This is a genomic window from Microbacterium phoenicis, from assembly GCF_047302325.1.
In the GTDB taxonomy this organism is placed as follows: domain Bacteria; phylum Actinomycetota; class Actinomycetes; order Actinomycetales; family Microbacteriaceae; genus Microbacterium.
Genome location: NZ_CP154849.1, coordinates 1,294,604 through 1,351,518, shown reverse-complemented (window position 1 = coordinate 1,351,518; position 56,915 = coordinate 1,294,604). Strand labels below are relative to the sequence as shown.

At 70.4% G+C, this 56,915-nt stretch carries 48 protein-coding genes, 3 tRNA genes and 1 other RNA gene (2 of these 52 running past the window's edge); 16 read left to right on the top strand and 36 right to left on the bottom strand.

The genetic code is table 11. The annotated features are described in order from the left end of the window. Together ABCU91_RS06570 and ABCU91_RS06565 are read left to right on the top strand one after the other, a co-directional pair. Positions 1-446, top strand: the 3' portion of a protein-coding gene (locus tag ABCU91_RS06570; protein ID WP_413355227.1) for a tripartite tricarboxylate transporter TctB family protein. Its footprint begins 151 nt before the window's first position; the window shows 446 of its 597 coding nt (coding positions 152-597); its start codon lies off the left edge, out of view; its stop codon occupies positions 444-446. A 1-nt stretch (position 447) separates the two neighbouring features. Further along, on the top strand, positions 448-1,977 hold the full coding sequence (locus ABCU91_RS06565) for a tripartite tricarboxylate transporter permease (RefSeq protein ID WP_413355226.1): 1,530 nt from the start codon (positions 448-450) through the stop codon (positions 1,975-1,977). Between the two features lie 56 nt (positions 1,978-2,033). On the opposite strand, the gene ABCU91_RS06560 is transcribed toward ABCU91_RS06565, so the two are convergent. From ABCU91_RS06560 to ABCU91_RS06540, 5 genes are all read right to left on the bottom strand, one after another. Continuing rightward, entirely contained in the window at positions 2,034-2,930 is an 897-nt protein-coding gene (locus tag ABCU91_RS06560) for an SDR family oxidoreductase (RefSeq protein ID WP_413355225.1), read from the bottom strand. Between the two features lie 34 nt (positions 2,931-2,964). Further along, complete coding sequence (locus ABCU91_RS06555; RefSeq protein WP_413355224.1) at positions 2,965-4,776, bottom strand: glycoside hydrolase family 15 protein; 1,812 nt, start codon at positions 4,774-4,776, stop codon at positions 2,965-2,967. Between the two features lie 79 nt (positions 4,777-4,855). Then, on the bottom strand, positions 4,856-6,043 hold the full coding sequence (locus ABCU91_RS06550; protein ID WP_413355223.1) for a glycosyltransferase: 1,188 nt from the start codon (positions 6,041-6,043) through the stop codon (positions 4,856-4,858). A gap of 62 nt (positions 6,044-6,105) precedes the next feature. After that, complete coding sequence (locus tag ABCU91_RS06545) at positions 6,106-6,723, bottom strand: DUF2510 domain-containing protein (RefSeq protein ID WP_413355222.1); 618 nt, start codon at positions 6,721-6,723, stop codon at positions 6,106-6,108. Beyond that, positions 6,720-7,316 carry an isochorismatase family protein gene (locus ABCU91_RS06540; protein ID WP_413355221.1) on the bottom strand — a complete coding sequence of 199 codons (597 nt, stop codon included), beginning with the start codon at positions 7,314-7,316 and terminating at the stop codon, positions 6,720-6,722. Before ABCU91_RS06540 ends, ABCU91_RS06545 begins: the two co-directional genes overlap by 4 nt. Positions 7,317-7,377: 61 nt before the next feature. Between ABCU91_RS06540 and ABCU91_RS06535 the strand changes: the two genes are divergently transcribed. Continuing rightward, the gene (locus ABCU91_RS06535; RefSeq protein WP_413355220.1) at positions 7,378-7,767 is read left to right on the top strand and encodes a DUF3054 domain-containing protein; all 390 of its coding nucleotides are present in this window, start codon (positions 7,378-7,380) and stop codon (positions 7,765-7,767) included. Here the strand turns inward: ABCU91_RS06535 and ABCU91_RS06530 are convergent, their stop codons facing one another. From ABCU91_RS06530 to ABCU91_RS06475, 12 genes are all read right to left on the bottom strand, one after another. Further along, a complete protein-coding gene (locus ABCU91_RS06530) occupies positions 7,768-9,933 on the bottom strand; it encodes an MMPL family transporter (RefSeq protein WP_413355219.1) in 2,166 nt (721 codons plus the stop codon). 44 nt (positions 9,934-9,977) lie between these two features. After that, positions 9,978-10,376: a hypothetical protein gene (locus ABCU91_RS06525; RefSeq protein ID WP_413355218.1), complete on the bottom strand. Its 399-nt coding sequence runs from the start codon at positions 10,374-10,376 to the stop codon at positions 9,978-9,980. Between the two features lie 17 nt (positions 10,377-10,393). Further along, a tRNA-Thr gene (locus ABCU91_RS06520) sits at positions 10,394-10,469 on the bottom strand. A 68-nt stretch (positions 10,470-10,537) separates the two neighbouring features. Next, entirely contained in the window at positions 10,538-12,097 is a 1,560-nt protein-coding gene (locus ABCU91_RS06515; protein WP_413355217.1) for an alpha/beta hydrolase, read from the bottom strand. Continuing rightward, entirely contained in the window at positions 12,094-13,248 is a 1,155-nt protein-coding gene (locus ABCU91_RS06510; protein WP_413355216.1) for a DNA polymerase III subunit delta', read from the bottom strand. The genes ABCU91_RS06515 and ABCU91_RS06510 overlap by 4 nt, the downstream gene beginning before the upstream one ends. A 30-nt stretch (positions 13,249-13,278) precedes the next feature. Beyond that, positions 13,279-13,914, bottom strand: a complete 636-nt coding sequence (gene tmk, locus ABCU91_RS06505) for a dTMP kinase (protein ID WP_406922382.1) — start codon at positions 13,912-13,914, stop codon at positions 13,279-13,281. Then, entirely contained in the window at positions 13,911-16,574 is a 2,664-nt protein-coding gene (topA, locus tag ABCU91_RS06500; RefSeq protein ID WP_413355215.1) for a type I DNA topoisomerase, read from the bottom strand. The genes tmk and topA overlap by 4 nt, the downstream gene beginning before the upstream one ends. 77 nt (positions 16,575-16,651) lie before the next feature. Beyond that, positions 16,652-16,972, bottom strand: coding sequence for an Rv3654c family TadE-like protein (locus tag ABCU91_RS06495; RefSeq protein WP_413355214.1), 321 nt, complete (start codon positions 16,970-16,972; stop codon positions 16,652-16,654). Continuing rightward, positions 16,972-17,310 (bottom strand): TadE family type IV pilus minor pilin, encoded by a 339-nt coding sequence (locus ABCU91_RS06490; RefSeq protein ID WP_406922385.1) that lies wholly within the window; start codon positions 17,308-17,310, stop codon positions 16,972-16,974. Before ABCU91_RS06490 ends, ABCU91_RS06495 begins: the two co-directional genes overlap by 1 nt. After that, complete coding sequence (locus ABCU91_RS06485; RefSeq protein ID WP_307468277.1) at positions 17,307-17,510, bottom strand: DUF4244 domain-containing protein; 204 nt, start codon at positions 17,508-17,510, stop codon at positions 17,307-17,309. Before ABCU91_RS06485 ends, ABCU91_RS06490 begins: the two co-directional genes overlap by 4 nt. Before the next feature lie 43 nt (positions 17,511-17,553). Next, positions 17,554-18,444 carry a type II secretion system F family protein gene (locus ABCU91_RS06480; RefSeq protein WP_413355383.1) on the bottom strand — a complete coding sequence of 297 codons (891 nt, stop codon included), beginning with the start codon at positions 18,442-18,444 and terminating at the stop codon, positions 17,554-17,556. Next, positions 18,444-19,433, bottom strand: a complete 990-nt coding sequence (locus tag ABCU91_RS06475) for a TadA family conjugal transfer-associated ATPase (protein ID WP_413355213.1) — start codon at positions 19,431-19,433, stop codon at positions 18,444-18,446. Before ABCU91_RS06475 ends, ABCU91_RS06480 begins: the two co-directional genes overlap by 1 nt. 370 nt (positions 19,434-19,803) lie before the next feature. Between ABCU91_RS06475 and acs the strand changes: the two genes are divergently transcribed. After that, a complete protein-coding gene (acs, locus tag ABCU91_RS06470; RefSeq protein ID WP_406922387.1) occupies positions 19,804-21,777 on the top strand; it encodes an acetate--CoA ligase in 1,974 nt (657 codons plus the stop codon). A 6-nt stretch (positions 21,778-21,783) separates the two neighbouring features. On the opposite strand, the gene ABCU91_RS06465 is transcribed toward acs, so the two are convergent. The 3 genes from ABCU91_RS06465 to ABCU91_RS06455 all read right to left on the bottom strand — a co-directional run bounded on the left by ABCU91_RS06465 (position 21,784) and on the right by ABCU91_RS06455 (position 23,521). Next, entirely contained in the window at positions 21,784-22,761 is a 978-nt protein-coding gene (locus ABCU91_RS06465) for a nuclear transport factor 2 family protein (protein ID WP_413355212.1), read from the bottom strand. A 74-nt stretch (positions 22,762-22,835) separates the two neighbouring features. Next, positions 22,836-23,303, bottom strand: a complete 468-nt coding sequence (locus tag ABCU91_RS06460) for a RidA family protein (RefSeq protein ID WP_406922389.1) — start codon at positions 23,301-23,303, stop codon at positions 22,836-22,838. Further along, positions 23,303-23,521 (bottom strand): DUF4177 domain-containing protein, encoded by a 219-nt coding sequence (locus tag ABCU91_RS06455; RefSeq protein WP_018187046.1) that lies wholly within the window; start codon positions 23,519-23,521, stop codon positions 23,303-23,305. Before ABCU91_RS06455 ends, ABCU91_RS06460 begins: the two co-directional genes overlap by 1 nt. A 98-nt stretch (positions 23,522-23,619) precedes the next feature. On the opposite strand from ABCU91_RS06455, the gene ABCU91_RS06450 reads away from it, so the two are divergent. The 4 genes from ABCU91_RS06450 to ABCU91_RS06435 all read left to right on the top strand — a co-directional run bounded on the left by ABCU91_RS06450 (position 23,620) and on the right by ABCU91_RS06435 (position 28,174). Then, the gene (locus tag ABCU91_RS06450) at positions 23,620-26,280 is read left to right on the top strand and encodes a transglycosylase domain-containing protein (RefSeq protein ID WP_413355211.1); all 2,661 of its coding nucleotides are present in this window, start codon (positions 23,620-23,622) and stop codon (positions 26,278-26,280) included. Further along, positions 26,277-27,242: a metallophosphoesterase gene (locus ABCU91_RS06445; RefSeq protein ID WP_413355210.1), complete on the top strand. Its 966-nt coding sequence runs from the start codon at positions 26,277-26,279 to the stop codon at positions 27,240-27,242. Before ABCU91_RS06450 ends, ABCU91_RS06445 begins: the two co-directional genes overlap by 4 nt. A gap of 16 nt (positions 27,243-27,258) precedes the next feature. Then, positions 27,259-27,332 (top strand) — tRNA-Pro (locus ABCU91_RS06440). Positions 27,333-27,418: 86 nt separating this feature from the next. After that, a complete protein-coding gene (locus ABCU91_RS06435) occupies positions 27,419-28,174 on the top strand; it encodes an HAD-IIB family hydrolase (protein WP_413355209.1) in 756 nt (251 codons plus the stop codon). 4 nt (positions 28,175-28,178) lie between these two features. Here ABCU91_RS06435 and ABCU91_RS06430 read toward each other — a convergent pair whose 3' ends face one another. From ABCU91_RS06430 to sigJ, 4 genes are all read right to left on the bottom strand, one after another. Beyond that, on the bottom strand, positions 28,179-28,817 hold the full coding sequence (locus tag ABCU91_RS06430) for a thymidine kinase (RefSeq protein ID WP_413355208.1): 639 nt from the start codon (positions 28,815-28,817) through the stop codon (positions 28,179-28,181). A gap of 9 nt (positions 28,818-28,826) precedes the next feature. After that, positions 28,827-30,377 (bottom strand): malate:quinone oxidoreductase, encoded by a 1,551-nt coding sequence (locus tag ABCU91_RS06425; RefSeq protein WP_413355207.1) that lies wholly within the window; start codon positions 30,375-30,377, stop codon positions 28,827-28,829. Between the two features lie 130 nt (positions 30,378-30,507). Further along, positions 30,508-31,578, bottom strand: a complete 1,071-nt coding sequence (locus ABCU91_RS06420; protein ID WP_406922395.1) for an aspartate-semialdehyde dehydrogenase — start codon at positions 31,576-31,578, stop codon at positions 30,508-30,510. 125 nt (positions 31,579-31,703) lie between these two features. Continuing rightward, positions 31,704-32,582: an RNA polymerase sigma factor SigJ gene (gene sigJ, locus ABCU91_RS06415; RefSeq protein WP_406923401.1), complete on the bottom strand. Its 879-nt coding sequence runs from the start codon at positions 32,580-32,582 to the stop codon at positions 31,704-31,706. Positions 32,583-32,658: 76 nt separating this feature from the next. Here sigJ and ABCU91_RS06410 point away from each other — a divergent pair, with 76 nt between their 5' ends. Further along, positions 32,659-33,402, top strand: a complete 744-nt coding sequence (locus ABCU91_RS06410) for an SDR family oxidoreductase (RefSeq protein WP_413355206.1) — start codon at positions 32,659-32,661, stop codon at positions 33,400-33,402. Positions 33,403-33,406: 4 nt separating this feature from the next. Here the strand turns inward: ABCU91_RS06410 and ABCU91_RS06405 are convergent, their stop codons facing one another. Continuing rightward, positions 33,407-34,693 carry an aspartate kinase gene (locus tag ABCU91_RS06405; RefSeq protein WP_133398394.1) on the bottom strand — a complete coding sequence of 429 codons (1,287 nt, stop codon included), beginning with the start codon at positions 34,691-34,693 and terminating at the stop codon, positions 33,407-33,409. A 134-nt stretch (positions 34,694-34,827) separates the two neighbouring features. Here ABCU91_RS06405 and ABCU91_RS06400 point away from each other — a divergent pair, with 134 nt between their 5' ends. Continuing rightward, positions 34,828-36,219: a threonine/serine exporter ThrE family protein gene (locus ABCU91_RS06400; RefSeq protein WP_406922397.1), complete on the top strand. Its 1,392-nt coding sequence runs from the start codon at positions 34,828-34,830 to the stop codon at positions 36,217-36,219. A gap of 45 nt (positions 36,220-36,264) precedes the next feature. After that, positions 36,265-36,663, top strand: coding sequence for a hypothetical protein (locus tag ABCU91_RS06395; protein ID WP_413355205.1), 399 nt, complete (start codon positions 36,265-36,267; stop codon positions 36,661-36,663). Between the two features lie 2 nt (positions 36,664-36,665). On the opposite strand, the gene recR is transcribed toward ABCU91_RS06395, so the two are convergent. The 4 genes from recR to ABCU91_RS06375 are packed head-to-tail and all read right to left on the bottom strand — an operon-like array spanning position 36,666 to position 41,841. Continuing rightward, positions 36,666-37,259 carry a recombination mediator RecR gene (gene recR / locus ABCU91_RS06390; protein ID WP_133398395.1) on the bottom strand — a complete coding sequence of 198 codons (594 nt, stop codon included), beginning with the start codon at positions 37,257-37,259 and terminating at the stop codon, positions 36,666-36,668. Positions 37,260-37,262: 3 nt separating this feature from the next. Further along, positions 37,263-39,383, bottom strand: a complete 2,121-nt coding sequence (locus ABCU91_RS06385) for a DNA polymerase III subunit gamma and tau (protein WP_413355204.1) — start codon at positions 39,381-39,383, stop codon at positions 37,263-37,265. After that, positions 39,380-40,342 (bottom strand): asparaginase domain-containing protein, encoded by a 963-nt coding sequence (locus ABCU91_RS06380; protein ID WP_406922400.1) that lies wholly within the window; start codon positions 40,340-40,342, stop codon positions 39,380-39,382. The genes ABCU91_RS06385 and ABCU91_RS06380 overlap by 4 nt, the downstream gene beginning before the upstream one ends. Next, positions 40,339-41,841, bottom strand: a complete 1,503-nt coding sequence (locus ABCU91_RS06375; RefSeq protein WP_413355203.1) for an amino acid permease — start codon at positions 41,839-41,841, stop codon at positions 40,339-40,341. Before ABCU91_RS06375 ends, ABCU91_RS06380 begins: the two co-directional genes overlap by 4 nt. Before the next feature lie 174 nt (positions 41,842-42,015). Between ABCU91_RS06375 and ABCU91_RS06370 the strand changes: the two genes are divergently transcribed. Beyond that, positions 42,016-43,413 carry an aspartate ammonia-lyase gene (locus ABCU91_RS06370; protein ID WP_413355202.1) on the top strand — a complete coding sequence of 466 codons (1,398 nt, stop codon included), beginning with the start codon at positions 42,016-42,018 and terminating at the stop codon, positions 43,411-43,413. Here ABCU91_RS06370 and ABCU91_RS06365 read toward each other — a convergent pair. Continuing rightward, complete coding sequence (locus ABCU91_RS06365; RefSeq protein ID WP_406922403.1) at positions 43,379-44,062, bottom strand: FadR/GntR family transcriptional regulator; 684 nt, start codon at positions 44,060-44,062, stop codon at positions 43,379-43,381. The two genes, ABCU91_RS06370 and ABCU91_RS06365, sit on opposite strands and share 35 nt — an antisense overlap. A gap of 111 nt (positions 44,063-44,173) precedes the next feature. Here ABCU91_RS06365 and ABCU91_RS06360 point away from each other — a divergent pair, with 111 nt between their 5' ends. Next, a complete protein-coding gene (locus ABCU91_RS06360) occupies positions 44,174-45,271 on the top strand; it encodes an NAD(P)-binding domain-containing protein (RefSeq protein ID WP_413355201.1) in 1,098 nt (365 codons plus the stop codon). Between the two features lie 2 nt (positions 45,272-45,273). Here the strand turns inward: ABCU91_RS06360 and ABCU91_RS06355 are convergent, their stop codons facing one another. The 5 genes from ABCU91_RS06355 to ffs all read right to left on the bottom strand — a co-directional run bounded on the left by ABCU91_RS06355 (position 45,274) and on the right by ffs (position 52,224). Further along, positions 45,274-47,892 carry a glycoside hydrolase family 65 protein gene (locus ABCU91_RS06355; RefSeq protein WP_413355200.1) on the bottom strand — a complete coding sequence of 873 codons (2,619 nt, stop codon included), beginning with the start codon at positions 47,890-47,892 and terminating at the stop codon, positions 45,274-45,276. Positions 47,893-47,951: 59 nt separating this feature from the next. Continuing rightward, positions 47,952-48,674, bottom strand: a complete 723-nt coding sequence (locus ABCU91_RS06350) for an HAD family hydrolase (protein ID WP_413355382.1) — start codon at positions 48,672-48,674, stop codon at positions 47,952-47,954. A gap of 22 nt (positions 48,675-48,696) precedes the next feature. Continuing rightward, complete coding sequence (locus ABCU91_RS06345) at positions 48,697-49,920, bottom strand: acetate/propionate family kinase (RefSeq protein WP_413355199.1); 1,224 nt, start codon at positions 49,918-49,920, stop codon at positions 48,697-48,699. Next, complete coding sequence (pta, locus tag ABCU91_RS06340) at positions 49,917-52,055, bottom strand: phosphate acetyltransferase (RefSeq protein WP_413355198.1); 2,139 nt, start codon at positions 52,053-52,055, stop codon at positions 49,917-49,919. Before pta ends, ABCU91_RS06345 begins: the two co-directional genes overlap by 4 nt. A gap of 72 nt (positions 52,056-52,127) precedes the next feature. Beyond that, an RNA gene (ffs, locus tag ABCU91_RS06335) (signal recognition particle sRNA small type) lies at positions 52,128-52,224 on the bottom strand. A gap of 90 nt (positions 52,225-52,314) precedes the next feature. Here ffs and ABCU91_RS06330 point away from each other — a divergent pair. From ABCU91_RS06330 to ABCU91_RS06320, 3 genes are read left to right on the top strand one after another with little or no spacing between them, the layout of a single operon-like run. Continuing rightward, positions 52,315-53,346 (top strand): AAA family ATPase, encoded by a 1,032-nt coding sequence (locus tag ABCU91_RS06330; protein ID WP_413355197.1) that lies wholly within the window; start codon positions 52,315-52,317, stop codon positions 53,344-53,346. Positions 53,347-53,358: 12 nt separating this feature from the next. Further along, on the top strand, positions 53,359-54,606 hold the full coding sequence (locus tag ABCU91_RS06325) for a DUF58 domain-containing protein (RefSeq protein ID WP_413355196.1): 1,248 nt from the start codon (positions 53,359-53,361) through the stop codon (positions 54,604-54,606). Next, entirely contained in the window at positions 54,596-56,839 is a 2,244-nt protein-coding gene (locus ABCU91_RS06320) for a transglutaminaseTgpA domain-containing protein (protein ID WP_413355195.1), read from the top strand. The genes ABCU91_RS06325 and ABCU91_RS06320 overlap by 11 nt, the downstream gene beginning before the upstream one ends. A gap of 63 nt (positions 56,840-56,902) precedes the next feature. Here the strand turns inward: ABCU91_RS06320 and ABCU91_RS06315 are convergent. Then, positions 56,903-56,915, bottom strand: a tRNA-Ser gene (locus ABCU91_RS06315); it runs 79 nt beyond the window's last position.

The following is a 56,915-nucleotide window of genomic DNA, read 5'->3' as shown; positions in this document are numbered from 1 at the left end:
TCACCATGCGCGTACCCGAGGGCACGGCGTTCCCCGGTCCGCAGTTCTTCCCCGGCATCATCGCGGCCGGCCTCTACGTCTTCGCCGCCACCCTCGCCGTCGGCACGATCCGCGAGATCCGCGCGACGCCCGACGCCCTCACCGCCGAGATCGAGGCGGCGCGCGCCGAGGCGGCGGGTGAGGAGCCCGCCGCCAAGCCCGTCCGCGTCGACATCCGCTCGTTCGCATGGGTGGTCCTGTCGTTCCTCGCCTTCGCCTTCCTGCTCGAGGTCCTCGGCTGGATCATCGCGGCGGGCCTGCTGTTCTGGTGCGTCGCGCGCGCGTTCGGCTCGACGAAGTGGCTGCAGAGCCTCATCGTGGGGCTCACGCTGAGCTCGCTCGCCTACATCGGTTTCGACATGGCCCTCGGGATGCCCCTCCCGTCCGGCATCCTCGGAGGGTTCTGACATGGACGTCCTGACACTTCTCGGCGAAGGATTCGCCGGCGCCCTCACCCCCGCGAACCTGCTGTGGGTCCTGATCGGATGCCTCCTCGGCACCGCTGTCGGAGTCCTCCCCGGCCTCGGGTCGTCCATGGCGGTCGCGCTGCTGCTGCCCATCACCTTCTCGCTCGACCCGACCGCGGCGTTCATCATGTTCGCGGGCGTCTACTTCGGCGGCCTCTTCGGCGATTCGACGATGGGCATCCTCATGAACACGCCGGGGCAGGCATCCGCCATCGCGTCGACGTTCGAGGGACACAAGATGGCCCTCAACGGCCGCGCGGCCCAGGCGCTCGCCACGGCCGCCATCGGCGCCTTCATCGGAGGAATGGTCGCCTCGATCGTCGTCGTGTTCGTCGCCCCGGCCCTCGCCGACTTCTCGAGTCGGTTCGGTCCGGCCGAGTTCTTCGCCCTCGCCGTCTTCGCCTTCGCGGCGACGTCGTCGGTCGTCGCCGACAGCGCGATCAAGGGTCTGACGTCGCTGTTCATCGGTCTCGGGATCGCCGTCATCGGCATCGACGGCGTCTCTGGCGCACCGCGGTTCACGCTCGACTCGCCGAACCTGTTCGACGGCATCTCGCTCGTGACGGTCACGGTCGCCATCCTCGCCCTCGGAGAGGTCATCTACGTCGCGTGCCTCGAGCGGCACATGACGGACAAGGCGCTCATCAAGCCCACGGGTCGCCCGTGGCTGAGCCGCCGAGAGTTGAAGGAGGCGGCGCCCGCCTGGCTGCGCGGCACCGCCATCGGCCTTCCGTTCGGCGTGGTCCCCGCGGGCGGGTCGGAGATCCCGACGTTCCTGGCCTACGGCCTCGAGAAGCGCCTCGACAAGCGGCGCAAGAACCCCATGTTCGGCAAGGGAGCCATCCGCGGTCTCGCCGCCCCGGAGGCGGCCGGCAACTCGACCACCGGCATGGCGATGGGCGCTCTCCTCGCCCTCGGCCTCCCGATCTCGGCGACCGCCGCGATCATGCTCGCCGCCTTCCGTCAGTACGGTCTCCAGCCCGGCCCGCTGCTGTTCGACCGCGCCCCCGACCTCGTCTGGGCGCTGCTGGCGAGCTTCTTCATCGCGATGGTCGTCCTCCTCATCCTGAACCTGCCGTTCGCGATGCTCTGGGCGAAGCTCCTGCTGATCCCGCGCCCGTACCTGTACGCCGGCATCACGCTCTTCTGCGGTCTCGGCATCTATGCCACGTCGGGGTCGACCTTCGACCTGGTGATGCTGCTGGCCATCGGACTGCTGGGGTTCCTGATGCGAGCGCTCGACTTCCCGCTCGCCCCGCTCATCATCGGGATGGTCCTCGGCCCGCTGGCCGAGACGAGCCTGCGGGATGCCGCCATGAGCACCAACGGCGACTTCTCGGTGCTCGTGCACGGTCCGATCACGATCACCCTCTACGCGCTCCTCGCGGCGGTGCTCGTGTTCTCGATCCGCGGCAAAGTCGTCGCCCGCAAGCGAGCGAAGGCGGCGGATAAGGAACTCGTCGACGCCTGACCGAACAAGACGACGGCCCCGGTGCGTGATGCGCCGGGGCCGTCGTCATGCGATCGTCAGGGCGTCGGCATCCCGCCGTTGACGTTCAGTGTCTCGCCGATCACGTAGCTCGACTCCGCCGACGCGAGGAACACGTACGCCGGGGCGAGCTCGGCGGGCTGGCCCATGCGTCCGAGGGGAGTCTCCTCGCCGAACGATTCGATCTTCTCCTGGGGCTGACCGTCCGACACCTGCAGCGGCGTCCAGATCGGTCCCGGAGCGACCGCGTTGACGCGGATGCCCTTCGGTGCCAGCTGCTGTGCGAGCGCCTTCGTGAAGGCGTTGATCGTCGCCTTCGTCGAGGCGTAGTCGACGAGGGTCTCCGACGGCGAGTACGCCTGGACCGACGTCGTGTTGATGATCGTCGCGCCCGCCGGCAGGTGCGGCAGCGCCGCCTTGGTGATCCAGAACATCGCGTCGACGTTCGTCGTGAAGGTGTCGTCGAACTGCTGGTCGTCGAGGGTCGTCAGATCCTTGTTGAAGATCTGCTTGCCGCCGTTGTTGACGATGATGTCGAGGCCGCCGAGGCCCTCGACCGCCTGGGCGACGAGGCCCACGCAGTAGTCCTTGTCCTTCAGATCACCCGGCAGGGTGAGGACGTTCGCACCGGCCTCGCGGAGGATGCCCGCGATGCGCTGCGCGTCCTCCTCCTCGTCGGGCAGGTACGACAGGGCGACGTCGGCGCCCTCGCGGGCGAAGGCGATCGCCGTCGCGGCGCCGATGCCGGAGTCGCCGCCGGTGATGAGCGCCTTGCGTCCGGTCAGCCGGCCGGTGCCCCGGTAGGTGTCCTCACCGAGATCGGCCTGCGGAGCGAGGTCGGCGTCGAGGCCGGGCTCCTCCTGGTGGCCCTTCTGCGGTTCGATCTCCGAGTAGAGCTCCACCGGGTTCGTGAACGTGTACTGGTCGCGTGCCATCGTGCTCTCCTTCTTCGTGGTGGTCTGGTGGTCCTCAACGGCCGTCGGCGTCGTCGCCGACCAACTCGCGGATGGTGAGCGCCGCTCGGATGAGGGCGAGGTGGCTGAGCGCCTGCGGCAGGTTGCCGAGGAATGCGCCGTCTTCGGGGTCGATCATCTCGGCGTACATGCCGACGTCGTTCCCGGCGGCGACGAGCTCGTTCATCGCCGCGATGCCCTCGTCGTGACGTCCGACGCACACGAGCGCGGCGGCACGCCAGAAGCTGCAGGCGACGAACGTCGCCTCCTCGTCGCGCATGCCGGTGTAACGGAACAGGTGCGGCCCCTCGCCGAGCTCTCCCGTCAGCGCGTCGATCGTGCGCGACATCCGCTCGCCTCGGTCGAACCCGCTCAGCGAGTGCAGCAGGACGGAGGCGTCGAGGTCGCGGCTGCCCTGCGCCATGACGTAAGCGCCGCGGGACTCCGACCAGCCGTGCTCGTCGACCCAGGCGCGGACGAGCGCCGCCTCGGCAGCCCACCGCTCGCTGCTGCCCGGGATCTGGCCGAGCTCGGCGAGAGCGACGGCGTCGTTGAGCGCCTGCCAGCACCCCATCTTCGACGAGGTGTAGTGCCGCTCCTCGGGAAGCTCCCACATGCCCGAATCCGGGTTCCGCCACGAGTCGCACACCTTGTCGGCGTACATCGAGAGCATCCGCCCCGTCTCGACGTCGAGGGCGTTCCCGGCTTCGACGTATGCGCGGCAGATCGCGAACAGATCCCCGTATACACCGAGCTGGAGCTGCTCCCGGGCGGGGTTGCCGCTCACCACCGGACCGACGCCGCGCCAGCCGGGGACGTCGTAGGTCGTGACGTGTCCGTCGAGCTCGCCGTCGAGGGTGTACATGACGTGCAGTTCCGGGCCGTGCCGGCGGATCGTCCGCAGCAGCCACGAGATCGCCGCGTGGGTCTCCTCCCGCAGACCGAAGCCGATGAGCGCATCGACGGTGTAGGCAAGGTCGCGCACCCACGCGAGCCGGTAGTCCCAGTTCTTGCCGCCGGTCAGGTCCTCCGGGAGCGAGGTCGTCGCAGCCGCCGCGATCGCGCCCGTCGGGCTGTGGATCAGCATCTTCAGCATGAGCGCGCTGCGCTGCACGTCGTTCGCCCAGGGGCCGTCGTACGAGAACTCCCGGGACCACGCGCGCCACGCCTCGATCGTGCGATCGATGCCGCGATCGACGTTGTCGGGGTCGGGGAAGTGGATCGGTTCGTCGTGGGTACCGACGACGATCAGCAGATGCCGGCTCCCCTGCGAGGTCGTGAACCCGCCCGCGAGCCCCGTCGCGATGCCGTCCGACGACGCGGCGGGCTCCGGACCGTAGTCCCGCCCCGTGACTCCGATCGTCGTGAGTCCGGAGCGGAGGATGCTGCGCTCGTTCGCGCGGTCGTGCCAGGGCGCGGCGGTCTTCAGCGACGTCCCCGGCTGCACCCGCCAGCGGAAGGCGACCTCGCCTTCGACGCCGTCGACCCGTCGTGCGAGTTCCGCCCACGGAAGCCGCCCCGCGACGCCCGTCACGAGCGCGTCTGTCACGGTCGCTTTGCCCGACGCCGTCATGAACGTCGTGACGAGGACGTTCGTGCGGGGAAGGTATCGCCGACGCACCTGGTACTCCTCGACCGGCTCGAGCTCGATGCACCCGCCCGCGTCGTCGTCGAGCAGCCGTCCGAAGATCGGCAGGTCGTCGATGCCGGGGATCGGCATCCAGTCGATCTGGCCGCGGAGACCGATCAGCGCGATCGTGCGTCCGTCGCCGATCGGCGCGTAGCTGCGCAGATCCTGACCGGGGCCGGTGTCGTCGAGGTGAGGCACACGTCAACTCTCGCCGGGGCCGCGAGGGATGGGATGCCGGTTGACACCCCGCCGTCGATGTGGGACGAGGCGGCGTGCCTCAGGCGGCCACGGCGGCGCGCTCTGCGAGTCCGTCGATCGCGCCTCGATAGGCATCGAGCATCCGCTCCGCGCCGACCCGGTGACGCGCGGCCAACGCGGCGGCCCGGTAGTCCGGCCGGCGCGCGATGACCTTCGCCCATGCGCCCGCGATGGCGTCGGCGTCGTGCGGGGTGACGAGTCCGATCCCCGACACGACCTGCGCCGCGTCGCCGACGGCGGTCGTCACGGGTGTCGCCCCGCATGCCGCACCCTCAATGAGGCAGAGCGGCGACGCCTCGCCGAACGCGCTCGTGAGCGCGACGATGTCGGCGCTGCGGTAGACCCGCGGCATGTCGTCACGGATCCCGAGCCGGTGGATGCGATCGGCGGGCGCCCCCGCATCCTCGATCGCGGCGGTCAGGGCGGCGTTGTCGACCGTCATGCCGGCGCCGCACATGACGTACTGCGCTCGAGCGTCCCGCCGCGCGTGGGCGGCGACGGCGCGGAGGAAGAGCCCCGGGTCCTTCATCGCATCGAAACGGGCCGCGAAGACGACGACCGGGGCGGTCGGGGTGATACCGAGCTGGCTGCGCAGCGGCATCCGCTCGTACGGCTTGGGGCGGTAGCGCGCGAGGTCGACCCCGTTCGGGATCACGAATCGGTCGACGGCCGGCGTGACGAACCGCGCGTAGGCGTCGCTGGTCGATTCGGCGCACGAGATGGTCGACGTGAGACGACCGGATGCCGCCAACTCCCCCAGCCAGCGGACCGCGGCGCCCGAGTGCGTCGGGTCCGACCGGTGCAGGCACGCGGCGATGGGCACGTCGGGCAGCAGGCCTCGCGCGTCCAGCGCGAGCAAGAGCCCGAGGGGCTGCTCCTTCAGGGTGAGGATCACATCGGCGCGGGCGACGGCGTCCGCGGCGATCTCGAGCTCCGCTGCCGTGAAGCTCTCGGGCGCGGGGGCGACGGCTCCGGCTTCGCGTCCGAGGTCGGACACCTCGATGCCCGCCTCGCGCAGCCACCGGTACCGCGGGTCGTCGGTCATCGGCTGCAGCGCGCCCTCGCGGCGTGCCTGCGAGGCGATGGACAGCACGGAATGCTCGTGCGCCCCGTCGACGTGGAGTCCCGTGATGACGTTCGTGTGCAGCACGCGGGCACCGCCGGCGAACAGGCCTTCGTAGAGCGAGAGGATGCGGGGACGACTCATTCCCCCATGGTCAGGCGGCGAGGCCCGAGGGCGATGAACCCCAGGTGACCATCGCGTGAAGATCAGCGCGCGGTCGTCACCGCGGTCCACGCCGCGTCGGAGAACACCGTCACCCACGCCGCGAAGACGACGAGACCGAGCAGCGTCGCCGCCAGCCAGCCCCAGAGCGGAGCGAGCCCCCGGCCCGTGCGCCGACGGACGACGACCGAGCGTCCGACGACGTAGACGCCCAGCGTGGCCACGAAGGCGAGCGCCGCCCAGCCCCACGCGAACGGCGCGTCGATGCCGCGCCGACGGAGCGCCCGGCGGTCGAGCCAGGCGAACAGGACGGCGATCGCGACGAGCACCAGATCCACGGCGACGAGGAGAACGAGGCCGGCCGCGATGCCGCCCGAGGGCGTGAGTCCATCGATCCGGGCGAGGGATGCCGCGTCGAAGAACACCCCCGTGTACAGCGGGAGGACGGACGCAACGATCGCCAGCCAGATCCACACCGTCCCCGGGCGCAGGCGCGATGCCGGCGCGGGCGAGGGCACCTGCGGAGCCGGAGCGGCAGCCGGAGTCGGAGCCGCGTTCTGCGGCGCGACCGTGTCCGTGGCCCAGTCGCTGCCGTCCCACCAGCGCAGCTGACCGGGCTCGCCCGGATCGGCGTACCACCCGGCGGGCGCCTGACGGGTCACGGGGTTCCGTCGTGGTCGTCGGCCGACACGGCGAGCTCGGCTCCGGCGTGGGCGAGCTCGGCGAGAGCGGCGTCACTCGGTGCGGGCGCGACACCGGCGATCAGGTCGGTGAGGATGCGGACGCGACGCCCGTGCGCGATGGCGTCGAGACCCGAGGCGCGCACGCAGTGATCCGTCGCGATGCCGGTGACGTCGACCTCGACGACCCCGTGCGCCGTGAGGATGTCGGCGACCGTCTCACCGGCATCCGTCACGCCTTCGAACAGGGAGTAGGCGGGGATCCCCTGCCCCTTCTTCACGTGGTGGGTGACAGCGCTCGTGTCGAGGCCTGGATCGTAGTCGGCCCCGGGAGTGCCGGCCACGCAGTGCACCGGCCACGAGTCGAAGAAGTCCGGCGTGGCCGAGAAGTGGCCGCCGTTGTCGCCGTCGCCGTCGTGCCAGTCGCGCGAGGCGACGATCACGTCGTAGTCGGCGGCGTGCGCGCGCAGGTGCCCGGTGATCGCCGTGGCGACCGCGTCACCTCCGTCGACGCCCAGGGCGCCGCCCTCCGTGAAGTCGTTCTGCACATCGACGATGAACAGCGCTCGAGTCATGAGTCGAGAGTACGACGGGTGGGCTCCTGGTGCGCGCAGCCGGCGCGACTACCCTGACGGAATGGCCTCCCCCGACCGCACCGCTCCCCCCACCGGCCGGATCCTCGCGGCGTTCGGCATCGACGTCGTCCTCGTGGTGATCTTCGCCGCCATCGGACGGGCGAGCCACGACGAAGCGCCGATCGCGGGCCTTGCAACCACGGCCGGCCCCTTCGTGGCCGCACTCGCCCTCGGCTGGCTGCTCTCGCTCGCGTGGCGTGCACCGTGGGCGGTCGTCCGCACCGGCATCCCCGTCTGGATGGTCACGGTCGCGGGCGGGATGATCCTCCGCGCCGTGACCGGTCAGGGCGTGCAGGTCGCCTTCGTCATCGTCGCCGCATCCGTCCTGCTCCTGATGCTCGTCGGATGGCGCGTCGTCGCGGCGCTCGTCGTACGGCGGCGCTCCCGCTGATCAGTCGTCGACGCGCGAGAGCTTCGACGGCCACCAGATCTTCTTGCCGATGTCGTAGGCGAGCGCGGGCACGAGGAGCGACCGCACGATGAACGTGTCGAGCAGGACGCCGAACGCGACGATGAAGGCGAGCTGCACCAGGAACAGGATCTGGATGACCCCGAGCGCCGCGAACGTGGCCGCGAGCACGAGACCCGCCGAGGTGATGACCCCGCCCGTCGCGACGAGGCCGCGGAGGATGCCGCGCCGTGTGCCGTGGTGGATCGACTCCTCCCGCACACGCGACATGAGGAAGATGTTGTAGTCGATGCCGAGCGCGACGAGGAAGACGAACCCGTAGAGCGGTACCGCGGGGTCGCCGCCGGGGAACCCGAACACCTCGTTGAAGACGAGCGCGCTGACGCCGAGCGCCGCCGCGAACGACACGATCACGCTGACGATCAGCAGCACCGGAGCGAGGATCGACCGGAGCAGCAGCATCAGGATCAGCAGGACGACCACGAGGATCACCGGGATGATGACCGTCCGGTCGCGGATCGACGTGTCATTGGTGTCGAGGTCTACCGCGGTCGTGCCACCCACGACGGCGTCCAGCGTCGTGCCCGAGACCGCCGCGCGCAGGTCGCGGACCGTGTCCTCGGCGGTGAGCGAGTCGGCGGCGTCCGACAGGGTCGCGACGAGCATCACGTCACCGCCGTCGACCGTCGGCGCCGGTGCGGGAGTCCCGGGAGGGCCCTGCGCGGTGACGACCAGCGCGCCGCCCTCGACGGCGACGTCGGCTTGACCGGCCGGCGCGTCGGCCGACACAATGGCCACCGACTCGATACCCGCCTGGTCCGCGACCAGCTCCACCGCGTCGGGCGCCTCGCCCTCGGGGACGATCACGTACAGCGGGCTCCCCGACCCGGCGGGGAAGTGCTCGGCGAGCACGGCCTGCCCGTCGCGCGCCTGCGACGCACCGAGGACGAGCTCGCTCGCGGGAACGCCGTCGGCCTTCAACTGCGTGACGCCGACGGATGCCGCCAGCAGCACCACCGTCGAGAGGATCCAGACGATCCGCGCGCGGCGCGCGACGAAGCGCGCGAGCTTCGCCCACAGGCCGCGTGTCGGCTGCGTCAGGTCGGCGGGGAGCTCGGTCATGCCGGTCGTGGGGATGAACGGCCAGAACGCCGCCCGCCCGACGAGGGCGAGCAGGGCCGGGAGGAAGGTGAGCGCCGACAGCATCGCGAACGCGATGCCGATCGAGGCGATGGGGCCGAGCGCGCGGTTGCTCGCCAGGTCACTGAGCAGGAGACACAGCAGACCTGCGATGACGGTTCCGCCCGACGCGAGGATCGGTTCGACCGCCCCGCGCCAGGCGGCGGTCGCGGCATCCCATCTCTTCCGACCCGCTCCGATCGCCTCGCGGAACCGGGCGACGTACAAGAGGGCGTAGTCGGTGGCGGCACCGATCACGAGGATGAAGAGAATGCCCTGCACCTGCCCGTTGAGGACGAGGATCTCCGCCTTGGCGAGCCACCAGACACTCAGAAGCGCGACGCACAGGGCGAACACCGAGGTCAACAGGACGAGGATCGGCAGGAGCGGCGACCGGTAGACGATCACGAGGATGACGAACACGGCGCCGAGCGCGACGAGCAGCAGGAGACCGTCGATGCCGGTGAACCCGGTCGCGAGGTCCGCCGTAAAGCCCGCGGGACCGGTCACCCACGCGCTCAGCCCGTCGGGCGCGTCGGCGGCGACGAGGTCGCGGATCTCGCCGACGACGTCGGTCACCTCTCCCGAGGCGCCGATCGAGACCACGACCTGGGCCGCTTCGCCGTCCTCGGACGGGATCGCGGGAGACACCTCCTGCACGCCCTCCAGCTCGCCGAGCTGGTCGGCGACGGCCTGCACGCCCTCCAGCTGCGTCCGGTCGAGGGCGCCATCGGCATCGAAGACCACGAGGGCGGGAATCGCGTCACCGCCGAGGAAGTCGCCGAGTCGCTCCTGCACCTGCGTCGACTCCGCACTCTGCGGCAGGAAGCTCGACTGGTCGTTCGTCGAGACCTCGTCGACCTTGCCGAAGTACGGTCCGCCGATGGACCCGCCGGCCAGCCAGATGACGACGAGGACGAGCGGGAGGGCGATGCGCAACCAGCGGGAGGGCGTCGATGCAGGAGACATATACCTAGATTAGCTAGATATACGCTTTTTCAGCAATACGGCCGTCAGGCCGGTGCGACGCGGACGAAGTAGGCGACGATCGAAAGTGCGGATGCGAGGAGTCCGAGGGCCGCTCCGCCGACGGCCAATCCGGTGAGAAGCCGCAGGACCGGCGGTCGGCGCGTGAATCTCATCCGGTCGTGCCAGCCGTGCCGGTACCAGATGTTCGCGGCGGGCTCGTCGGCGAGGCGGTCGCGGTCCTCGTCGGCGAGAGGAGCCGAATTGACCTCGCCCTCGCTGTCGATCCAGCGCAGCGTGCGCCCGTCGTCGTCGAGGTACGCCTCGGCGGGGAGCCAGCTGCCGTCGGATGCCCACACGACGACGGCGACGATACCGAAGGCCACCGCCGCGCCGAATCCGACCCACGTGAAGATCTCGAGAATCGCATCGAGGGCTTGTGTCACCCGTGTGTCCTCTGTTCTGGAGCCACCTAAGGGAATCGAACCCTTGACCTATTCATTACGAGTGAATCGCTCTGCCGTCTGAGCTAAGGTGGCGCGCTTCGCTCGCGCGTTGCACGATCATCGATCCTACAGGGTCCGGAGCCATGCTGCGAACGCGAGCCTCACGGCGCCTCGCATCGAAGGTCTCCATCCGGCACCCTGTCGTCCTCGAAGTACGCCACGACGGCGTCGTCGATGCACGCGTTCCCCTTGTTGAAGCCCGTGTGCCCCTCCCCCACACGCGTGAGCAGGATGCCGGAGCTCAGCTGCTTCGCGAGAGCAGCAGACCACTCGTACGGGGTCGCCGGGTCGTTTGTCGTGCCGATGACGAGGATCGGGGCGGCACCCTCCGCGTGGATCTCGTCGCGGGAGCCGGTCGGCGGGTAGGGCCACGCGTCGCAGAGACTCACGTCGGAGGACCAGTACGGCGCGAAGGTCGGCGCCTTCTCCGCGACCTCGGCGTTCGCCTCCTCCACGACGTCGGCCGGGTCGGCGGGGTAGTCCATGCAGTTGTACGCCGAGAACGCCTCGGTCGAATTGTCGAGGTACTGCCCCTCGTACCGGTTGTAGTACCGGTCGACGAGCCCGAACATCTCGTCCGCGTCGCCCTCGAGGACGCCCGTGATCGCCGAGGACAGCGATGACCAGTTGCCCTCGCTGTAGAGCGCCGAGACGATGCCGGTGACGAGGGAATCGGCTCCCAGCTTCCGTCCATCGCTCGCCGTCAGCGGGCTGGCATCGACCGCGGCGAGCGCGTCACCCATCTGCTGCCGGGCGTTCGCCTCTGTTCCGCTGAAGGGGCAGTCGGACCCCGCGAGACAGTTGGCGAGGTAGGCGTCGAACGCCGATTGGAACCCGGCTGCCTGGCGGGCACCGACGATCGCGCTCGGGATCGACGGGTCGAGCCCGCCGTCGAGGACGACCCGGCCGACGTTCTTCGGGAACAGCTCCGCGTAGGTCGCGCCGAGGTACGAACCGTAGGAGTACCCGAGGTACGAGAGCTTCCGGTCACCGAGGACGCCGCGCAGGAGGTCGAGGTCGCGCGCGGCGCTCTCGGTCGTGACGTGAGGCAGCAGACCGTCGCTGTTGACATCGCACGCGCGGGCGAACGACTCCGCCGACGACTGCTGCTCGGACGTCCGCTCGGCCGTGCCCCGCGGCGCCGAGGGGATGTCGAAGAGGTACCGATCCATCGCCGCGGCATCCAGGCATCGGACCGCCGTCGAGCGCCCGACACCGCGCGGGTCGAAGCCCACGACGTCGTAGCTGTCGAGCAACTCGTCCCCGACGGCGAAACTCGCCGCCTGCTGCACCATGTCGACGCCGCTGGCGCCGGGGCCGCCGGGATTCACAAAGAGCGATCCCTTGGCCGTGCCGCTCGAGGCCAGGCGCACGATGACGGACAGCTCGATGTCTCCCGCACCGGCATCCGACCAGTCCTTCGGGGCGGTGATCTGTGCACACTGATAATCGCCGTCGCCGACCCCGCGGCAGCTCTCCCAGTCGACGCTCTGGCCGTAGTACGCCTCGAAGCCGGCCGGGGCGCCCTGGGTCACCGGCGTGCGATGCGGGGCCGGCCGATCGTCGGAGGATCGCTTCGGCGTGCAGCCGGCGACCAGGGCGACGGCTACGCCGACGGCGAGGACTGCAGCAGCGGCACGACGCCAGCCTCCGCGGATCACGGGGTGCGTCCCGTCGCGACGGTGATGAGCATGCTCTCGAGCGCGAGGGCGGGTGCCGCGTTGCCCTGCAGGTTGGTGCGCGTGAGCGCGATCGCGTCGAGCACCGTCAGGGTGTGCTGCGGCGTCCACGCCGTCGCCAGGGATTCGATCTCGCTCGTCAGCTCGCGGTTGATCAGTTCGGTGTCGCGCCCGAACTGGCGCATGAGCGTGTCTCTGTAGAGCGACTCGAGATCGGTGAGCACGCGGTCGATCCCGTCGCGGAGGCTGCGCGTCGCGCGGCGCTTCTGCTCGTCCTCCAGGGCACTGACCTGGCTTCGCACGGCGGGGGGCACGGCGCTTCCCGGCGGGACGCCGAGAGTCCGCAGCAGCCCCTCGCGCTCACTCTCGTCGCGTTCCGCCGTCAGCGCCTTGGCGTCCTCGGTCGCCGACTGCACGATTGTCGCCGCGATCTCGACCGCATCGCCGACACCGCGGACCCCGAGCACACCTCGGAGGGTCCGTTCGCGGCGTTCTCGCGACGCGGCATCCGTCGCCAGTCGCTGCGCCATGCCGATGTGACGCTGAGCGAGCCTCGCCGACTGCTCGGCGACGCTCTCGTCGACACCTGTGCGCTGCACGATGAGTCGCGCGACATCGGCGACGTCGGGCTCCCGCAGCCGGAGGATCCGCACGCGGGAGCGGATCGTGGGCAGGAGGTCCGCGTCGCTGGGCGCACACAGGATCCACACGGTCTGCTCGGGCGGCTCTTCGAGCGCCTTCAGCAGGACGTTGCTCGTGCGCTCGACCATGCGGTCGGCGTCCTCCATGACCATCACCCGGTAGCGGCCGAGCGAGGGCGAGAAGTACGAGCGCTCGACCAACGAGCGGGCGTCCTTGATGGAGATGATGACGCCTTCGGTGCGCAGAGCCGCGAGATCGGGGTGCGTTCGGGCCATGACCTGGCGCATCGCGTTCTCGTCGCCGGGCTCGGCGACGAGCGCCGCCGCGAAGGCGTAGGCGAGGGTCGAGCGTCCCGATCCGGGCGGGCCGGTGATGAGCCACGCGTGGGCGAGCTGCGAGGGGTCGGATGCCGCGGCCCGCAACTGCGCGACAGCCTCGTCCTGGCCCCAGACCTCGCCCCACGGGAGCGCGTCGACGGTGGTGGCGGTCATGCGGTTCAGCCTACGAGGTGGCGGCGACGCTCAAGACGAGCGTGTGGACAGACGCTCGTCCACTCGCGCGCGGATCGCGTCGGCGATCACCTCGATGGGCTGCGTCGCGTCGACGACCAGGAAGCGCTCCGGCTCGGCATCCGCCAACGCGAGGAAGGCGGCGCGCACTCGTTCGTGGAACGCGCTCTTCTCGGCTTCGAGCCGGTCGAACGGCTTGTCGGCGGCATCCAACCGATCCCGAGCGGTCGCGGGGTCGACGTCGAGCAGGACGGTGACGTCAGGCAGCGCGCCCTCGGCGGCCCACAGCGACAGGTCGCGGATCTCGCCGCCGTCGAGCACGCGCCCGGCGCCCTGGTAGGCGACCGAGCTGTCGAGGTAGCGGTCCTGGATGACGACCTCGCCGCGGGCGAGGGCCGGTCGCACGTGCGTGGCGACGTGGTGCGCGCGGTCCGCGGCGTACAGGAGAGCCTCGGCGCGCGGGGCGATGTCGCCGCGGTGGTGCAGCACGATATCGCGGATGAGGACGCCCACCTCGGTGCCGCCGGGTTCGCGCGTGCGGACGACGCTGCGACCCTGCTCACGGAGCCACTGCTCCAGCAGGGCCGCCTGCGTCGTCTTGCCCGACCCGTCGCCACCCTCGAGGGTGATCCAGAGCCCGGCGGTCACTTCTTCTTCGCCGCCGGTTTGCGCGCGGCGGTCTTGCGGGTCGTGCGCTTGGGCGCCGGTCCCTTCGCTCGCTTGTCGGCCAGCATCTGCACCGCGACCTCGAACGTGATGTCGTCCGCCGTCTGCCCGCGCGGGATGGTGACGTTCGTCGTCCCGTCGGTGACGTAGGCGCCGAAGCGGCCGTCCTTAATGCGGATCGGCTTGCCGCTGACCGGATCGGCCTCGAACTCCTTGAGCGAGGTGGCGGCCCGGTTGGCGTACTTGGGCTGCGAGTAGATCTCGAGGGCCTGCTCGAGCGTGATGTCGAAGATCATGTCCTCGCTCGCGATGCTCCGCGAGTCGGTGCCCTTCTTGATGTAGGGACCGTACGGACCGTTCTGCGCCGTGATGACGGTGCCGGACTCGGGGTCGACCCCTACTTCGCGCGGCAGCGACAGGAGCTTCAGCGCCGTCTCGAGATCGATCGTCTCGGGCGACATGCTCTTGAACAGCGACGCACGCTTGGGCTTCGGCGCGACCGCCTTCTTCGCACCGCGCTTGGGCTTGACCTCCTCGGCGGGTGCCTCCTCCTCGGGGAGCGCCTCTTCGAGGTAGGGGCCGAACCGGCCGTCCTTGATCACGACGTCGCGGCCGTTGTCGGGGTTCTGTCCGAGCACGCGGTCGCCGCCGACGGGGGCGTCGATGAGCTCCCGCGCCTTCTCGGGGGTCAGCTCGTCGGGGGCGAGATCTTCGGGGACGTTGATGCGACGCGGCGTCTCGGGGTCATCGCCCGGCACCTCGAGGTACGGTCCGTAGCGGCCGAACCGCAGGACCGCGACGTCGCCGATCTTCGTCGAGTTGATCTCGCGGGCGTCGATGTCGCCGAGGTTGTCGACGATGTTGCGCAGGCCCACGTGACCCTCGGAGCCGAAGTAGAACTCGCGCAGCCAGGCGGCGCGGTTCTGCTCACCGCGGGCGATCGCGTCGAGGTCGTCCTCGAGAGCGGCTGTGAAGTCGTAGTCGACGAGGTCGGCGAAGTGCTCCTCGAGCAGACGCACGATGCTGAAGGCGAGCCAGCTCGGCACGAGCGCCTGGCCGCGCTTGGACACGTAGCCGCGGTCGAGGATCACGTCGATGATGCTCGCGAAGGTCGACGGGCGTCCGATGCCGCGCTCTTCGAGCGCCTTGACGAGCGAGGCCTCGGTGTAGCGGGGCTTCGGGCTCGTCGCGTGTCCCTTGGGCTCGACATCGGTCAACGTGAGGGCGTCGCCGACGGCGAGCGCGGGCAGCGACTGGTCGTCGGTCCGGTCGTTGTCGTGGCGCTTCTCGTCGCGCCCCTCCTCGTAGGCCTCGAGGAAGCCCTTGAAGGTGTAGACGGTGCCGGATGCCGTGAACGTCGCGGTCTGACCGGCGGCATCCGCGTCGATCGTGACGGTCGTGGTCTCGTACTTCGCGTCGGCCATCTGGCTGGCGACGGTGCGCTTCCAGATCAGCTCGTACAGGCGCAGCTCGTCGCGGTCGAGGCCGGAGGTGACCTCCTTCGGCGTGCGGAAGTGCTCGCCCGAGGGTCGGATCGCCTCGTGCGCCTCCTGCGCGTTCTTCGCGTTGTTGCGGTAGCTGCGCGGGTTCGCGGGCACGGCCTTGTCGCCGTAGAGCGCGACCGCCTGCGTGCGCGCGGCGGTGACCGCCTGCGCCGACAGGGCGGTCGAGTCGGTGCGCATATAGGTGATGTAGCCCTTTTCGTAGAGGCGCTGCGCGACGCCCATGGCGTGCTTCGCGCTCATCGAGAGCTTGCGGCCGGCCTCCTGCTGGAGCGTCGAGGTCGTGAACGGCGGCTTCGGGCTGCGCGTGCCGGGCTTGGCCTCCACACTGACGACGGATGCCGCGGCCGACGCCTCGAGCGCTGTGGCCAGCTCGCGCGCCTGCTCCTCGGTGAGGACGACGACGGCCTTCTTCAGGGAGCCGGTGTCGTCGAAGTCGGTGCCGCGGGCCAGCGGTGCGCCGTCGAGGCGGGCGAGACGGATCGCGAAGGCATCCGACCCCTTCACCGCGGTGGAGTCGACGTCCCAGTACGAGGCGGAGACGAACGCCATGCGCTCGCGCTCACGCTCGACGACCATGCGGGTGGCAGCGGACTGGACGCGTCCGGCGCTCGTACCCTGACCGACCTTGCGGCGCGTGACGTCGGAGACGTCCCAGCCGTAGAGGCGGTCGAGGATGCGGCGGGTCTCCTGCGCGTCGACGAGGGCGTGGTCGAGCTCGCGGGTGTTCTTCACCGCGGCCTGGATGGCGTCCTTCGTGATCTCGTGGAAGACCATCCGCTTGACGGGGACCTTGGGCTTGAGGGTCTCGAGCAGGTGCCACGCGATGGCTTCGCCTTCGCGGTCCTCATCAGTGGCGAGGAGGAGTTCGTCCGCTCCCTTCAGCGCCCGCTTGAGCTCGGTGACCGTCTTCTTGCCGCGGTCGCTCTCCACATATAGAGGGGTGAAGTCGTTCTCGATGTCGATGGAGTACTTCCCAACGGAGGTCTTCTTCAGATCCGCGGGGATGTCCTTCTTGTCGGCGAGGTCGCGGATGTGTCCGACCGAACTCATGACCTCGTATCCGTCACCCAGGTATCCCTGGATCGAGCGCATCTTCGTCGGAGACTCGACGATGACGAGCTTCTTGCCCTGTGCCACGTGGCGTCCTTTCTTCGTTGCACACCATACACACCGCGTTGTCAAGAGTGCGCTGAGAGGGCTGGCCCTCGCGACGCTCACCCCGGCGGAGGCCCCGCACGCGCACGGGCCCTCGCGTCCCACGCACCGAAGGCGATGGAGACCTCGACGGTCGCGATCAGTCCGTCCAGGCGACACGCGCTCACCGACGCGCCGACCCGACCCGCGACCGCCGCCGCCTGATCGCACGGCTCGCCGGGCACGAGTCCCGACGCGGTGTCGGCGGCCGCAAGCGCCGCAGCATCCGCGGCACCGGAGGCACGGGCCGCGGTCGATGCGGCCGCACCCGCGGTCACGAAACCCACGGCGAGGGTCGCCGTGACCGCGAGGACTCCGACCGTCGCCGCCGTCCCGGCCATCAGTCGCCCTCCGGCGCGGCGAGGGCACACGACGTCGCCTGCAGGTCCGGCAGCGGCAGCGGGACCCCGACACCTGCCGACAGATCCGCGCAGACCAGATCTCCCTCGCGCCGAGTGCGCACCGTGACACCCGAAGCGAGAGCGGATGCCGCGGCCTGCACCCGGTCAGGCGACTCCTCGCGTGCCGCGAGCCGCGCTGCCTGCGCCGCAGCGTGCTCCAGTCGCACCTGGCGCCCGCCCACCGAGAGGGCCGAGACCGCCAGCACGATGACGAGGACGACGGCGGGGACCGTCACGGCGAACTCCGCCGCGACCGATCCCCGCTCGTCCCGCCTCATGAGACGGTGAGGGCGCGCCGGACGAGGTCGGTGAGGATGCCGCGCACCTCGTCCGAGCGCATGATGATCACCAGCAGCCCGGCGAAGGCGACGGCCGCCATCGTGGCGATGGCGTATTCGGCGGTCGCCGCGCCGGACTCGTCGGCGAAGAGCTCCGCCGCCCGGCGGCGGGTCAGGGTGGGCAGGTCGTGTGTCGTCATGATTCTCCTCCGGTGGGTTGCGAATGGTGGGCACGTCGTGGGCTCACAGGGTGAGCGGGGTCGTGGTGAGGACCGAGAGCAGCATCGGCCCGACGCCGAGCAGCAGGAAGGCGGGGAGCGTGCAGACGCCGAGCGGCAGCAGCAGTCGCCCCGAGAGGGTCGCCGCGCGAAGCCGCCCCTCGGTGCGCGCCGCCTGGCGGCGAGCCGCGGCATCCGCTCTCAGCAACTCGACGGCGGGGGCACCGGCCGATCGCGACAGAGCGAGCACCGCCTCGGTTCCCGCCGACGGCCCGAGCCCGGAGGCAGCCGTCGCCACCTCGATCGCCCGCGGGATGGACACCCCTCCCGACAGCGCGATCGCGATCACCTCGGCGTCGAGCCCCGGGATCTCCTCCCCCGGCTGAGCTCGGGCGACCAACGCACGCGTCCACCGGTGCGTCGTCAGCATGAGGAGCCCGCCCGCGACGAGACAGGCCGCGCCGACCGGAGTCGCGAGTGCGGCGAACGGATCGAACCCGAGAGCCGCGCCGAGCCCCAGAGCCACGAGCGGCAGCCACGAGATGAGCCGCGCCGTCGTCTGAGGTTCGGCGAGCGCCGTGCGGACGTCATCGCGAGCCTGGTGAGCGTCGCGAAGGGCTTCGGCCAGCCCGCGCAGACTCATCGCGAGCGGCGCGCCCACGACCGTCGCGACCTGCCACGCGATCCCGATCTGCCGCCAGGCATCACCGCGTTCGGAGAGAGCGGATGCCACCGAGCCACCGGCATCCCATCGGTCGCACACGGCGATCGCTGCCGGGTCTCCCGCGTCGGCGAGATGGCGCCACGCGGCGTGGGGCGCGATCCCCGCCTGCAGCAGGACGGCTAAGCGCTGGACGACCACAGCGACCTCCGCCGCGTCGGGCGACGCCGGCCCCCGCGCCGCCCTTCGGCGCATCACGAGACCTCCTCGATTCCGAGCCGGTCGTCCCGGACGACGGGGCGGGCGAGCCCGACCACGCGTCGCACGCCGTCGGACCCGCGTTCCACGTGGACGACCGCGCCGATCGCACTGGCGGTCTGTCGCGCAAGTGCACGATCATCCATTCCGGCGAGGGCACCCAGAGCCTCCAGCCGCGCGGGGACGTCCGCGAGACCGCTCGCGTGCACCGTCCCGGCACCGCCGTCGTGGCCCGTGTTCAGAGCGGTGAGGAGCTCTCGCACTTCCTCGCCGCGACACTCGCCCACCACCAGACGGTCGGGACGCATGCGCAGCGCTTCGCGGAGGAGACGGCCGAGCGGGATCGCGCCGACTCCCTCGAGGTTGGCCTGCCGCGCCTCGAGTCGGACGTGGTGAGGGTGGGCGATGCGGAGCTCCGCGACGTCCTCGATCGTCACGATCCGATCCGAGACCGGGACCCGCCCCAGCAGCGCGGCGAGCAACGTCGTCTTGCCTGCGCCTGTCGCCCCGGTGACCAGGACGTTGCTGCGCTGGTCGACGAGCCTCTCCAGCCGCGCACCCGTCGCCGCGTCGAACGCGCCGCGCCGACCGAGGTCGTCGAGATCCGGCATCCCGGTTCCCGGCAACCTGATGGAGATCGTCGCCCCCGCGCAGGAGATCGGCGGGAGAACCGCGTGGACGCGGACCCCATGCTCCCACCGGACGTCCGCGCACGGAGTCGCATCGTCGAGGTGGCGCCCGCCGAGTGCGATGAGGCCGACCGCGAGGTCACGGACCGCGCGCTCGTCGAGCTCCCAGTCCGGGACGCGCTCCGTCCCTCGGCCGCGGTCGATGTAGAGACCGTCGCAGCCGTTGACGAAGACGTCCGTGACATCCGGGTCCGTCAGGTACCGCCGGAGCGGCGCGACCACGGGATGCCCCGGCACCGGTCGCGGCTCTGCGGCGGCGCCGACACCTCGACGAGCGACGATGAACGGATGCGGCATGCCCGAGACGCTAGGCATCCTCAGCCGGTAGCGAGTCTCCGATGCCGGCGCCCGTGTACGACGGCGGATCGAGCGCACGTGTGCAGAAGGCGGCGCTGAGCACGCGCCGGGAAAGAGAGAAGGGCGGCACCCAGTGGGGGGGAAGGGTGCCGCCCACGCGATCGCGCATCAGGGGGGATCAGTGCGATCGCGAAGCCGAATCGATGTTCGGGCGGTAACTATCTTACGCTCCTCGCGCCCACGGCTGCGCTTTCCACCCTATGAATCCGCCCTCACCCACTAACGGCGGTAGTCGGGCGTGCGCGACGAAAAATAGAGTGACCGCATCGCCGCACGGGGCCACGACGGCCGGGACGCAAAGGAGCGCCGCATGAGCAGCCAGATCGACCACCTCCTCACCGAGACCCGACGCTTCGCGCCGTCCACGGAGTTCGCCGCGCAGGCCAACGGGCGCGCCGACCTCTACGACGCCGCCGCCGCCGATCGGGAGACGTTCTGGGCCGAGCAGGCGCGCGCCCTCCACTGGGAGAAGCCCTTCACGAAGACCCTGGACTGGTCGAACCCGCCGTTCGCGACGTGGTTCGAGGACGGCGAGCTCAATGTCGCCTACAACTGCCTCGACCGTCACGTGGAAGCGGGCAACGGCGACCGCGTCGCTCTGCTGTGGGAGGGCGAGCCCGGCGACGAGCGTCGCGTCACCTATGCAGAACTCACCGACGAGGTGAAGCGCCTCGCGAATGTTCTGACAGACCTCGGCGTCGAGGCCGGCGACCGCGTCGCAATCTACCTGCCGATGATCCCCGAGGCCGTCGCATCGATGCTCGCCGTCGCGCGCATCGGCGCGATCCACTCCGTCGTCTTCGGCGGATTCTCGGCCGACAGCCTGCGCTCCCGCATCGACGACGCCGGTGCAAAGCTCGTCATCACCAGCGACGGCGGATACCGCAAGGGCAAGGCCTCCCCTCTCAAGCCCGCCGTCGACCAAGCCCTCGGAGACCGCGGACACGGCCCGCAGGAGACCGTCGAGCACGTCCTGGTGGTCAAGCGCACCGGGAACGAGGTCAGCTGGCAGGAGGGTCGCGACCTCTGGTGGCACGACCTTGTGCCCGCGGCATCCGCGGATCACGCAGCCCAGCCCTTCCCCGCGGAGAACCCCCTCTTCATCCTCTACACCTCGGGAACAACGGGGAAGCCGAAGGGCATCCTCCACACGAGCGGCGGGTATCTCACGCAGGCGGCGTTCACGAACAAGGTCGTCCACGACCTGCATCCCGAGAGCGACGTCTACTGGTGCACCGCGGACATCGGTTGGATCACGGGTCACACCTACGTCACCTACGGCCCGCTCGCCAACGGCGCGACCCAGGTCATCTACGAAGGCACGCCCGACGCTCCCCACCCGGGCCGGTGGTGGGAGATCGTCGCGAAGTACGGGGTGACGATCCTCTACACGGCGCCCACCGCCATCCGCTCGTTCATGAAGCTCGGCCGCAGCATCCCCGAGCAGCACGACCTGTCGTCGCTGCGCCTGCTGGGCAGCGTCGGCGAACCCATCAACCCCGAGGCGTGGATGTGGTATCGCCACGTGATCGGCGGCGATCGGGCCCCCATCGTCGACACGTGGTGGCAGACCGAGACCGGCGCGATCATGGTGTCCGCACTCCCGGGCGTCACCGAGACGAAGCCGGGCAGCGCGCAGGTCCCCCTCCCCGGCGTGAGCCTCGACGTCGTGGACGATCAGGGCAACGAGGTCGGCAACGGCAACGGCGGGCTCCTGGTTCTGACGGAGCCGTGGCCGAGCATGCTGCGCGGCATCTGGGGCGACCCGGAACGCTTCGCCGAGACCTACTGGGACAAGTTCGGCGAACAGGGCTTCTACTTCGCCGGCGACGGTGCCCGCCTGGACGAGGACGGCGACGTCTGGTTCCTCGGGCGCGTCGATGACGTCATGAACGTCTCGGGCCACCGCCTGTCGACGACCGAGATCGAATCGGCCCTCGTCGGGAACGAAGCCGTCGCCGAGGCGGCCGTCGTCGGCGCGTCCGACGAGACGACCGGGCAGGCGGTCGTCGCCTTCTGCGTCATCAAAGAGTCGTACATGAAGGCGAACTCGCTCGATGGCCTCGTCGACACGCTCCGCGCGTGGGTGGGCGACCAGATCGGGCCGATCGCCCGCCCACGCGACGTCTACATCGTGACCGAGCTCCCCAAGACCCGCAGCGGCAAGATCATGCGGCGACTGCTGCGCGACGTGGCGGAGGGGCGTGAGGTCGGCGACACGACGACCCTCGCCGACACGATGGTGATGTCCACCATCAAGGGACAGGTGACGAAGAACGTCTGAGCGTTCTCACCCCGCCGGCGTGGTGGGAACGACGTCCCAGTGCTCACGGATGAGGTTGCCGTCGACGCGGAAGATGTCGAGGGCGGTGTACGGGTCGTCGACCTTCGCGCCCACGGCCTGGGACAGCGTCCACACCAGGTCGCCGTCCGACAGCGACACCGTCGACTCGATGGGCGGGAACGCGGCTCCCCCGCCGAAGAGAGACTTCAGCGCCGCTGTCCCGTTCGGTGCGACCGGATTGTGCTGCAGATAGTTCGGATCGAATGCACGGTCGAGGATGCGCGCATCCTGGTCCTTGAAGAGAGTGTCGAAGGCGGCGACGGTGAAGACCCGATTCTTCTCCTCCTGCGCCTCGGTGGGCGCGGGGGAAGGCGTGGCGGGGTCGTAGAGGTCGCTGAACATCGAGTTCGTGTTGCCGCTCGCCGCCGGTCCCTGCGCGATGGGCTGTGCGAACGCCCAGCGTTCGACGATCTTGCCTCCGGCGAGACGGAAGACGTCGGCCGCGGCCTCCCCCGTGCGCTCATCGGAGGGGTCGTCGGTGATCTGGTAGTGGACGGCGACGAGATCACCGTCGGCGGCGGTGCGCTTGATGGCGGCCTGCGCCCCCGAGACGCTCTTGTGCGCAGCGGCGAACTGCGCGAGGAGACCGGCGGGTCCGGACGCGTTGTTCCCGCCGTGCACCGTCGCGTCCTTCTCGACGCTTGCGGCGGCCACAGCCCGGGCCTCAGCCGAATCGGGGTCGGGGAACGCCGCGGAGAAGAGCCGGGTGACGACCGTGAGGTTGGCCTTCTCCGTCGCCGCGTCGTCCCGGGCGATGCTCGAACCGCCCGACGTCGTGGACGCCGCCTGGGCAGGGCTTTCGGAAGACGACGGGGCTGCAGCAGCCGACGGTCCGCCGGCTGCGCACCCGGTCAGGAGGGCGGCGCCGGCCAAGACGGCGGCCGTGCGGGAGAGAAGGGACGATGAGAAGCGAGTGCTGATCATGGGGCCAGAGTGGCGCCGAGGTCTATGCGTATCTCACCGTCGTGTTATCAGATCCCCGAGAATTTGCACTCGGTTCAAGAAAGCGAGAAGACGACCTCGACCTCGACCGGGCTGTCGATGGGGAGGGCCGCCACGCCGACGGCGGAGCGGGCGTGTCGCCCTGCATCGCCGAAGATCTCACCGAGCACGGTGCTCGCGCCGTTGATGACCGTGGGGTGGCCGGTGAATTCCGGTGCGGATGCCACGAATCCCGTCACCTTCACCACGCCGGTCAGCCGGTCCACGCCGCCGACCGCCGCGGCAGCCGCAGCGATCGCGTTGAGGGCGCACTGGCGCGCGAGCGAGGCGGCCTCGTCCGCGGACACGTACCCCTCGCCGTCGCCGACCTTGCCGGTGGCCGGCATCGCGCCGTCGACCATGGGGAGCTGACCCGAGGTGTAGACGAGATCGCCGTGCACCTTCGCCGGGATGTAGGCGGCCAATGGCGGGACGACGGCACCCAGCTCGATGCCGAGCTCGGCCAGCCGGGCCGTGACCGACATCAGCCCTGTCCGAACTGACGAGCAGCGACGGCCGCGGCATCCAGCCCGGCGTTCGCCGAACCGTCACCACCCGACGGACGCTTGAAGTAGCCGACGAGGCCACCCTCGGGACCCGTCACCACCTGCACCAGCTCCCACCCCTGCTTGCCCCAGTTGTTGAGGATCGCGGCGGTGTTGTGGATCAGCAGCGGGGTGGTCATGTACTCCCACGTGGTCATTTCGAGTCTCCCGGAGGTCGTCACGGCGCGGCCCTGGTGGGCTCGACATAGGGAGCGTCACCGAGGCATCCCCCAGTTATCTCCCTTACGATCAGCCTATGCCCCACTCGAAACGCACGGCCACCGGTGTGCTCGGAGGCCTCATGGGCCTCGTCGGCCTCAGCACCGTCGCAGGCCTCCTCGTCTCGGCGACCGTGACTCCCGCCATCGCGGTGTCCGGTTATGCCGCCTCGAGCGCGATCCAGATGTTCGAGGACATGCCGAGCTACCTCAAAATCGAGAAGCTCATGCTCCCGACGACGATCTACGCCAAGAACGACGACGGCAAAGACGTCAAACTCACGGAGTTCTACGACCAGAATCGCGTCCCGGTCACCTTCGATCAGGTCACCCCCGTTATGTACGACGCGATCCTCTCGAGTGAGGACAAGAACTTCTACACCCACGGCGGCATCGACCTGCTCGGCACGCTCGGCGCCCTCGCGCGCAACGCGACCTCCAGCACGACCCGCGGCGGCTCGTCCATCACGCAGCAGTACGTCAAGAACGTCCTGCAGCAAGCGTGCGAGGCCAAGGCCACGGATCAGGATCAGGTGTACGCCTGCTACAAGGAGTCGACGGCCAACGAGGGCACCTCGGGGTACCAGCGCAAGATCCAGGAGATGCGCTACGCGATCCAGCTCGAGAAGAAGTACTCCAAGGACGAGATCCTCATCGGGTACCTCAACATCGCCCACTTCGGCGGGTCGGTCTACGGGATCGGCGCCGCGGCACGTCACTACTTCGACACGACTCCCGACAAGCTCACCATCGAGCAGGCCGCGGTGATCGCCGGGATGGTGCAGGAGCCGAACACTCTGCGGATCGACAAGCCCGGTGGCACGATCACCGCCAAGGACGGCACGCAGGTGAACGGCAAGGAGGACAGCTACCGTCTGACGACGGTCCGTCGCGACTACGTCCTCAACCGCCTACTCGAAGACAAGAAGATCACCCAGGCCGAACACGACGAAGCGATCAACGCGCCGATCACCCCCAAGATCACGTCGCGTCCGCAGGGCTGTTCGGAGGCGAAGGACTCGGAGTTCTTCTGCGCCTACGTCACGTCGATCATCCGCAAGGACGAAGCCTTCGGGAAGACCGAGAACGACCGGCTGGCCACCCTGCGACGCGGGGGCCTGAAGGTCTACACCACCCTCGACACCTCGCTGCAGAAGAAGGCGAACGAGGCGATCTCCGTCGTCCCGGCCGACGTGCCCTACATGGACCTCGGCGCCTCCGGCGTGCAGGTCGAGGTGGGGACGGGTCGCGTTCTCTCCATGGTGCAGAACCGCCCCTGGAGCGACCAGGTCGGCGAGAAGGGCACCACGCAGGTCAACTACAACGTCCCCACGGCGAACGGCGGCGGAGGCCACTCGGCCGGATCGACCTACAAGGTCTTCAGTCTCATCAACTGGATGCAGCAGGGCCACTCGGTCAACGAGATGCTGAACGGGCGCATCGGCAAGAAGACGGTGGAGACGTGCGACGGCAACACCCAGGCGGTGTGGACCGGCCCGGGCAAGGCACCTGACGGCTCGAACCGGATCGGCAACTTCGAGAGCAACCCGGGCTACAGCGGCACGGTCGCCCGTTTCACGAAGGACTCGCTGAACTCCGGCTTCCTCACGATGGCGGAGAAGATCTCGGTCTGCTCGACGAACCGCGTGGCGATGGACCTCGGCGTCACCACCGGTGGCGGCGGGCCGCTCGACGCGTCCAACCAGCCCTACGACGTGCTCGGCTCGCAGGCCGTGGCGCCGGTCGACATGGCCAACGCCTACGCGGCCATCGCCTCCAACGGCACGCTGTGCGCAGCGAAGGCCATCGACCGCGTCGTGGACGCGGATGGGAAAGAGCAGCCCATCCCCGACACGAAGTGCGAACGCAAGCTCAGCGAGGATGTCGCCGCCACGGCCGCCTACGTCCTGGAGAGCGTCATGTCCGCCAGCGGAACCGGCAGCGGCGCACGCACGTTCGACGGCGTTCCGATTTTCGGCAAGACGGGCATCCACCAGTTCATCCACACCTGGATGATCGGGTCGAGCTCCAAGGTCACGACCGCCGTCTGGGTGGGCAACGTCGACGCCGTCAAGCGGAACGGCGAGCTCGTGAACGTGCGCCTGGACGAGCACGTCGAGAGCGGGTACAAGCTCTCCCGCATCCGCAATTCGATCTGGCCCGCCATGCAGCGGGCGGCCAACGCCGAGTTCGGAGGTTCTGCCTTCCCGAAGCCGTCCACGGAGCTGACCAAGCGCGCCTACGCCCAGCTGCCCAACGTCGTCGGCCTGGACGTCGACGCCGCGACGCAGCGCATCGAGGCGGCCGGCTTCAGCGTCACCGTCGGCGACCCCGTGGCTTCGCCCGAAGCCGAGGGCACGATCGTCGCGCAGAGCCCCGGTGCCGGTCGCGTCGTGTCCGGCACGACGGTCACGATCAGCCCCAGTGACGGAAAGGGTGTCGTCGTGCCCGGTGTCAGCGGAACCCCGCAACAGGCGGCTGCAGCCCTCAACGGCGCCGGGTTCACGAACCTCGAGCAGAGCTGCAAGCAGGACGACGCGGCGCCGCCCGAGGGAGTCGTGACCGGCACGGATCCCGCCGCAGGCGAGACCGTCGGACGTGACGACACGATCACCATCCAGTACCAGGCCAAGGACTGCGGCGACGCCGGCGGCCCCGGCAACGGTAACGGCAACAACGGCAACGGCAACGGCCCGTGAGGCCTGCGTCACAGACCGCCCTCACCGCGCTCGGCGCGGTGGGGGCGGTCGGCGTATCCGCCGCCGTCTGGGGCATCGGCATCGAGCGATACCTCTTCACGGCGCGTCGTCACGAGCTCGCCGTCCTCCCCGAGGGCAGCCCGTCGCTGACGGTCCTCCACCTGTCGGACGCGCACATGGCCCCATGGCAGCACCGCAAGCAGCGGTGGATCGCCGACCTGGCAGACGCCGTACAACCCGATGTCGTCATCAACACGGGCGACAACCTCGGGCACGATGACGGGATCCGCGGCATCCGTGCGGCCTTCGAACCCCTCCGCGGCGTGCCGGGCTTCTTCGTCCACGGCTCGAACGACAAGGTCGCTCCCAGCGGGCGGAACCCGTTGAAGTACTTCACCGGCCCCTCCGACCACCCCGTGCGCGGTCGTCGTCTCGACACCGACGCGTTGGACGCGTACCTGAGCGATCTCGGACAGACCGCCCTCGACAACACGGCGGCGAGCATCCGCGTGGCGGGCTTGCGCATCGACGCACTCGGCGTCGACGATGCCCACCGGCAGTGGGACGATCTCGAGGCCGCCACCACGGCCTTCGACGCGCTGCCCGGTGATGACTCCCCCGGGCTGCGACTCGGGGTCACGCACGCCCCGTACCAGCGGGTGCTGAACGCGTTCATGGATGCCGGTGCCGACCTCCTCCTCGCCGGTCACACTCACGGGGGCCAGGTCCGCATCCCCTTCGCGAGGAAGGCGCTCGTGGCCAACTGCGACATCCCGCTCGATCAGGCCCGCGGCCGGAGCGAATGGACGCACGCAGGACGGACCGTTCCCCTGAACGTCAGCGCCGGTCTCGGCCACTCCATCTACGCTCCCATCCGGTTCGGCTGCCGGCCCGAGGCATCCGTCCTCGTCCTCCGCGCCCGACGCGCCGACGATTCGCCCGAGAGGCGGTCGGCAGGGTAAGCTTGGAGGGTTGCCACGGGGTGTGGCGCAGCTTGGTAGCGCGCGTCGTTCGGGACGACGAGGCCGCAGGTTCAAATCCTGTCACCCCGACAGCAGAGAGGCTCCGCCGGATTCCGGCGGGGCCTTTCGCATCCCTCCCCGGAGGGGCCATCGCACCTCCCACGGAACGGAGCACCATGACCTCTCCCCGCCTCGTCGCCTTCGACCTCGACGACACGCTCGCCCCCTCGAAGACGGCGATCGACCCGCGCATGGGCGACCTGCTCCTCCGCCTCGCCGAGCGCGTCGAGGTCGCGATCATCTCGGGTGGGCAGCTGCAGCAGTTCCAGACTCAGGTGGTCGAGCGCCTGCCCGAGACGGATGCCGCGACCCTCGCCCGCTTGCACCTCATGCCGACCTGCGGCACGCAGTACTACCGCCTCACGACGGACGGCATCGAGACGGTGTACGCGCTCTCGCTGACCGACGACGAGAAGTCCCGCGCCCTCGCCGCCGTCGAGGAGGAGGCGACCCGCCTCGGCCTCTGGGAGAGCGAGACCTGGGGGCCCATCCTCGAGGACCGCGGCTCGCAGATCACGTTCTCCGCACTCGGCCAGTCCGCACCCCTCGACGCCAAGACGGCGTGGGACCCGACCGGCGAGAAGAAGAACGCCCTCCGCGACGCCGTGGCCGCCCGCATCCCGGACCTCGAAGTCCGCTCGGGCGGGTCGACGTCGGTCGACATCACGCACCGCGGCATCGACAAGGCCTACGGCATGCGCAAGCTCGCCGAGCAGACCCGCATCCCCCTCGATGACATGCTCTTCGTCGGCGACCGCCTCGACGAGCACGGCAACGATTACCCCGTCCTGGCCATGGGTGTCACCTGTCACGCCGTGGAGGGCTGGGAGGACACCGCAGCCTTCCTCGACGAGCTGATCCCCACGCTCTGAGGCGTCAGCGCAGCCTGTCGCCCGATTCGCGCAGGTAGCACCGCGCGCACATCGACTCGTACGTGACCCGGTCGGGTGAGAGTTCGTCGATCGCGACCTGGTCACCGTCGAACACGAACCGCCCGCCGACGAGACGCGCGTTGAAGAGCGCCTTGCTGCCGCACCGGCAGATCGTCTTGAGCTCCTCAAGGCTGTGCGCGAGTTCCATGAGCCGGGCCGCCCCGGGGAAGGCCCGCGTCTGGAAGTCCGTACGGATGCCGTAGGCGAGGACGGGGATGCCGTCGCTCACCGCGATCCGGAGCAGGTCGTCGATCTGCTCGGGGGTCAGGAACTGGGCCTCGTCCACGAGTAGACAGGCGACGTCGGTGCGGACGTCGGGTACGAGCGCCGCCTCGGCCTCGCGCTGGACTCGACGACGATGCTCGGCGAACAGTTCGCGGGCGTCGTCGTCCGGGCCGATGAGGAAGTCGACGGTGCGCTCGACTCCGAGACGACTCGAGATCTGGTCGGCGCCCTTCGTGTCGATCTCGGGCTTGGCCAGCAGCACGTGCTGGCCCCGTTCCTCATAGTTGAACGCCGCCTGCAGCAGGGCCGTCGACTTGCCCGAGTTCATCGCGCCGTAGCGGAAGTACAGCTTCGCCACGGGTGCGTCTCAGACGTTGATCTGCAGCGCGGCTGCGGTCTTCTGCAGCACCTCGGAGGCCGTCTCGGGAGACGCGTTGAGCGTCTGACCGTACGTGGGGATGAGCGTCTTCAGGGTGGGCTCCCAACCCGCCAGGCGGTCGGGGAAGCACGTCTTCAGCAGGCCGAGCATGATCGACGCACCCGTCGAGGCCCCCGGAGAGGCGCCCAGCAGGCCCGCGATCGACCCGTCGGCGGAGCTGACGACCTCGGTGCCGAACTGCAGCACGCCGCCCTTCTTCGGGTCCTTCTTCATGACCTGCGCACGCTGTCCGGCCTGCAGCAGCTCCCAGTCCTCGTCGCGCGCGCTCGGCATGAAGTCGCGGAGGGAGTCGACCTTCTTGCCGTGGCCTTTCAGCAGCTCGCTGACGAGGTACTTGATGAGGCCCGGGTTGTCGACGGCCACCTTCAGCATCGGCAGGATGTTGCCGGGCCGCACCTGGGCGACGATGTCGGTCATACGACCGTTCTTCAGGAACTTCGGGCTGAACGTCGCGAACGGACCGAACAGCAAGGACGCCTCACCGTCGACGACGCGCGTGTCGAGGTGCGGGACCGACATGGGGGGCGCACCCACGGAGGCCTGCGAGTAGACCTTCGCCTTGTGCTGCGCGACGAGCTCGGGCTTGGAGGTCTTCAGCCACTGACCGCCGATCGGGAACACGCCGTAGCCGGAGATCTCGGGGATGCCGGAGCGCTGCAGGAGCTTGATGGCCCAGCCGCCCGCGCCCACGAAAACGAACCGCGCCCGCACCTTGCCGGGCGTGCGGCCGACCGTGTGACGGTAGGTGACCTCCCACGTGCCGTCCTTCCGGCGCTTCAGGTTCCGGACCTCGCGGTTCGTCTCGACGTCCACACCGGAGGCCGAGAGGTGCTCGAAGAGCTGGCGCGTGAGCGAACCGAAGTCGACGTCGGTGCCGGCGGGGACGCGGGTGGCTGCGAACGGCTCGCCCTTGCGGCGCTTCTGCATGAGCAGCGGCGCCCACTCGTTGATGACGCGGGAATCCTCGGAGTACTCGATGCCGGCGAACAGCGGCTGCGCCTTGAGCACCTCGTAGCGCTTCTTGAGGAAGGCGACATCCTTCTCGCCGCGGACGAAGGTCATGTGCGGCGTCGCGTTGATGAAGGTGGACGGCTCGTCGAGGACGCCGCGCTCGATGAGCGCGCTCCACAGCTGGCGCGACTGCTGGAACTGCTCGTTGATGCCGATCGCCTTGGCCGGGTCGATCTTTCCGTCCGGACCCTCGGGCGTGTAGTTCAGCTCGCAGAGCGCGGCGTGGCCCGTGCCCGCGTTGTTCCACGCGTTGGAGGACTCCTGGGCGACCTCGGAGAGGCGTTCGAAGACGCCGATCTTCCAGTCCGGCTCGAGCTGTTGCAGAAGGGTGCCGAGGGTGGCGCTCATGATGCCGCCGCCGATGAGCAGGGCGTCGTAGGTGTCCGTCGGACTCACTGCGGCGGGGCCGGCTGCTGCGGCGTTCTCGGCGGCCTGATCGTCTGCTCCGGGATTGTCAGTCACGGTCATCCAGTCTACGTCGCCGCTACGGCGGGAGTCGCCGCCCGCCGCCGGTCGAGGCGGCAGGAAAGCGGGTTCTTTCCCCTGATGAAAGGCGGATGCCGGGTCCCCCCCGCGGGGCGGGACCCGGCATCCGTCCTCAGACGCGGGCGGCCAGGTCGGCCGCGACCAGCTCGGCGATCTGGACCGCGTTGAGCGCCGCGCCCTTGCGGAGGTTGTCGTTGCTGATGAAGAGCACGAGCCCCTTGCCCTCGGGCGCGGACTGGTCGGCGCGGATGCGTCCGACGAGGCTCGGATCAGCCCCGGCGGCAGCCAGTGGCGTGGGAACGTCGGCCAGGGCGACGCCTGCGGCATCCGCGAGGACCTCACGGGCGCGGTCAGGCGTGATGTCCTGTGCGAACTCGGCGTGGATCGACAGCGAGTGGCCCGTGAAGACCGGGACGCGGACGCACGTGCCGGCGACGCGAAGACCCGGGAGCTCGAGGATCTTGCGGCTCTCGTTGCGGAGCTTCTTCTCCTCGTCGGTCTCGTTGTCGCCGTCGTCGACGAGGCTGCCCGCGAACGGGATGACGTTGAAGGCGATGGGCGCGACGTACTTCTGCGGTTCGGGGAACTCCACCGCACCGCCGTCGTGGACGAGGCCGATCGCGCCGCCCTGAGCGACGACGGATTCGACCTGACCGAGGAGCTCCTCGGCGCCGGCGAGGCCGGAGCCCGAGACCGCCTGGTAGGTGCTGACCGTGAGCCGGACGAGCTCCGCCTCGACGTGCAACGGCTTCAGGACGGGCATCGCGGCCATCGTCGTGCAGTTCGGGTTCGCGATGATGCCCTTGGGCAGGTTGCGTATCGCGTGCGGGTTGACCTCGCTGACCACGAGCGGCACCTCGGGGTCCATGCGCCAGGCGCTGGAATTGTCGATGACGACGGCGCCGGCGTCCGCGAAGCGCGGGGCGTGGGCGCGGGAGCCCGTCGCGCCCGCTGAGAAGAGGGCGATCTGGATGCCGCTGGGGTCCGCCGTGGCGACATCCTCGACGACGATCTCGCGACCGTCGACCTCGATCGTCGAGCCCGCCGAGCGTGCCGTCGCGAACAGGCGCAGCTCGCGGATCGGGAAAGCGCGGTCGACGAGGATGTCGCGCATCACCGTCCCGACCTGTCCGGTGGCGCCGACGACGGCGACGGAGAATCCCGATTCGGAGAAGACGGTCATGGTGCGGTTCCTCGAGGGTGCGGCGCCGCGCGACGCGACGTCGCGGCAGGGCGCAGGAGAGCGGGTTCCGGCGATTCTACCGGCGCGCCGGGTACCGCGATCCGCATGTGTCGCCCCGCGGGACGCTACACCCACGCGCGAAGCTTCTCGGGGTTCCGCATCATCCAGACATCGGTGATCCGATCGCCGTCGGTGGCGAAGGTGACCGCGGCCGCGATGACGCCGTCGACCCGGATCGCGCACCCGAGCCCGTCTCCGGTGACGGCCGGCTCGTAGGTCGCGGTCGGCTGCTTGGCCGCGAGCCCGAGCAGGAAGCGCGCGACGTGGTCCGCCCCGCGCACCGGCCGGCGCGCGGCGGACACGATCCCGCCGCCGTCGGAGACCAGGACGACGTCGGGCGCGAGCACCCGGACGAGGGCGTCGAGACTCCCGCTCGCAGTCGCGGCGGCGAAGGCCGCGATCAGTTCGTCGTGACGGCCGCGCGGCACGTCCGCCCCCGCGCGGCGCCCGACGTGGCGGCGAGCGGATGCCGCCAACTGCCGACACGCGGCCGCCGACCTCCCCAGCACCTCGGCGATCTCGGCGAACGGCACCGCGAACACCTCGTGCAGCACGAAGGCCACGCGTTCGGCGGGAGTGAGCGTCTCGAGAATCACCAGGAGCGCGGTGGACACTCCCTCGGCGCCGACGACGACATCGACAGGGTCACCGGACGCGCCGACGGGAACCGGCTCGGGCAGCCACTCCCCCACGTACGTCTCGTGCCGGACGCGTGCGGAGCCCAGCACGTCCAGGCAGATCCGCCCGGTCGCGCGCATGAGCCACCCGCCGGGGTTCGCGATGGCATCGCGCTCGGACGCGCTCAATCGCAGCCACCGGACGTAAGCCTCCTGCACGGCGTCCTCGGCGTCGGCCAACGTTCCGAGCATGCGGTACGCCGCGGCGACGAGCGTACGGCGGAAGGCGTCGACGTCGCCGACCGGCCGAGTCGCGGCATCCGTCATGGCGATCTCCGTCCCGGGCCTCACATTCGGGGAGGCTGCGTCGTCACCACAGTGACACACCTTCGGAAGGGACGACATGAAGATCGCAGTGGCAGGCGGGACAGGCACGGTGGGACGGCTCGTGGTGGAGCGAGCGCGGGAGGCGCGGCACGACGCGGTCGTCCTCTCGCGCGCCGCGGGGGTGGACCTCCGTGACCGGGCGGCGGTCGAGCGCGCCCTCGCGGGAACGGAGGCGGTCATCGACGCAGCGAGCGTCGGCACGACCAGCGCGGCGACGGCGACGGAGTTCTTCGCCGCGGCATCCGGCACCCTCCTCTCCGCCGCCGCCAGCACCGGGGTCGGGCATGCCGCACTCCTGTCGATCGTCGGGATCGACCGGAACCCGAACGGCTACTACTCAGGAAAGGTCCGGCAGGAGGAGCTCTTCGAGGACGGCGCCGTGCCGTGGAGCATCCTGCGGGCGACGCAGTTCCACGAGTTCGCCGGGCAGGTCGCGGCGCAGGCGCGCCTCGGGCCGCTGCAGCTGGCCCCGCGTGCACGGGTGCAGCCGGTCGCCGCGGCGGAGGTCGCCGCGCGGCTCGTCGACATCGCCGTCGCGGGTCCGCAGGGGCGGGCGCCGGACCTCGCCGGTCCCCGCGAGGAACGCCTCGACCGGATGATCCGGGCCTGGGTGCACCGCGACGGATCGCGGCGGCTCGTCCTCCCGGTGAGCATCCCGGGGGCTCAGATGCGCGGTATGCGCGAGGGGCTCGCGCTCCCCGGGCCGGCCGCGACCATCGCCGGGCCGAGCTTCGACGAGTGGCTCGGCTCGCGGAGGTGACGCGTCAGCGACCCGTGCCCGCGTGGACGACGGCTTCGGTGTCGCCGTCGAGCCCATAGGCGGTGTGCACGACGCGCGCGGCCTCGGCGAGGTCGTCGCCGCGGACGACGACCGAGATGCGGATCTCCGAGGTCGAGATCATCTCGATGTTGACGCCCGTCGTCGACAAGGCCTCGAACAGCGTCGCCGAGACACCGGAGTGCGTGCGCATGCCGGCACCGACGACCGACAGCTTGCCGATCTGGTCGTCGTGGACGAGCTTGTCGAAACCGACTGCGCTCTGCTCGACCGAAAGGGCGCGCAGCGCGGTGGAGGCCTCGGCCTTGGGGAGCGTGAAGGAGATATCGGTGCGGCCGGTCGCGGCGGCCGACACGTTCTGCACGATCATGTCGACGTTCGCGCCGGACTTGGCGACGATCTTGAAGATGTCGGCGGCCTTGCCGGGGACGTCGGGCACGCCCACGACGGTGATCTTGGCCTGGCTGAGGTCGGTGGCGACACCGGTGACGATGGGCTCTTCCATCTCTTCTCCCTCTTCGTGGTCGGGGGCGGTCATCCCCGCACCGAGAACATACGTGCCGACGCCCGAACTGAAGGTCGAGCGGGCGTGGATCATGACGCCGTGACGGCGGGCGAACTCGACGGCGCGGATGTAGAGCACCTTCGCCCCGTTCGCGGCCAGCTCGAGCATCTCCTCGGACGTGACGGTCGCGAGCTTGCGCGCCTTCGGCACGACGCGGGGGTCGGCCGTGAAGATGCCGTCGACGTCGCTGTAGATCTCGCAGACGTCGGCGTTCAGCGCCGCGGCGAGCGCGACGGCGGTCGTGTCGGACCCGCCGCGGCCGAGCGTCGTGATGTCGCGGGTGTCGCGGCTGAACCCCTGGAAGCCCGCGACGATGACGATCGCTCCCTCGTCGAGCGCCTCGCGAACGCGCACCGGCGTGACGTCGACGATCCGCGCGGCGCCGTGCGAACTGTCGGTGATCATGCCGGCCTGGCTGCCCGTGAACGAGCGCGCCTCGAAGCCCATCGAGTTGATCGCCATCGCCAGCAGCGCCATCGAGATCCGCTCACCGCTGGAGAGCAGCATGTCGAGCTCGCGGGGCGCCGGCAGCGGCGAGACCTGAGAGGCGAGGTCGAGCAGCTCGTCGGTCGTGTCGCCCATCGCGCTGACGGCGACGACGACGTCGTGACCGGCACGTCGGGCGTCGACGATCCGCTTCGCGACGCGGCGGATGCTCTCGGCGTCGGCGACGGACGAACCGCCGTACTTCTGGACGATCAGGGCCATGGTCGGATACTCCCGGGTGGATGCCGGACGCAGCCGGCGGGCGGTGACTCACGCCCGGGCACCATCCTACGGAGCGCCTCGTACCGTCACCGCCATGTGACGCCCCCGGGAGCCGCTCATTTAGGCTGGACGGCATGGGACGACGCCAGTTCTTCACGTCGCTGCAGGCACTCGTCCGCTCCCCCGAGAACTCGGCGCCGCACACCGAGATGCTGCCGGTGATCGACGACGCCTTCGCCGTCGGGGTCCTCGATCTCAGCATCCGCATCGGCGAGTCGATGCTCGCCTCGGGCGCTCCCGCGAGCGAGGTCACCCTGACGATCGTGCGCGTCGCCGGCGTCTACGGACTCGATCCCGTCCACGTCGACGTGAGCTACAACTCGATCACCGTCGCCCATCACCGGAGCGGTGCCGACAAGCCGATCACCCTCATGCGGGTCGTCCGCAGTCAGGCGCCCGATCACGCCCGCCTGCAGCGCCTGCAGGCCCTCGTCACTCAGATCAGGGGCGGGATGCCTGTCGACGCCGCGCGCGCCGAGTTCCGCGTCGTGCGCCGCACACCGTTCGCCTACCACCCGCCCGTCATCGTCACCGCGCAGGCGCTCCTCGCAGTCGGGGTCGCGCTCATGTTCGGCGCCAACTGGCTCGTGATCCTGCTCTCCTTCATCGCCGCGGGAGGAGCCGCGATCACGCAGTTCCTCCTCGGCCGGGCCCACGTCCCCTTCTTCTTCAGCCAGGTCGCCGGCGCCTTCGTCCTGACGCTCATCGCCGCCGTCGCTCCCAGCCTCGAGGCGACCGGGTGGTCCGTCGCGCAGGACATCAAACCGACGGTCATCGTCGCATCGGGGATCGTGCTGATGCTCGCGGGGCTCACCGTGGTGGGCGCCGCGCAGGACGCGATCGACGGTTTCGCCCTGACGGCGACCGGCCGCATCCTCGAGCTCACGACGCAGACCCTGGGCGTGGTCCTCGGCATCCTCGCGGGCCTCGAGACCGCCCGGGTGGTCGGTGCCGGGATGGACGTCCCCAACGACCCGCTCCCGTTCGGGCCACTTCCGCTGCAGTTCGTCGGCGCGGCGCTCATCGCCGTCTCGGTCACGATCTACAACGGAGCCGGCCTTCGCGTCGTCGCGGTCAGCGTGGGTCTGAGCGTCGTCGCCTGGGCGGGGTACACCGCGGCATCCGCTCTCGGCTTCGAAACGGCAGCCGCCAGCGGCGTCGGCGCCTTCGCGGGCAGCCTCGTCGGCATCCTCGCGGCCTACCGGCTGCACGTGCCGTCGGTCGCCATCACGACCGCGGCGATCCTTCCCATGGTCCCCGGAGCCGCGGTCTTCCGCGGGCTCCTGGGTGTCGTCGAGTCGGGCAGCAGTACCGCCCTGCTCCTCTCGGGCTTCACGACTCTCGCCTCCGCGGCGACGATCGGGATCGCTCTCGCGGTCGGCGCGTCACTCGGCATCTACGTCGGCCAGCCGCTGCGTGCGTCGCTGGGCACGGTCATCCGGGCTCGCGCGCGCGAGCGCTCCTGAGCTCCGCCCTCAACGCGCCCCCAGGCTCTGCCTTAGGCTCGCCGCATGAGCTCCGCAAGTGACGAGATCTGGAACCGTGCCGTCGACCTCGACGAACCCCTCTCCCTCCCCGGCGACCTCGCCGCCCGACGGGTGCTGACCTTTCACGCCACGGTCCAGGGCGGGGGCTTCTGGAACGCGATCGAATCGCACTCCGCGGACGAGGAGTTCCCCCTCGACGCCGTTGCCGACGCGTACCGAACGCTGGGTCTCGAACCGACCGCCGAAGCCGTGGACCGTGCCGCAGCGGAGTACGACGAGACCGCCGGCATCGGCGACGACGATGCGTGGGGCGAGGCCGAGGAACGCGTCACCGAGGAATACCGCATCGAGGACGAGGACATCGCGGCGGCCGTCGAGCGCACGCTCGCGCAGGAGCCGGAGCTGTTCGCCCCGACCGCCTGACCTCAGACCGCGCGGCGGCCCTCGAACGCGCGACCGAGGGTGACCTCGTCTGCGTACTCGAGGTCACCACCCACCGGCAGACCCGAGGCGAGCCGGGTGACGCTGATCTCGAGGGTGCGGAGCAGGCGGCTGAGGTAGGTCGCCGTCGCCTCGCCCTCGAGGTTGGGATTGGTGGCGAGGATGACCTCGGTCACGGTGCCGTCGGCGAGGCGTTGCATGAGCTGCGCGATCCGCAGATCGTCGGGGCCGATGCCCGCCATCGGACTGATCGAGCCGCCGAGCACGTGGTAGAGCCCGCGGAACTCGCGCGTGCGCTCGATGGCCGAGACATCCTTCGCGTCCTCGACGACGCAGATGAAGGTGCGGTCGCGCCGCGGATCACGGCAGATGGAGCACTGCGCCTGCTCGGAAACGTTGCCGCAGATCTCGCAGAAGCGAACGCGCTCGCGGAGCTCGGACAGCAACTGCGCCAGTCGGGACACGTCGAACGACGGCGTCTGCAGGATGTGGAACGCGATGCGCTGGGCCGACTTCGGGCCGATGCCGGGAAGACGACCGAACTCGTCGATCAGGTCTTGGACGATGCCGTCGTACATGGATCAGTTGAACCTCGTCGGAGGGGTGTACGGCTCTTCGCGGACGAAGCGCGCACCGAGGAGCTGGCGGACGGCGGCCTCGCCTACCCGCTCGATCCCGCCAGGACGGGGTCCGCGGGGCGGCTCGGCGGCGAGACGGGGCGGAGGCGGCGAGTGGACGGGAACCGGAGCATCGGCATCCACCGGCGGCGGGATGTCGTCCTCGTCGTCGTCGGACGGAGCCTCGGCCGGAAGGACGTCGCCCTCGCGCTGCACGGTGAGCGTCCGCACCGGTGATGGCGCGGCGTCCTCCGGCTCGTCGTCGACGGGGAACTGCGCGGCCGGTGCATTGTCGTCGGTCGGGATCGGAGCGACCGCCCACTCTGTCACGGGCGCCGCCGAAGCGGGCGCGGATCGGGGCGCTGACGCGGGCCGGGATGCCGCGACCGGCGACACCCCGTAGCCGCCCTCGGGCGCGTCGGGCTCGGGCGGTGCGTCGGGACCGATGCCGCCGGGCGGCGGCGGAGTCGGATCGGTGTCATGGCGGGTGAGGTACTTCACCCGCACGCCGAGCACCGACAGTATCGCGCTGCGGAGGTCCTCGCTCGGCCCCTTGCCTGCAGAGAGCTTCTTGAACGACTGCACGTCGGAGTGGCTCTGGAACGACAGCGTCAGGATGTCGCCTTCGGCGTACGCGACCGGGCGCGATGCCGTGGCGATCATCCACGACGTGCGGCTGATGTCTTCGAGGCGGCGCAGGATCTCGGGCCACGAGTCGCGGACCTGCTCGAACGTCACCGGCCCGGAGGGAACCACCGGCTCGGGAGCAGCGGCGGGCGGAGGCGAAGCGGGCTCGGGGGTCGCGGCGGGCGCGGGCTCCTGTGCCACGGCGGGCGCCTGTGCTGCTGCAGGTGCCGGTGTCTGTGTTACTGCAGGTGCCGCCGCGGGAGGGGTCGATGCCGACGCGGTCGCCGCGGGGCGGGGCGCAGCCGCCGAGTGTGGAGCGGGAGCCGCCGCCGGGACCGAGGCCGCGGGAGCGCCGGCATCCGTCGCCGCGAGGACGCGCGCCACGAGGAGCTCCAGCTGCAGGCGGGGCGAGGTCGTGCCGGTCATGTCGTCGAGGGCCGTCACGACGAGGTCGGCGATCCGCGAGAGCCGGTCGGTGCCGAAGGCGGATGCCTGTCGCGCCATGCGCTCGAGCTCGTCGACCGGCACACCGCGCAGCACGGCGCGGGCGCCCTCGCCGGTCGCGGCCACGATGATGAGGTCGCGCAGGCGCTCGAGCAGGTCGTCGACGAAGCGCCGCGGATCCTGACCGGTCTGCACGACGCGGTCGACGGCTCCGAACGCGGCCGCCGCGTCGTGGGACGAGAAGGCGTCGACGACCTCGTCGAGCAGCTCGGCGTGCGTGTACCCGAGGAGGGCGACGGCACGTTCGTAACCGACGGCGCCGTCCTCGGACCCGGCGATCAACTGGTCGAGCAGCGACAGCGTGTCGCGAGGGGATCCGCCGCCGGCGCGGACGACGAGGGGCAGCACACCCGCCTCGACGGAGACGCCCTCGGTGGCGCAGAGCTGTTCCACGTACTCGAGCATCGCGGCGGGTGCGACCAGGCGGAACGGGTAGTGGTGGGTGCGCGAGCGGATCGTGCCGATGACCTTCTCGGGCTCGGTCGTCGCGAAGATGAACTTGACGTGCGCAGGCGGCTCCTCGACGAGCTTGAGCAGCGCGTTGAAGCCCTGCGCCGTGACCATGTGCGCCTCATCGAGGATGAAGATCTTGAACCGGTCGCGCGCGGGCGCGAACACGGCGCGCTCGCGGAGGTCGCGCGCGTCGTCGACGCCGTTGTGGGATGCCGCGTCGATCTCGACGACATCGAGGGAACCGCCCCCGCCGCGACTGAGCTCGACGCACGAGTCGCATGTGCCGCACGGGGTGTCGGTCGGCCCCTGCGCGCAGTTGAGGCACCGCGCGAGGATGCGTGCCGACGTCGTCTTGCCGCAGCCGCGAGGGCCCGAGAAGAGGTACGCGTGGCCGACACGGTCGCTGCGGAGCGCCGTCATGAGCGGCTCGGTCACCTGGCTCTGCCCGATCATCTCGCCGAAGGTCTCCGGGCGATAGCGGCGGTACAGAGCGGTGGTCACCACAACAGACTACGGCGTGGCACCGACATCCGATCCGGTGCTCGTCCTTCGACCGCGGCGGCGATCGCGTCGCGCTCGGCGCCCGCGGCCAGCATCGCCGCGAGCAGGATCCGCGCCTGACCCGGTCGCAACGTCGGCGAGTGGAGCGCACCCGCCGCGGCGAGGTCCGCTCCGCCTCCTCCCCCGCCGTACGACGGGACGAGGAGCCCGCGGGGCACGCGACTCGAAACGACGACCGGGATGCCGCTCGCCACCGCATCGCGCACCGCGGCGACGACCGTCGGGGTCGTGTTCCCCGACCCGAGCGCTTCGAGCACGATGCCGGCGGCACCGGCGGCGAGGCTCGCCCGCAGATGGACCTCGTCAGCCCCCGGAGGGAGCGCGACCACGTCGACCCGGACCCCGGAGACGTCGCCCACGACGTGCGGAGGCGCCCCGGCATCCCGTCGTGCGTGCCCGAAGGCGTCGGCGCGGTCGGTGGTCAGCTTCGAGAGCCCCCACGTCGAGAGGATGCGGCCGCCGAAGGCCACCCAGACGCCCGGGACGGCGGCGCGGGTTGCCGCCAGTGCGACGCGGATGTTGTCGGGACCGTCGGAGGCGGGGTCGTCGGCGGTGAACTGGGCGCCCGTGAAGACGACGGGGATCCGCGGCTCGCCGACCTGGATCGCGGCGAGGAGCGAGGTCTCCTCGAGCGAGTCCGTTCCGTGCAGGACGAGGACGCCGCGCACCTCGTCGTCGGCGACGGCGACCGCCACCGCGTCGACGATGTGCTGCATGTCGGCGAGGGTGAAGGTCGCCGAGTCGGCGGCGAGCGCGTCGACGACGCGGACGTCGTCGTCGGGCGCCAGTCCGTGGAGGAGAGCGCCCCCGCCGAGGGCGGGAGCGCTCGATCCGTCCGGCGACCGGCGGCTCGCGATGGTGCCGCCGGTCGCGATGACGACCAGGTGCTGGCGGCTCACGCGCCGCTCTCGTCGGTGCGCTGCAGGGCGGCGATCGTGCCGGTCTGCTCGGCCGCCAGCATCCGGATGCGATCGCGCAGCAGGAACCACCCGCCGATGAGCGCCGGCACGATGACGATGAGCGAGCCGACCGTGAACGTGCCGATCGGGAAGTCGAGGGCCATGAGGACGATGACCGAGCCGAGGAACACGAGCGTGATCCATCCCGTGTACGGTGCCCCCGGCATCCGGAACGAGGGTCGTTCCATCACACCGGCGCTCGCCAACCGCTGCAGCTTGATCTGGCAGAGGATGATGACGCCCCAGGCGCTGATGATGCCGAGCGCCGACACGTTGAGGGCGATCTCGAACGCCTGCGACGGGACGACGGCGTTGAGCGCGACTCCGAGCAGGGTCACGGCCGCCGTGACCGCGATGCCCATGTACGGGACGCCGGCGCGGTTCATGCGCATGAGGGGCGCGGGAGCCGAGCCCGTGACGGCCATCGAGTGGAGGATGCGGCCGGTCGAGTACAGGCCGGCGTTCAGCGATGAGACGACGGCGGTGAGGACGACGAGGTTCATGATGACGTCGGCCCCTTCGACCCCGATCGACCCGAAGAAGGTGACGAACGGGCTTTCGCCGGACTTGTAGCTGGTGAACGGCATGAGCAGCGTGAACAGCAGCACCGAGCCGACGTAGAAGACCGCGAGACGGAACACGACGGCTCGGATCGCCTTCGGCATGATGGTCCGCGCGTTCTCGGTCTCGCCCGCGGCCGTGCCGACGAGCTCGATCGACGCGTAGGCGAAGACGACGCCCTGCACGACGATGAGGGCGGGCAGGATCCCGTTGGGGAACACACCGCCGTTGTCGGCGATCAGGTGGAAGCCGGGCGTCGTCCCCGCGACGGGCGTGCCCGTGACGACGAAGAAGATGCCGACGACGAGGAAGGTCACGAGCGCGGCGACCTTGATGATCGCGAACCAGAACTCGAGCTCGCCGAAGACCTTCACCGACAGCAGGTTCATGGCCAGGACGAGGACCAGCGCGACGAGGGCGAACACCCACTGCGGGATGCCGGCGAGCACCGGCACGTACTGCTTGAAGAAGTTCATGTAGAGCGCGACGGCGGTGACGTCGGCGACGGAGGTCATGGCCCAGTTGAGCCAGTACATCCAGCCGGCGGCGAAGGCCATCTTCTCGCCGTAGAACTCGCGGGCGTACGAGACGAACGACCCCGTCGAGGGGCGGTGGAGGATCAGTTCGCCGAGCGCGCGCATCACGAGGAAGGCGAAGATGGCGCAGACGGCGTAGACGAGGACGAGAGCGGGACCCGCCGTCGCGAGTCGACCGCCGGCTCCCATGAACAGGCCTGTCCCGATCGCGCCGCCGATGGCGATCATCTGGATCTGACGCGGCCGGAGGCCCTTATGGAAGCCTGCGCCTTCGGCCTGCGCGATCGAGGCCGTGCGGAGCAGCGCGGCATCCGTCTTCGGGGAGGTCGACTCCGTCGTCATGCGTTCTCGCTTTCGTCGCCGCGCGGCACCGTCGCCGCTCGGATCGTGATATCTGCCTTACAGGTTCGGGAACACTGAACACCCGGATCGCGCTGGAGTCAAGTTTTTTCGCGAGGAACAGTTGGGATCTGTCTGATAGGTTTGCGCCGTTCGCCCCTCGAGGAAGAGACCGACATGACGACGACGCGCACCGAACACGATCTGCTCGGCCCCGCAGAGATCCCCGCCGACGCGTACTGGGGAGTGCACACCTCCCGCGCCCGCGACAACTTCCCCGTGACGGGGGTTCCGATCGGCACCTACCCGTTCCTCTTGCGGGGTCTCGCCTTCGTCAAGGAGGCGGCCGCCCTCGCCAATCGGGACCTCGGCCTCTTGGACCCGGCCCGTGCCGATGCCATCGCGGCGGCCTGCCGAGAGATCCGGGGCGGCGCCCTCGCGGACCAGTTCGTCGTCGACGTGATCCAGGGGGGCGCGGGGACGTCGACCAACATGAACGCGAACGAGGTCATCGCCAACCGCGCCCTCGAGATCCTGGGTCACGCGAAGGGCGAGTACACCCACCTGCACCCCAACGACCACGTGAACCTCAGCCAGTCGACCAACGACGCCTACCCCACGGCGATCGACGTCGCACTCGTCGAAGGCGTCGACGGACTGGATGCCGCGATGGGCGTCCTCCACGACGCGTTCGCGGCCAAGTCGGCCGAGTTCTCGGGGTTCGTGAAGATCGGGCGTACGCAGCTTCAGGATGCCGTCCCGATGACGCTCGGCCAGGAGTTCGGCGCCTTCGCGGTCATGCTCGACGAGGACCGTCTGCGCCTGCGCGAGTCCGCGCGGCTGCTGCTCGAGGTCAACCTCGGTGCGACGGCCATCGGCACGGGACTCAACGCGCCGGTCGGCTACGGGCCGCTCGCCGTCTCGCACCTCGCGCAGCTCACCGGCCGACCGTTCGCCCCCGCGACCGACCTCGTCGAAGCGACCCAGGACCCGGGCGCCTTCGTGCACCTGTCGGGCATGCTCAAGCGGATCGCCGTCAAGCTCTCCAAGACCTGCAACGACCTGCGGCTGCTGTCGTCGGGTCCGCGCGCCGGCCTCGGCGAGATCACCCTCCCCGCCCTGCAGGCGGGCTCGAGCATCATGCCCGGCAAGGTGAACCCCGTCATCCCCGAGATGGTGACGCAGGTCGCCTACACGGTGATCGCCGACGACCTCGCCGTCACCCTCGCCGCCGAGGCCGGGCAGCTGCAGCTCAACGCGTTCGAGCCGGTCATCGTCCGGGCTCTCTCGCAGAGCATCGCGCACCTGACCGCCGCGTGCCGCCTGCTCGCCGAGCGCTGCGTCAGCGGCATCCAGGCCCGTCCCGACGTGATGGCCGCACGCGTCTCCGACTCGATCGGGCTCGCGACGGCGCTGAACCCGCTCATCGGGTACCGCGCGGCGACCGAGGTCGCCGGCGAAGCCCTGCGCTCGGGCCGCTCGGTGCCCGAGGTCGTCCTCGAGCGCGGTCTGCTCGACGCCGATGCGCTGGCGGCGGCGCTCAGTCCCGCGAAGCTGGTTCCGACAGCGGGCTGACGACGCGTTCGACGGCGCCGAGGTGCGCCCGCATCGCCTCGCGTGCCTCGATGGCGGACCCGATCCCGATGGCCTCGGCGATCGCGCGGTGCTCGCGCGACGACGGTTCGCGCCGGTGGGCGATGAGGTTCACGACGCCGGACTGGTGGCTGAGCGCGTCGCGGATGTCGCCGACGGCGCGGGCGAACACCGCGTTGCCGGATGCCTCGGCCACGAGCACGTGGAAGCGCGAATCGAGCTCGACCCACTCCTCGGGGTCGGTCGTCGCGTCCATGCGGTCGCACAGGGCGACGAGGTCGGCGCGCTGCTGCGCGGTGCGGCGTTCGGCCGCGAGACCGGCCGCGGGGACCTCGATGTGCGGACGGGCCTCGCTGAGGTCGCGCGGCGAGAACCCGCCGTAGCCGAGTGCCGGCGCCGGCCGGTCGGAGGCGACGTACGTGCCGCTGCCGGTGCGGGTGCGGGTGAGGCCGAGGGCCTGCAGCGACCGGAGGGCTTCGCGCACGCTCGGACGGCTGACGCCGTAGCGCTCCGCGAGGGCCGCCTCGGAGGGGAGCCGCTCCCCGACGCCCAGGCGACCCGCGACGATGTCCTCACGGAGGCCGTCGAAAACCCCGTCGGCGGCGCGAGCGCCGACGGACGGCGAGCTCATCGAGCGCCCCCGGTCCGCCTCGTCACGCATGCCATCCGGTCAGCCTAACGGGCGTGCGATCGAGGAGGTCGACCCGGGAACAGCGCGCCCCCGGCGGGCGTTGCAGCGACCATGTCCCCCGCGCCCGTCGATGTCCTCGTCATCGGGGCAGGTCAGGCGGGACTGAGCGCTGCGTACCACCTGCGTCGCCGCGGGTTCGTTCCTCTCGGTGACGTTGACGGCTCACCCACCTTCATCGTGCTCGACGCCGAGTCCGAGCCCGGCGGCGCATGGCAGCACCGCTGGGCGACCCTGCGCATGGGGACCGTGAACGGCATCCATGAACTGCCCGGTTACGCCGTGCCGCCGGCCGATCCGCAGGCCCCGAGCCGCGAGGTCCTGCCCGCCTACTTCGCCGCGTACGAGGACCGGTACGACCTGCGCGTGCGACGCCCCGTCCGAGTCCGCGCCGTCCGACGCGCGGACGACGATCCGCGCGGGCTGCTGACGGTGGATGCGCAGGATGCCGACGGTCCGCTCTCGTGGTCGGCGCGATACGTCATCAACGCCACCGGGACGTGGCGGAAGCCGTTCTGGCCAACCTACCCCGGGCAGGGCTCGTTCGCGGGGCGTCAGCTGCACGTGCACGACTACCGGTCCGCCGAGGACTTCCGTGATCAGCGCGTCGTCGTCGTGGGTGCCGGGGTTTCGGCTATCCAGCTGCTCGACGAGATCTCGCAGGTGACCGACACGTTCTGGGTGTCGCGCACCGAACCGCAGTGGGACGCGACCGGGTTCGATACGGCTGCGCGGATCCAGGCGATCGCGGGCGTGGAGGAACGCGTTCGGCAGGGGCTGCCGCCGGGGAGCGTCGTCTCGGTCACGGGCGCTCACTGGTCGCCGTGGGCGGAGGCCGCGGAGAACCGCGGCGCCCTGGTGTGGCATTCCATGTTCACCGCGATCGAACCGAAGGGCGTACGGATGCCGGACGGCACCCTCGAGCCTGCGGACGTCATCCTCTGGGCCACCGGTTTCCGTGCCGACATCGCCCACCTCGCCCCGCTGCGGCTGCGCACCGCGGCCGGCGGCGTCCGCGTGCGCGACACCCGTGCGATGGACGAGCCGCGCCTGTTCCTCATCGGGTACGGACCGTCGCAGTCGACGGTCGGCGCGAACCGCGCCGGACGCGACGCGGTCAGGGCGATCGTCCGCGACCGCGCCGCCGGCTGAGCTCAGACCCGGGCCGTGACGTCTCCGGCGCCCTGCGCGGGGATCTGCTGCGTGCGGGTGTCGGCGTCGGCCGCGATCTCGTCCGCGGCATCCGTCCCCTCCGGATCGACCGTGACGACCGGGATCGTGCCGGTGTGGACCGGAACCGAGGTCGCAGCCGTCGCGTCGGGGACCGAGGCGGACAGGAGCGTGCCGTCCTCACGGAGCTGCTCGCCGATCTGCTGCAGCGTCGGCCGCCCCGGGATGACCGGGCCCTGGCCGTCGAGCGGAACGGTCACCGTCTCGCCGCCCGCGACCGTGTAGCCCGCGCCGCGGACCGTGAACGACACGGCGTCGCCGTCGCCTGCACTGACGACCATCTCGTCACGGCGGACCGTGACCTGCAGGCGCGTGCCGTGCCAGTGGAGCGTGTACGACAGCGACGGCCAGTCCGCGGGCAGGCGCGGATCGAAGGTCAGCGCGCCCCGATGGTCGCGCATGCCGCCGAATCCGGCGACGAGTGCGGTCCACACCCCACCCGCGGAGGCGACGTGAACGCCGTCGGAGGCGTTCGCGTGCAGGTCGCCGAGGTCGACGAAGGCCGATTCCCGGAAGTACTCGAGCGCGAGGTCCTGATACCCGACCTCCGCCGCGAGGATCGCCTGGACGACGGCGGACAGCGTCGAGTCGCCCGTCGTCAGCGCGTCGTAGTACTCGAAGTCGGCGAGCTTCTCAGCGGGCGTGAACTGGTTGCCCTGCAGGAACAGCGCGAGCACGACGTCGGCCTGCTTGAGCACCTGGTACCGGTAGATGACGAGAGGGTGGAAGTGCAGCAGGAGCGGACGCTGCTCTTCGGGGGTGTTCTCGAGGTCCCACACCTCCCGTTCGAGGAAGACCGCATCCTGCGGGTGGATGCCGAGGGCCTCGCTATACGGGATGTGCATGGCCTCGCCGGCGCTCTGCCACGCGACGGGCTCGGCTTCGTCGAGATCGAGACGCTCGGCCATCGCACGATACGCCTCGGGCTGGTCGATGGACATCTCGCGGACGACCCGCGCCGCGTAGCGCAGGTTGTAACGGGCCATGACGTTCGTGAAGAGGTTGTCGTTGACGACCGTCGTGTACTCGTCGGGGCCGGTCACACCGTGGATGTGGAAGCTCTCGGGGTCGCCCGTCTCGGTGAACCTCCAGAACCCGAGCGTCGCCCACAGACGCGCCGTCTCGACGAGGATGTCGACGCCCTCGCGGTAGAGGAACTCGGTGTCCCCCGTCGCGCGGACGTACTTGCCGAGGGCGAAGGCGATGTCGGCGTTGATGTGGTACTGCGCGGTGCCCGCCGCGTAGTAGGCCGAGGCTTCCTCGCCGTTGATCGTCCGCCATGGGAAGAGCGCGCCCGCCTCGTTCAGCTGACCCGCACGCTTCCGGGCCGCGGGGAGCATGAGGTACCGCATCCGCAGGGCGTTCCGCGCCCAGAGCGGCGTCGTGTAGGCGAGGAACGGCAGGACGTAGACCTCCGTGTCCCAGAAGTAGTGGCCGCTGTACCCCGAGCCCGTGACTCCCTTCGCCGGCACGCCGAGCGAATCGGCGCGGGCGGCCGCCTGGGCGAGCTGGTACAGGCACCAGCGCGTCGCCTGCTGCAGATCGTCGTGCCCCTCGATCACGACGTCCGAACGCTCCCAGAACGCCGAGATCCACGCCTGCTGACGATCGAACAGGTTCTGGATGCCTTCGTGCTCGACGCGGTCGAGGGTGCGGCGACCGCGCTCCACGAGCTCACGGGCGGGGACGCCGCGGGACGTGTGGTACGCGACGGCCTTCGTGATCGTGACGGGCACGCCCTGGCGGGCCTGCACGCGGAAGACGTTCTTGGCGATGTCGGGCTCGACGAGCGACCGGGAGGAGTACTCGTTCTCGGTTTCGACGAGGTGGTCGGCGACGACGGCGACGGTCATGCCCGACTCGGTCACCTTGTACGACAGCGCCGAGCGGTCGCCGTCCTGCCAGTACTCCTCGGGCTGAAGCACGCGGCCGTTGAAACCGTCGGCCTTCCGAGGGTCGAACCCGGCTTCGGCCTTCGCGCCGTGCGCAGCGCCGCCGTAGACGTCCTGGCCGTCCTGTCGGTTGATCAACTGGCAGCTGACGGTGACGGGGGCGTCGGCGTTGAGGACGGTCACCGAGATCCGCATGACGGCGACGTGGCGCTCCTCGAACGACACGAGCCGCTCGTAGTCGACGACGACGTCCTTGCCGCTCGGGGTCATCCAGCGGACATGGCGGGTGAGGACGCCCCGTCGCATGTCCAGCGCGCGCTCGTATTCGCGGAGGTCCGCGATGTCGAGCGAGAGCGGCTCGTCGTCGACGTAGACCCGCATGACCTTGCTGTCGGGGGCGTTGATGATGGTCTGCCCGACCTCGGCGAACCCGAAGGCGCGCTCGGCGTGCCGGATGGGGAACACTTCGTGGAACCCGTTGAGGAACGTGCCGTGCTCGTGCGCGTGGCGTCCCTCGGGGTGGTTGCCGCGCAGCCCCAGGTAGCCGTTGCCCTCGGCGAAGATGGTCTCGGTGACGCCGGGATCAGCGAGGGAGAAGGACGTCTCGACGAGACGCCACGGGTCCACGGGGAAGCGCTGACGATCGATCATGAAGGGTCCTTTTCGGGAGACAGGACGAGAAGTGAAGGGGATGCCGGGGGTCTGACGCGTCAGACGAAGACGGCGAGGTCGTCGACGACGACGTGGGCGCCGGCCTCGCGCAGCGCGTCTGCGCCCGCGCCTCGGTCGACACCCACCACGAGACCGTACCCGGCGGCGGCGGCCGAGCGCACGCCCGAGTGCGCGTCCTCGACCGCAGCGCTCCGCGCCGGATCGACGCCGAGCATCTCGGCGGCACGGGCGAAGACGTCGGGCGCGGGCTTGGACGCCAGGTGCTCGGTCTCGGCGACGACGCCGTCCATGATGACCGGGAAGCGGTCGACGATCCCCGCGGCCGTGAGGACCTCGCGGGCGTTCTTCGAGCTGGAGACGACGGCGATCGGGATGCCGGCTGCCTGGAGCTTCTCGACGAGCGCGAGCGATCCGGGGTAGGCGGCGATCCCCTCGGCGCGCAGGACACGCTCGAACACGAGGTTCTTCCGGTTGCCGATGCCGCACACCGTGTCGGCCGACGGATCGTCGGACGGGTCGCCCCACGGGACCTCGACGTCACGGGAGCGCAGGAGGCTCGCGACGCCGTCGTAGCGCTTCTTGCCGTCGAGGTGCTCGAAGTAGTCGCCCTCGGCGTAGGCCGGTTCGATGCCCCAGGCGGTGAACAGCTCGGTGAACATGCTCTCCCAGGCGTGCATGTGGACTTCGGCCGTGGGCGTCAGCACGCCGTCGAGGTCGAAGAGGACGCCGTCGTAGCGGGTGAGGTCGGGGAGGTCGGCCATCGTCACCGCTCCAGCGTATCCGTCACGCCGTCGCGACCGCGTGGGCCTGGCGGGCGATCTCGAGTTCCTCGTCGGTGGGGACGACGAGGACGGTCACGGGTGAGTCATCGGTGGAGATGACCCGGATGCCGCGCTCGCTCGACGCGTTGCGCTCGGCATCCAGCCGCACCCCGGCGAAGCCGAAGGTCTCGAGCGCGGCGGCGCGCACGACAGCGGAGTTCTCGCCCACGCCCGCCGTGAACGAGATGACGTCGGCGCCGCCAAGCTGAGCGAGATAGGCGCCGATGTAGGCGCGGAGCCGGTGGATGTAGACGTCGAAGGCGAGGCTCGCGTCGGCATCCCCCTCTCGGCGGCGCGAGTCGATGTCGCGCATGTCGGAGGCGCCGGCGAGGCCGAGCAGGCCGCTCCTCTTGTTCAGGAAGGTGTCCAGCTCCCCCGGTGTTATGTCCTCGCGCCGGGCGAGGACGCCGAGGACGGAGGGGTCGATGTCGCCCGAGCGGGTTCCCATCACGAGGCCTTCGAGCGGAGTGAGCCCCATCGACGTGTCGACCGACTCGCCGCCGCGGATCGCGGTCGCGGAGGCACCGTTGCCGAGGTGCAGCACGATCTGAGAAAGGTCGGAGAGGGGCCGACCGAGGAAGGCGGCGGCCGCCTCGCTGACGAATTTGTGGCTCGTGCCGTGGAAGCCGTACTTGCGGATGCGGTGCTTCTGCGCCGTCTCGCGGTCGATGGCGTACGTATATGCCGCCGCCGGCATCGTCTGGTGGAAGGCGGTGTCGAACACGGCGACGTGGGGCACGTCGGCGAACGCCGCCCGCGCCGCGCGGATGCCCTGGAGCGCCCCCGGGTTGTGCAGTGGCGCGAGGGCCGAGAGCTCGTCGATGTTGATCTCGACGAGCGGGGTGACGAGCGTCGGCTCGAAGAAGCGCGCACCGCCCTGGACGACGCGATGGCCGACGGCGACGGGGCGGTCCCGCTCGAGCGACGGGCCCTGAGCATCGAAGGCGTCGAGCATAACCGCGAAGCCGGTCGTGTGGTCCGGGATCGGTCGCTCGATGCGCGTCGTCGCCTTCGTCGCCGTGACGCCGGCTCCCTCCCCGGCGAAGAAGACGGTGTGCGTGGCGACGCCGGTGGCCTCGCCGATCCGCTCCACGAGACCCGAGGCCAGAGCCCGCTCGGTCTCGACGTCGACAAGCTGGTACTTGAACGACGACGAGCCGCTGTTGATGACGAGGACGGGGGTCATGCGCGTGTCTCCGGGGCTGCGGCATCCGCCGCGTTCTGGGCTTGGATCGCGGTGATCGCGATCGTGTTCACGATGTCTTCGACGAGCGCTCCGCGGGAGAGGTCGTTGATGGGCTTGTTGAGACCCTGCAGGACCGGCCCCATCGCGACGGCGCCCGCCGAGCGCTGGACGGCCTTGTAGGTGTTGTTGCCGGTGTTCAGGTCGGGGAACACGAAGACCGTGGCACGGCCCGCGACGTCCGACCCCGGCATCTTCGTCGCGGCGACGGCGGCATCGGTCGCGGCGTCGTACTGGATGGGACCTTCGACGAGGAGCTTCGGGGCGCGTTCGCGCACGAGCGCGGTGGCCTCGCGGACCTTCTCGACGTCGGCGCCGGAGCCGGACTCCCCCGTCGAGTACGACAGCATCGCGACCCGCGGCGAGATCCCGAACTGGTCCGCCGTCGCCGCGGACGAGACCGCGATGTCGGCGAGCTGCGGGGCGGTCGGGTCGGGGATCACGGCGCAGTCGCCGTAGACGAGCACGCGGTCGGCGAGAGCCATGAGGAACACGCTCGAGACCACGTCCACACCCGGCTTCGTCTTGATGATCTCGAACGCGGGACGGATCGTGTGGGCCGTCGTGTGCGCCGCACCCGAGACCATGCCGTCGGCGAGTCCCAGGTGCACCATGAGCGTGCCGAAGTAGGAGACGTCCGTGACGGTGTCGGCGGCCTGGCGGAACGTGATGCCCTTGTGGGCGCGCAGCCGCTCGTACTCCCGGGCGAACTTGTCGACGTGGACGGCGTCGAACGGGCTCAGGACCTCGGCGGCCTGGATGTCGAGACCCAGCTCGAGCGCACGGGAGCGCACCTCGATGGGCTCGCCGAGGATGGTGATGTCGGCGATGCCGCGCGCGAGGGCCGTCGCCGCGGCGCGCAGGATGCGGTCGTCGCTCCCCTCGGGCAGCACGATGCGGCGCCGCTCGCGGCGCGCCCGCTCGATGAGGCCGTACTGGAACATGAGCGGCGTGACGACGCTCGAGCTCGCGAGGCCGATGCGTCGCAGTAGATCGTCGGTGTCGACGTGCTGGTCGAACAGCGACAGTGCGGTGTCGTAGCGGCGCTGCGAGTGGGCGGCGAGGCGACCGCGTGCGCTCATGATCCCGCGGACGGTCTCATAGGTGCCTTGATCGGTCGCGAGGATCGGGAGGTTCGAGTCGAGACCGTCGATCAACCGCTCGACGTGCTCGGGCAACTCGAAGGGTCCGTAGAGGACGATGCCCGACAGCGACGGGAAGGTGCCGGACGCGTTGGCCAGCAGCGCTGCGAGCAGCACCTCGGTGCGGTCGGCCGCCACGGCGAGGATGGCCGCTTCTTCGAGACGCGGCAGGACGTTGTTGAGCGACATCCCCGCGACGACGACGTGGAGCACCTCCCGCTCGAGCAGGGCCTCGTCACCCTTCATGAGGGTCGCGTCCAGCGATCGGGCGACGTCGCGGACCGAGGGCGCCACGAGGTAGGCGTCCTCGGGGATCGCCCAGACACCGATGTCGCCCTCGGCCGCGGGCACACGCCGCACGGCGGCGACGATGTCATCGAGCCGGTCGGGGTCGGCGCGGTTGACGACGACCGCGAAGATCCCCGCACGCTCGTGCTTGAGCTCCGCCAGGGCGAGCGTGGCGAGGTTCCCCACCTGCTCGGGGGACAGGCCCGCGGCATCCGTCGACCGCTCGCCGTCGGCGGGCTGACCCGACAGCACGACGAGGACCGGAGCCCCGAGGTTCGCGGCGATCCGCGCGTTGTAGCCGAGCTCGGCGGGACTCCCCACGTCGGTGTAGTCGCTGCCGATGATGACGACGGCGTCGCACTGGGCTTCGACGGACTTGTACCGCTCGACGATACGGCCGAGGGCGGCATCGGGATCGGCGCGGACCTCGTCGTAGGTGGCGCCGATGCACTCGTCGTAGCCGAGGTCGACGCCGTCGTGGTCGAGGAGCATCTCGAGCACGTAGTCGCGTTCCTCGGTGGACCGGGCGATCGCTCGGAACACCCCGACGCGCGGCGACCGACGGCTCAGGGTGTCGAGGACACCCAGGGCGATCGTCGACTTGCCGGAGTGACCTTCGGCGGAGGTGATGTAGATGCTCTGAGCCACGCTCCCAGCCTAGGCTCGCGGCCCATGCACCGGCTGGGTGCCGCCGCATCTCGCCGAACGGCATCAGGGCAAAAGAAAGACTCTCCGCGAACCCGGCAGAGCCCGGTTACCCTTGCTACGTTTCCGTCCTGGGGGAGTTGGCCTGGTTGCCGTCTCGCGGAGAGCTGCTGCAAGTCTACCCGACGTCGGCCGCCGCCCAGCGACGCCGGGTTAGCATCGGTCCTGGCGCGCTGCTGCGCCCACCGCGTGAGGGGGACGGATGACCGACGACCAGACGACCATGACGGCGCCGGAAGGCCAGGCCCCGACGCGGGCGTCGACCCGCATCGACGCGATCGCATTCGCGGAGACGACCGCTGCGCTCGTCGATTCGGTGTCGAAGGTCATCGACGGCAAGCCGCACGCCGTGCGCGCCGCGCTCGTCTGCCTCCTGGCCGAGGGTCATCTGCTCATCGAAGACGTTCCGGGAGTCGGCAAGACGATGCTCGCGCGGGCACTGGGCAGCTCGATCCAGGCGACCGTGCGCCGCATCCAGTTCACGCCCGACCTGCTGCCCAGCGACGTGACCGGCGTGAGCGTCTACGACCAGTCCGAGGGCCGGTTCGATTTCAAACCGGGCGCGATCTTCGCCCACATCGTCATCGCCGACGAGATCAACCGGTCATCGCCGAAGACGCAGTCCGCTCTGCTCGAGGCGATGGAGGAGCGGCAGGTCACCGTCGACGGCACGAGCCGGGGTCTGCCCGAGCCCTTCCTCGTCGTCGCGACGCAGAACCCACTCGAGATGGAGGGCACCTACGCCCTCCCCGAAGCCCAGCGCGACCGGTTCATGATGCGCATCTCGATGGGGTATCCGGATGCCGAGAACGAAGCGCTCATGCTGCGCCAGCGCGACACCGGCAACCCGCTCGATGCCATCCACGCCGTGACCACCGCGGAGCGCGTATCGGCGCTCATTGCGTGGGCTCGAACCGTGCACGTCTCGCCCGCCGTCGAGGAGTACGCCGTCGCACTGTCGCGCGCGACGCGCGAGCACGGCGATCTGCGCCTCGGCGCCAGCCCTCGCGCGACGCTGCAGCTCGTCCGGGCGGCGAAGGTCTGGGCGGCGCTGGAAGGCCGCGAATACGTCATCCCCGACGACCTCGTGTCGCTGCTCGAGCCGGTCTTCGCCCACCGTCTGATCGCCGCGCGCGGCGCCGCGGTCTCGCGCGGGCGAGGCGGGGTCGACCTGGTCGCGGCGGCTCTCGAGCAGATCGTCAGGTCGGTGCGCGTGCCGGTCGCCGCGCGCTGATCGAACGTCCCCATGACACGGTGGCCGCTCACCCCCCGAGGCACGGGCGCGATCGTGCTCGCGTTCGCGGCGTTCATCCTCGCTCCCGCCTTCGGCGTTCCGGCGCTCGTCTTCTTCGGCGTCCTGCTGGTGGCCGCGGTCGGCCTCTCCTTCGCCTCGCTGTGGCTCGGTCACCGCGCCGACGGCGTCCGCCGCTCGTTCGCGCCGCCCGTGGCCTCGGTCGGGGCCGACGTCGACGTGCGCGTGCGCATCGAGTCGCGCTCGGTCCTTCCGACGATCGTCGGCACCTGGCACGATCGCCTGCCTCGCGGCATTGAGGGCGAACCCACCGGTGTCTACCCGGCGCTGCGGTCCGGCCTCGTCTCGGGCAGCCATCGCGTCGACATCGCTTACCGCGTGCGCGCCCGGCGGCGCGGAGTCCGCCCGATCGGGCCGCTCGTGGTCGAGACCACCGACCCCTTCGGCCTGTCGCGCCGCCGGCAGGAGCTCGGCGGAGCCGTCCCCCTCACGATCGCCCCGGCCGTGGTGGCGCTGGAGATGTTCGACGACTTCCCGGGAGCGGCGGGCGGGACCATGCAGTCGGTCACCGACAAGCTCGGCCAGGGCGCCGACAACCTCATCCCCCGCACCTACGCACCCGGCGACTCGATGCGCCGCATCCACTGGCGGGCCAGCGCTCACCGCGGCGAACTCATGGTGCGGCAGGAGGAACGCGAGTCGAACCCCGAGGCGGTCATCGTCTTCGACCGAGCGGTCGCGAGATGGAGCGCAGACGCGCTGCGCTCCCCCGGCGAGGACCTCGACTTCGAGGCAGCGGTTTCGACGGTCGTCTCGGCCGCCGCGCGCTTCATCCGTGAGGGGTACAGCGTCGCGGTCATCGACGTCGACGGGACGGAGCTCTTCGACCCGATCGAGGGCGGCGACACCGCTGCGCTCGAGACGATGACGACAGCGTTCGCCACACTCACGGCGAGCCGCGCCGGCGCCCTGACGGACCTCGCGCCGCTGTTCGCCGGGGCGACCCTGGGGCCCGTCGTCGTCGTCACCGGCGAGATCTATCCAGCGGATGCCGCCTCCCTGGCTCCGATCGTGGGCCACAGCAGCATGCCGGTGCTGTTCGCCCTCGCCGGGGCAGGCGACGCACTCCGCGTGGCGCGCGAGACGGGATGGCGCGTGCACAGCCTCGAACCCGAGGACGAACTCGAATCGCTCTGGTCCGGCGTCCCCGGGATGGAAGGGTTCGGCCGTCATGTCCGGTGAGCGCATCGAGGAGGCGCGCCCTCGGCACGACGGCCTGTCGACGACGGCGCTGCTGCTGGCCCTGGTGGCATCCCTCGTCCCCCTGTTCACCGTCATCTCCGGGGGCGCGTGGGCGGCGCTGGCCTTCGTGCTCGCGGCGGTGCTCCTGGGAGCCGGCTACCTGCTGCGCCGACTGAGGGTGGGCGCAGTGCTCGTCACCCTCATCCTCGCGGCGGTATGGACCTCGATCATGACAGCCGTCTTCTTCTCCGACGTGGCGTGGCTGTTCGTCATCCCGTCGGGCGAGGCGTTCGCCCGGGTGCCGCGACTGATCGAGATCGCGAGCAACGACATCGCGGTGGGGGTCGCCCCCATCGATGCGTCCGCGTCGCTGACCTTCCTCATCGTGGGCGCCGTCGGGCTGCTCACCATCGCGCTCGATCACGTCGTCCTGACGGCACGGATGCCGCTGCTCGCCGGCGTCGCCCTGATCGCCGTCTGGCTGATCCCGACGCTCGCCGTCCCCCGCCCGATCGATCTCTGGGCGTTCACCCTTCTCGCGCTCGCGCTCCTGTGGCTGCTGCGCACCGAAACGCGCGGACGCGACCGGACCCGGTCGACGGTAGCGCCGCGCGGCGGTGTCGGCGCGGTCGCGGCTGCCATCGCGGCATCCGCCGTCGTCATCGCCGTCATCGCCGCACCGGCTCTCCCCTCGCCCGCCGCGCCCAGTGGCGGGCTGGGCGGCGGCACGCGGATCGACGCGTCCCTGAATCTCGGTGACGACCTCCGCCGCCCCGCCGAGGTGCCCGTGGTCAAGCAGTGGAGCGCGGCGTCCGCCCCGGCCTACCTCCGCGTGGCCACGCTGACCGAACTCGAGGGCGACTCCTGGCAGCCCGATCGGAGTCGCTCGGTGCCGCTCGACGAGTGGTCGCCCGAGGACGCCGCCGACGAGGGGATCGAGATCGCCGAGGAACGGCGCACGGTCGAGGTGCTCGACCTGTCGTCGGCGCAGCTGCCGGTGCCCGCCGACGCCGTCTCGGTCGACGGGGTGACGGGGCTCTGGCGGATCGCCCCCGCCAACGGGACGGTCGTCTCTCCTTCGACGGCCGCGCGCGGGCAGCAGTTCGAGGTCGTCAGCCGCACACCTCGGCCCACCCTCGAGCAGGCGCGGGCCGCCGAGGCGAGCGGCGGACCGCGGCAGGCCCGCGACCTGCCCGCCGACACCTCACCCGAGATCGCGGAACTGGCCGCCGAAGTGACCGCCGACGCGTCGAACGACTACGACCGTCTGCTCGCGCTGCAGTCGTGGTTCCGAGGTCCCGAGTTCGACTACTCCCTCGACGCACCCGTCGAGGACGGTTTCGACGGGTCGGGCATCGAAGCGGTCTCGACCTTCCTCTCGGTCCGGTCCGGGTACTGCGTGCACTTCGCGTCGGCGTTCGCCATCATGGCGCGGACCCTCGACATGCCCTCGCGGGTCGTCGTCGGCTTCCTGCCCGGTCTGCCCACCGGCGACGTCGTCGACGACCAACGGGTGTACCAGGCCACCACGGCCCAGCTGCACGCCTGGCCCGAGATCTTCTTCGACGGCATCGGCTGGGTCCCCTTCGAACCGACGAAGAGCCTCGGCGTGGCCCAGCGGTTCACCTCCGAGGAGGACACGTCGAACGAGCCCGAGCCGACGCCGACGCCGACGGCCGCCGCGGAGCCGACCCCCACCGCATCCTCGGCGCCCCGCCCCGAAGAGGACCCCACGGCGGGCACCCCGCAGGCGACGACCTTCTCGATCCTGCGGGTCCTGCCGGCTATCGGCATCCTGCTGGGCGCTCTGGTCGTGCTCGCCCTGCCCGCCCTCGTCCGCGCGGCGCTGTCCCGGAGGCGCGTGACGAAGGCACGCCGCGGCAGCGCCGGGGCGGCGTGGCGTCTCGTCCAGGATGCGGCGATCGACCTCGGCATCCCGGTCCCCGATTCCGAATCCCCCCGCGCGTTCGGCGACCGGCTCCGGCGCGACCACGGCGCCCCGCCCGCGGCTATGGAGCACCTGGTGAGCGCGGTCGAACGGTCGAGCTATGCCCTGCCCGGATCGTTCGCCGACACCGACGGGACCGAACTGGCGACGGATGCCGCCGCCGTCCGCTCCGGGCTGTTCGCCTCCGTGTCGGCGTCCCGACGCCTCGTCGGTCGACTGCTCCCCCGGTCCCTCGTCATCCGTCCCGGCTCGACCTTCGCCGAGGCGATGCCGCTCGGGCGCTGACACCGGGACTCCGGGACTCCGGGAACGACGAAGCCCCGCACCTCGAGGTGCGGGGCTTCGTTCTGGCGGAAGCGAC

What these genes read in the sequence shown, in the direction of transcription:
- ABCU91_RS06345 (WP_413355199.1), bottom strand. Translation starts at nt 49,920, where the DNA reads ATGACCCCCGTCCTCGTCATCAACAGCGGCTCGTCGTCGTTCAAGTAC.
- ABCU91_RS06395 (WP_413355205.1), top strand. Translation starts at nt 36,265, where the DNA reads ATGAGCTCCGCAAGTGACGAGATCTGGAACCGTGCCGTCGACCTCGAC.
- ABCU91_RS06565 (WP_413355226.1), top strand. Translation starts at nt 448, where the DNA reads ATGGACGTCCTGACACTTCTCGGCGAAGGATTCGCCGGCGCCCTCACC.
- ABCU91_RS06370 (WP_413355202.1), top strand. Translation starts at nt 42,016, where the DNA reads ATGACGACGACGCGCACCGAACACGATCTGCTCGGCCCCGCAGAGATC.
- ABCU91_RS06510 (WP_413355216.1), bottom strand. Translation starts at nt 13,248, where the DNA reads ATGACCGCCACCACCGTCGACGCGCTCCCGTGGGGCGAGGTCTGGGGC.
- ABCU91_RS06365 (WP_406922403.1), bottom strand. Translation starts at nt 44,062, where the DNA reads ATGAGCTCGCCGTCCGTCGGCGCTCGCGCCGCCGACGGGGTTTTCGAC.
- ABCU91_RS06400 (WP_406922397.1), top strand. Translation starts at nt 34,828, where the DNA reads ATGGGACGACGCCAGTTCTTCACGTCGCTGCAGGCACTCGTCCGCTCC.
- ABCU91_RS06405 (WP_133398394.1), bottom strand. Translation starts at nt 34,693, where the DNA reads ATGGCCCTGATCGTCCAGAAGTACGGCGGTTCGTCCGTCGCCGACGCC.
- ABCU91_RS06320 (WP_413355195.1), top strand. Translation starts at nt 54,596, where the DNA reads ATGTCCGGTGAGCGCATCGAGGAGGCGCGCCCTCGGCACGACGGCCTG.
- ABCU91_RS06455 (WP_018187046.1), bottom strand. Translation starts at nt 23,521, where the DNA reads ATGACCACGTGGGAGTACATGACCACCCCGCTGCTGATCCACAACACC.
- ABCU91_RS06330 (WP_413355197.1), top strand. Translation starts at nt 52,315, where the DNA reads ATGACCGACGACCAGACGACCATGACGGCGCCGGAAGGCCAGGCCCCG.
- ABCU91_RS06450 (WP_413355211.1), top strand. Translation starts at nt 23,620, where the DNA reads ATGCCCCACTCGAAACGCACGGCCACCGGTGTGCTCGGAGGCCTCATG.
- ABCU91_RS06475 (WP_413355213.1), bottom strand. Translation starts at nt 19,433, where the DNA reads ATGCCGCATCCGTTCATCGTCGCTCGTCGAGGTGTCGGCGCCGCCGCA.
- ABCU91_RS06490 (WP_406922385.1), bottom strand. Translation starts at nt 17,310, where the DNA reads ATGAGGCGGGACGAGCGGGGATCGGTCGCGGCGGAGTTCGCCGTGACG.
- ABCU91_RS06535 (WP_413355220.1), top strand. Translation starts at nt 7,378, where the DNA reads ATGGCCTCCCCCGACCGCACCGCTCCCCCCACCGGCCGGATCCTCGCG.
- acs (WP_406922387.1), top strand. Translation starts at nt 19,804, where the DNA reads ATGAGCAGCCAGATCGACCACCTCCTCACCGAGACCCGACGCTTCGCG.
- ABCU91_RS06410 (WP_413355206.1), top strand. Translation starts at nt 32,659, where the DNA reads ATGAAGATCGCAGTGGCAGGCGGGACAGGCACGGTGGGACGGCTCGTG.
- ABCU91_RS06420 (WP_406922395.1), bottom strand. Translation starts at nt 31,578, where the DNA reads ATGACCGTCTTCTCCGAATCGGGATTCTCCGTCGCCGTCGTCGGCGCC.
- ABCU91_RS06460 (WP_406922389.1), bottom strand. Translation starts at nt 23,303, where the DNA reads ATGTCGGTCACGGCCCGGCTGGCCGAGCTCGGCATCGAGCTGGGTGCC.
- ABCU91_RS06360 (WP_413355201.1), top strand. Translation starts at nt 44,174, where the DNA reads ATGTCCCCCGCGCCCGTCGATGTCCTCGTCATCGGGGCAGGTCAGGCG.
- ABCU91_RS06435 (WP_413355209.1), top strand. Translation starts at nt 27,419, where the DNA reads ATGACCTCTCCCCGCCTCGTCGCCTTCGACCTCGACGACACGCTCGCC.
- ABCU91_RS06480 (WP_413355383.1), bottom strand. Translation starts at nt 18,444, where the DNA reads ATGCGCCGAAGGGCGGCGCGGGGGCCGGCGTCGCCCGACGCGGCGGAG.
- ABCU91_RS06560 (WP_413355225.1), bottom strand. Translation starts at nt 2,930, where the DNA reads ATGGCACGCGACCAGTACACGTTCACGAACCCGGTGGAGCTCTACTCG.
- ABCU91_RS06425 (WP_413355207.1), bottom strand. Translation starts at nt 30,377, where the DNA reads ATGACCGTGACTGACAATCCCGGAGCAGACGATCAGGCCGCCGAGAAC.
- recR (WP_133398395.1), bottom strand. Translation starts at nt 37,259, where the DNA reads ATGTACGACGGCATCGTCCAAGACCTGATCGACGAGTTCGGTCGTCTT.
- sigJ (WP_406923401.1), bottom strand. Translation starts at nt 32,582, where the DNA reads ATGACGGATGCCGCGACTCGGCCGGTCGGCGACGTCGACGCCTTCCGC.
- ABCU91_RS06495 (WP_413355214.1), bottom strand. Translation starts at nt 16,972, where the DNA reads ATGGCCGGGACGGCGGCGACGGTCGGAGTCCTCGCGGTCACGGCGACC.
- ABCU91_RS06530 (WP_413355219.1), bottom strand. Translation starts at nt 9,933, where the DNA reads ATGTCTCCTGCATCGACGCCCTCCCGCTGGTTGCGCATCGCCCTCCCG.
- ABCU91_RS06355 (WP_413355200.1), bottom strand. Translation starts at nt 47,892, where the DNA reads ATGATCGATCGTCAGCGCTTCCCCGTGGACCCGTGGCGTCTCGTCGAG.
- ABCU91_RS06485 (WP_307468277.1), bottom strand. Translation starts at nt 17,510, where the DNA reads ATGACGACACACGACCTGCCCACCCTGACCCGCCGCCGGGCGGCGGAG.
- ABCU91_RS06540 (WP_413355221.1), bottom strand. Translation starts at nt 7,316, where the DNA reads ATGACTCGAGCGCTGTTCATCGTCGATGTGCAGAACGACTTCACGGAG.
- ABCU91_RS06325 (WP_413355196.1), top strand. Translation starts at nt 53,359, where the DNA reads ATGACACGGTGGCCGCTCACCCCCCGAGGCACGGGCGCGATCGTGCTC.
- ABCU91_RS06465 (WP_413355212.1), bottom strand. Translation starts at nt 22,761, where the DNA reads ATGATCAGCACTCGCTTCTCATCGTCCCTTCTCTCCCGCACGGCCGCC.
- ABCU91_RS06550 (WP_413355223.1), bottom strand. Translation starts at nt 6,043, where the DNA reads ATGAGTCGTCCCCGCATCCTCTCGCTCTACGAAGGCCTGTTCGCCGGC.
- ABCU91_RS06350 (WP_413355382.1), bottom strand. Translation starts at nt 48,674, where the DNA reads ATGGCCGACCTCCCCGACCTCACCCGCTACGACGGCGTCCTCTTCGAC.
- ABCU91_RS06375 (WP_413355203.1), bottom strand. Translation starts at nt 41,841, where the DNA reads ATGACGACGGAGTCGACCTCCCCGAAGACGGATGCCGCGCTGCTCCGC.